This window comes from Aestuarium zhoushanense, from assembly GCF_056431045.1.
In genome coordinates this window covers 172,595-227,964 of record NZ_JBWKMA010000001.1, presented here as the reverse complement: position 1 = coordinate 227,964, position 55,370 = coordinate 172,595, and the positions used below count along the sequence as shown (strand labels likewise).

Genomic DNA, 55,370 nt, shown 5'->3' with positions numbered 1-55,370 from the left:
TTCACCTCAGGGTATGGGCGGTCTGACCCCTGAACAATACGAGGGCGTTCTCCTCGACCTTATCGGGGACCTGATTGACGGACCCACTGACGTCATCATTTGCGGCATGGCAGGTGCACGTCAGGGCTGGAAAGAAGCCCCTTATGTCAGTGTACCATGTATTGCCTCTGGGACTGGTTTCATTGAGGTTTGTACCAAAGATCCACGATTAAATGTCCGCATTCTCAGTGGCGCAAGTCAGAGCGACCCAGCCGACGTCATGCGCGGCGAAGAAACACAAATCGCGGGCTTTTTGACAAAGAACCCGAATTTCAAAGGTGTTCTTTGTTTACCTGGGACTCACACGAAATGGGTTCAGATCAGTGATGGTCAGATCGAACATTTCCGTACGGTCATGACAGGCGAATTGTTCGCACTTCTGCGCGGTCACTCGATCCTCAGACACTCTGCTGGGCCAGACTGGAACGACACCTCATTTGACGACGCCGTAGTCGAAGAGACCACTCTTGCCGACTTATTCTCCATTCGCGCGTCCAGTCTGGTGCACGGCACGTCCTCTGACGTATTAACAGGTCGTCTTTCAGGGCATCTGATTGGCCAAGAGATCACCGCGATGAAACATCTGTGGAACGGAAAACCTACGGTCATTATTGGCGCCGATGCTCTATCCGACCTCTACAAACGAGGATTGACCGCCAATGGCGCGAACGCCACGATTTCTGATGGGGGTGGACTCGTTCGACTGGGCCTCATCGTTGCATATTCCAGCATAAAGGACCGGACATGACCCGTAATATCGTCGCTATCCTCAGAGGAATAACGCCGTTAGACGCGGTCACCGTCACGGGTGCGCTGATCGATGCCGGCATTTCAAAAGTCGAAGTGCCGCTAAATTCCCCGGACCCGCTGCATTCGATTGAACGGATGGCAAACGCATTTGGGACGAAAGCGATTATCGGCGCAGGGACGGTTTTGACACCTGACGACGTGCGCAGCGTCAAAGACGCAGGAGGCGTTTTGATCGTCTCACCCGATACCAATACTGAAGTGATCACGACAACGAAATCCCTGGGGCTGTTGTCCTATCCGGGCGTCATGACGCCAACTGAGTGCTTTGCGGCACTTCGACATGGTGCTGATGGGCTTAAAATATTTCCTGGATCGTTACTTGGCCCAGATGGACTGCGGGCGATACGAGCCGTGCTCCCTTCAAACACCGAAGTCCTCGCCGTTGGCGGTGCTGGGCCTGACAATTTCGCAGATTGGGCCGCAGCGGGCGCGAACGGATTTGGCATCGGAACGGCACTTTATTGCCCAGGGGACACAGCCGACACTGTGGCAACACGCGCCACTGCCATCGTGAACCGCTATGATGAGGTATTCAGATGAGCGCTACAGTTTTCGACTCCCGCAACAGCATTTTGGGCGAAGGCCCACTCTGGCACCCTTTTCGCAAGCAATTGTTTTGGTTCGATATTATCGGAAAAAAACTTCTCAGCAGAATCGAAAACACCGAACTTGAGTGGCAATTCGACGAACATGTTTCGGCAGCTGGTTGGATCGATCACGACAGCCTTTTAATCGCTTCAGAAACTGGTCTTTGGCATTTTGCCATTCCGACAGGTGAACGCGAATTGATCGTACCGCTCGAGGCTGACAATCCGATCACACGCTCAAACGATGGCCGAGCAGATCGCCAGGGTGGGTTTTGGATCGGCACTATGGGAAAAAATGCTGAACCAAATGCAGGCGCAATTTATCGCTTTTTCAAAGGTGAGTTAGTCAAGCTCTTTGACAACATTACCATCCCCAACTCGATCTGCTTTTCGCCAAACGGTGATCGCGCATATTTCGCTTGCACTCTTACGCAGAAAATCATGCAGGTTTTGCTGGACCCAGACGGGTGGCCCATTGGAGAACCGCAGGTTTTTATCGATCTTGCTCCCGAAGATCTCTATCCAGATGGTTCGATCGTAGATGGCGACGGTTGTATTCTGAACGCTCAATGGGGCGAGGGAAGGGTGGCCCGTTATTCACCGAACGGATCGTTGATAGAGTTCTATCCGGTCGCAGGGGTTCACTCGTCATGTCCAGCATTTGGTGGACATGATTTCCATACGGTTTTCGTCACGTCTGCCTGCGAAGGTTTAGATGAACCTAGTTTGGATCAAGGACGCACCTATCAAATATCAATCAATAGCCAAGGCATGGCAGAGCCTGCAGTAGAACTTTTGGTGCCTATTTCTCATCGACCCTAGGGAACAAAAGAGCAGCTAGGGATTATCATAACAAACGCTCTTAAGACGGGAGAATGAATAACAATTGTTTCGGCATGACATCGCGCTTTCTATTTCAGCACTTCAAGATTAGCCGCAGTGCTGCGGCCATTGATCCGTTGTTCAATTTCCTTTGGTTCATTTTCATTCAGATTGGTGATCTGGATTTTCACCGCTGTATGAAGTGCCGCCGCGATCCGTGTGAAGACGGCCTCGACTCTCGCGTAAAACGAAGACCCATCTCAAACCGAAGTATGCCGCGTTGAAAATCAGGCAATAAGCACCTTTTGATCCGAATGCAAACGAACCCCACGCCGGCCAATCAAAGTCCGCTCTACGAGCGCTGAACTGACGCCTGCGACCTTCGCAATTTGAAATTAGATAACTTTTATCATTGGTGAGTGCTCTCAATATTGCTGATAAATCCAATCCCACTTGAAGATGACGACGGACATTCCGTGATCTGTTCCCCGCATCCGCGGGGATAAACCGTTGTGCCTGATGCTGTTCCTCGTTAAACTTCACTACTCCGCGCCAACGCCGAGATGACCTTGTCGAACGACTTTGTCCTTGAACAGGTCTACCCCACACTTTCAGTGAGTTATTTAAGAATAGACGAATTTGTGGGTGTCTAGATTGGTCTATTCTTTGTTATCCAAAGCCATAAGAGCGATTTCGTCGAGTATTCCGTCATCAAAGTGTACTGCGGATCTCGTTGGCATCGCTTTGAGACGTTGCTGCTTAGTTTGCGATACTTTTGGTTCTTCGGCTAGAGATCGCGCCTCGGCCAGCTTCTGTGTTTTGACTTTCTTCATACGGGTATCCCTTGCGATGTTCGATTGGTGCAATCGTCCGTGTTTGGATCGTCTGGCCCAAGACAAGCATAGTTTGAAGCGATTGCACGCCCTAGCTTCGATTTTCTTAATTGCAGGCTAACGATACTTTCATCGCCGAGGATTTCGCTAACATCTCCCGCATAAGCGTTCAGGACCTCTGCCGGAAAATGCCCTTCAAGAATGCGGCGCAAGTCTAGAACATGGCCTTGAAGCGCACGGCGCTGTTCATCTTGCTGGGCAAAATCGATGGTGAGCTGGATAGCTTCTGCAATGCCCTTTTGGCTTAGGACATGTTCAGTGCAGTTAACCTCATCAATGTACCCTAAGTTTGAGTAAATACGCGCCTGTTCTTGAGTGAGCATGACTGTAAAAGCCAAACCTTCCTCCAACCGACAGTGACCACTCTCAGACTTCCGGATTTGCCTCCGTACTGAAGCGATCATTGGTTCGATATCCTCGATCGACGTTAGCGTCTGATGTTTGTTGTGGTTCATTTTTCACTCCCTTTTTGGGAGTATTCTTAAGTAGCTGTAAGCCCGTGTCTAGTCAAAAAATGAGGGCAGACATGGCGGGCGCTTTGCACTTGGACGCGTACAGGCAGTTTGTTGCAGACCTCGTTAGAGCACGACACGAAGCCCAATTATCGCAAGCGAAGCTCGCGACGATCTTGGATAAACCTCCGTCATTTGTCGCAAAATACGAACTCTGCGAACGGCGTCTCGATTTGGTCGAAGCTTTGGTGATCCTTAAGGCACTTAATGTTGATGCCGATACTTTTGTTCAGCACATTCAAGAAAGCTTGCCTGGCCATCTATGAATTTTCATTGGTGTCGTCTGGGGGCTCTTGTGGTCTGAACGCGGTCCAATTGATAGCCTCGATCAAACTCAGCTGTTTGGCGCGATGGTCACGTAGAAAAGACTGAGTGTCGTCATCAGGGCTAGGATACCGCATGCGGTCATGAGGAGCTTTCGGTCGCGTTCCTGTTTTGTCACTTTGTGCTTCAACGTGTCGACTTGGGCCTGGTACTTCTGGAGCCTCTTTTTTGCGGTCGCGATCGTTTTGTCCTTTTCGGCTATTGCCGCGCTCTGATCTTTGGCTTGCTTCATTATCGACTGTCGAAGTTGAAGGTCGTTCTCGATCAACGTGCTGAGCCTCTCTATCTGCTGAGACAGCGGTGCTGCCGCGGCTGTAAGCGTTTGCCTGCTTAAGTTTTTCAAATTCTGTATTTTGGTCATACGTAATTCCCCTCTGGATGAAAGATTGCTGAGTAAACGCGTGGCCGAGGGCGGATCCTCGGAAGACATACCCCGCATAACTGAATGAAAAACCGAGGATGCTGCTGGCATGGCCAAAGCGGGTTCGCGTAGCGATACCTAGGTCAGACAAAGCCGCAACAAGATCGGAAATCGCCGTTGGTTTTGAGGTCAGTTCACTCAGCGCGGTTTGAATGTATCGTTTTGCGGACAGCTGCCCGCGCTCAGCGAGCGCAAGTTCGGAATGACTAGGCGCCGCAACATGCGAAGTCTTTACGCTCGGTTCCCATAGGTGTGACGGCGGCGTCCGCTTAAGGTCAAACCGCTCTTCGAGAGTTCTAATAACGGCCTCGCTGCGGCGATAATCAAATCGATCAGACACTAATTGGCGGCTAACTAGGATGCGGCTAGCAACTATATGGACATGTGAACCGTGGCAGAACGCTGCATAGCTTTCGTAGCCCATCTCTTTGCACCACGAGCGAATAAGCTTTCTCCAGAGTTGATCGCGGAAGGATCGATCTTCTGGTGCAGCAGCAAGAACGATATGAGATAACGGCCTTCGAATGTCGGGCCGCAGTTGCGTCAGAGCACGAAGGTGGCGGACAATCTGATTGGGTCCTGTTCCAATGTTGCTCATGACTACATCCGCTCTCGGGCGAAAATTGCCGGCCTTGTCGTAGTCGGTACTGAGATAGGTCACCAACCGTTCGGACGATGTCACTTTGTGAAGCGTACCGATCATAGGGCTGCCTCTTTGAGGAGGTCTATCCGAGCCTCTTCAAGCGCAGTCAAAATACGTTCAAAGGTTGCTAGGGTAGGGGCCCAATGATGGTCGTTTTGTTTTGCGATTATCCGAATGATCGCCGAGAGCCTCTCACTCAAGGTCCCTAATTCTCGCCATCGCTCCAGATTGGCCACATCAACATTTGGGCGCTGACGTTTCTGAGTTGCAAAAGCCAGCGTCCGCAATGTCGACGAGATCGGCCTGCCAGCAGATCGATGGACAAGCGTCTCGTACTCACGTTCAGTGAGCCGAATTGCAACCGTGCGCGTTTTATTCTGTAACTGTCTTGGCCTACCGCCTTTTGATTTGCTCATACCTTTTCTTGGTCCCGTTAGAGATCAAGTTGGTTGCAAAGGTTAAGAAAGCGTTAAGCGTACTTTAAAAAATATCATCCTGTTTTTGTTGAACAAAAACATTGCTTGCGGGACGACTTAGCACACCTCAGGAAATACAGAACGTGCGCAATACTTTGTTCTTAGCTGTTTTACTGCCGCCGATCAAAAAATTCATAGTTCCCTGAAACTTTATACCCCGTCTTTTCGTGACTACCGACGAGCACCTTGGAAAATCGTGCGCGTTTGTGAAACTGAAAGGAACTTCGATGAAAACCCAAGCTATTGTGACATCCTTGATTGCCCTTGCTGCGGGCCCCGTTCTAGCGGCTGGTCATGCGTCCGTCTCTGGTTATGCACTTGCCGACAATGGAACGACCTTGGTCGTGATGGTAGATATCAACGCACCGGCTGATGTGATGACGTTTAACCTCGCGACACCGGTTAAAGCGATTGCTTGGCGTCCTGTAACGGGCGAGCTTCTGGGCTTTACCGATGGCAAGATCGGAAAAATTGATCCGATGAGCGGAGAGATGACCGACCTCGGCGCGATGTTCATGGATGGCGCTACTATCGGCCAAGACGCAATGGTTGCTCTCGACTTCAACAACGCCATTGATGCGGTGCGCGCGGTTTCAACCACTGGCGACAACCTCGTGTATTTCCCGGCTGGCTTTGGTGACAACGATGAACGTGCAGGCTCTGTTCGTCGCTTCAAAGACCTCGCTTATGCCGAAGGTGATGCAGCATTCGGCACCACCCCAATGGTTTATGCCAACGCGTACACCAATGCGATCAACGGCGCCAAAGCGAGCGGAACTTTCCAGTATGCGCTTGATGCTGAAAACGACTCTCTGATCAGCCTTGCAAACAACGAAGGTACGCTCGCCACGGTCGGTAAAATCACCGTGGACGGCATGTCGGTTGATCTGGCCCCTATGGGCGGCTTTGATATTGTGTCAGGTGCCGAGGGTGAAAACATGGCTCTTGCGATCCTGCAATTGGAAGGCGCAGCGACGGCGGGTCTTTATGAGATCGACCTTGAAACAGGTGCAGCATCGTTGAAGGCTGATCTGGGTATGGGCGGGATTACTGGCTTTGCAGCCTCGCTTGGGATGTGATGAACGGCCTATTATAAGCGGTTAAAACAAACTGAAATGTAATGGTCCCAGTTGAAAAAGTTTGCCGACTGGGGCCAATTCTGTCATGCGAGTGCGGAGCTTAAAAGGCCGTATCATTTACCTAAGGCAGGCATGACCGATCGCAATGACATAGAAATTCTGATCGGCAGAATTGCGCTTCGTGATCGGGCTGCGCTGGCAGATCTCTATGATGTAACGAACAGGAAGCTCTTTAGCGTCTGCTTGCGCGTCTTGAAAAGTCGGTCTGAGGCAGAGGACGCGCTGCAAGACGTCTACCTTCGGATTTGGGCAAGGGCGGACCGATATGCCGTTACGGGGCATAGTCCAATGACATGGCTGATAACCGTTGCTCGCAACCTCTCTATTGATCGATTAAGGACGCTCCGAAGCAATTATGTCGACATCGATAGTGTCAGTGAAATTGCAGAGAAGCGCCCCGGTCCTGAAGAGACGAGCATAGCAGCCTCTGAGCGGCGTAGGATTGATGCTTGTTTCCAAGAACTACCACCTGATCGGGCAAGCGCCGTCAAAGCAGCATATTTAGACGGGGCGACCTATCAGGACCTTGCCACCAAATTTAATGTGCCGCTGAATACCATGCGAACATGGCTGCGCCGCAGCCTCATATCTTTAAAGGAGTGCTTATCGCGATGAGCGACCGAGAGGACATAATGGACGATGAGGCGCTAAGCGCTGAATACGTCTTGCGCCTGCTCGACGCGGAAGCAGAGCGGCACTTCGAAACACGCCTAGCAGTAGAACCACAGCTGCGCGCTCTTGTGGCTTTTTGGGAGCAAGAGTTCTCGATATTGGTTGAGGACCTGCCGGAAGAAACACCATCGGCACAGACAAAAACCAAATTGCTTGATCGGTTGAACGGCACAGAGCCGAAGCGGCGATTTAATTGGGGGTGGTTCGCGTTCCCCGCTCTGGCAGCGATTGCCGTGGTCGCCTTCCTATTACTCTCTCCAGCGCTTCGCGGCCCTGCCTTTAATCCGACACTGCACGCTACTTTGAAATCCGCCGATGGGTCACTTCATATCGAGGCTGGGTATGCTCCGAACGGAAACTTGTTCAAAGTGATCCCTGAGCTGGGCAAGCCGGCAGTCGGGCGCGACTTTGAACTTTGGGTTATCGGTGCCACTGCCGAAGCGCCTGTATCGTTGGGCGTAATCTCTGCCGATGGTGAAAGCCTCTTTGAAATAACGTCCGAGATTGCGGCATTAATCGATGGCGGGATTTTGGCTGTGTCAGATGAACCGAAAGGCGGATCGCCCACCGGCGCGCCGACCGGAACTATTCTGGCCACAGGTAACTTCTTTGATGCAAAATTATTTACGAGGGGCTGAAACTATCTAGCCCTTCGTTTCGTGGCTTCTCCAACCGCAAGCGATTGCGGGTCTAATCCTAGAGGAGAAACTTATGAAACTTGCATCCAAACTCGCTACAGCATTTGCAGCGCTGACTTTCGCCTCTGCGGCTTTCGCAGAAAGCCACGCAGAAACCGGTAACCCTATGGTTGGCGGAGCAGCAATGTTCCCGACCATGAACATCGTTGAAAACGCGGTTAACTCGGCCGATCACACAACATTGGTTGCGGCTGTTCAAGCGGCTGGCCTCGTTGAAACCCTCCAAGGTCCCGGACCATTCACTGTTTTTGCTCCTGTGAACTCCGCTTTTGAAGCGCTTCCTGCAGGAACCGTAGAGACGCTTCTTCGTCCCGAGAACAAAGATCTTTTGGTTAAGGTGCTGACTGCACACGTAGTAGCAGGAAACTGGTCTGCCGATGAAATCGCACGCCAAGCGCGCGCATCTTCTGACGGCTTCTATCATTTTAACGCGGTTTCGGGCGACGCCCTGTCAGCGCAGGTTAAAGGCAGCAAACTGTATATCTACGACGAAAGCGGAAACGCTAGCCTTGTAACCATCTCCGACGTCAATCAGTCGAATGGCGTGATTCACGTTGTTAACGCTGTGCTCGTACCCAAATAAGACCAGCGTTAAGGTCAGGCGGCGTAGACCCCCAGGCTAAGCCGCCTGACACTAAGACCTTTGCTCCGAAACTGTTTAACCCTCGGGCGTTGTTCTACGTGAATAGTCTTAAGGAAACGCGGGCAAACCTTGGGCCTGTACGATTTGAAATGTCCTCAAAAACAAGAAGTCACAGATGCCCCGACAGCGTCATAGGAGACTGACCCGCCGCGCCTTTGGTTTGGGTTTATTTTTGGTGCCCGCATGCACTGGAATTTCAGGCTGCGGTGATCATATCCTTGATATGGACCAACCGATAAATCGCGAACTACCTGAACGGCCATCACACTTTGCACTGGTCGATGGAGCTAGAATTTACGCCGACATCCGTGGGCAAGGCCCTGACGTTGTTCTAATTCATGGAGCAAGCGGCAATGGGCGAGATTTCACCTTTTCCTTTGCGGATAAGCTCGCAGAACGTGGGTTTAGGGTTGCGAGTTTCGACCGCCCAGGTTTGGGCTGGTCTGATCCGGTCGTCGGCGGAGAGAGTCCGATTGTTCAAGCGAACTACATTAGGCGAGCCGCGGATCAGCTTTCTGTTCGTAGTCCAATTGTGTTAGGCCATTCCTATGGTGGCGCTGTCGCTATGGCTTGGGCCCTCCAAGAGCATAAGAGCCTTAAGGGGCTCGTGTCTTTAGCGGGCGCGACGAATGTGTGGCCAGGTGATCTAGATGTTTGGTACCGGCTGACCGGCTCGTCATTTGGAAGACGTATTATAGCGCCAGTCGTTACAAAAATTGCTAGCGATCGAAGCATTGAAGCTGCCACGGCGTCTGTCTTTGCGCCAAATGATGTTCCAAAGGGCTACATTGATCACTTGGGTGTTGCCCTCACTTTGCGAGCGCCAAGCTTCGCGCTCAACGCCAGACAAGTGTCCGAGCTGAAACCATATCTAGGAAGAATGGAGGTTGAATATGGCAACATCTCAACTCCAACCTCTATCATTTTTGGCGATTTGGATACCACGGTACCAGCAAGCGTTCACGGAGTTAAACTCGATAGCCAACTTCCTAACTCGACACTTAGCATTCTGCCCGGCGTTGGCCACATGCCGCACCATGTCGAAGCGGACTTTGTGGTTTCAGAAATTGAGCGTTTGGCAAGGTTGTGATCAGTGATAGCGACGTCTGGAAATAGACGGCGTGACATTTCTCTAATTGAGAGCACACCACTTAAATGAAATACTTAACATAACTATGATTATGCATCTTATGCCAAGATCTATTGGTTGGTTGAAAGTAGAAATCGTTCGAGGAGGACCGTTTTACCGGTATCTGCCTGAAACATAATCGACGTCGCAGAGCCCGTGGCTCCCATAGACAGATCGGCTAGCCGATACTCGAGGCTCAAAACCTAACCAACAGGCTTGAATGCATCTCAGATGCCCTTGAAGTCGATTTGTCACTCTCTCAACACAACGCCGCACAAATGCTTGGACTTTCCAACGCCCGTGTAAGTCTTCGAGTGCTGGCTGATGAAAATTCAGAGCTGAATAGAATAAAGCGCAATTTCTTAAACTGCGCTTCACCTAGAGTTCACACCTTGAATTGGTAGAGCGATCTCACTGGATATCACCAAAACACATGTATTTGAGTTCGAGGTAATCATCGGCTCCATATTTGGAGCCTTCGCGTCCTTGACCCGATTGCTTGATGCCCCCAAATGGCGCGACTTCCGTCGAAATAAGACCGGTGTTGATGCCGACCATGCCCGTCTCCAGACGTTCGGCGACGCGCCAGACGCGGGAGGTGTCCTTGGCATAAAAGTAGCCGGCAAGGCCGAACTCCGTATCGTTCGCCAGCTCGACGGCTTCGTCTTCTGTTTCGAACTCGAATAGCGGCGCAATCGGTCCGAAGGTCTCCTCCTGCTGCACCCGCATGGCGCGGGTCACACCGGTGACGACGGTCGGCTCAAAGAAAGTCCCGCCGCGAGAATGCCGGTTGCCGCCTGTTGCAATTCTTGCGCCTTTGGCAATCGCATCTGCGAGGTGAGCTTCGACCTTCGACAGGGCGGCATCGTTGATCAATGGACCGATTGCGACCCCCTCTTCGAAACCATCCCCGACAGACAGCGCCGCCACACGCTTTGCAAGCTTCTCGGAGAACTCCTTGTAGACCCCCGATTGCACGTAAATCCGATTGGCGCAGACGCATGTCTGACCGGCGTTCCGGTATTTGGCGATCAAAGCGCCTTCAACAGCAGCGTCGACATCCGCGTCATCGAACACGATGAACGGTGCGTTGCCGCCAAGCTCCATCGAGACTTTCTTTACCGTTGCAGCGCCCTGCTCCATCAGGATTTTCCCGACGCGGGTCGAGCCAGTAAAGGTGATCTTGGCCACCTTCGTGTTGGCACAAAGCTCCTTGCCCACCGCAGACGCGTCACTGCTTGGAATTACGCTGAACACACCTTTGGGAATACCAGCGCGTTCGCCGAGTACAGCCATGGCTATAGCAGATAGAGGCGTCAGCTCAGCAGGACGCGCAACAAAGGTGCAGCCAACGGCGAGCGCGGGCGCCACCTTTCGGGCAATCATTGCATTCGGGAAGTTCCAAGGCGTGATCGAGCCGACGACACCTACTGGTTGCTTTAGGACGACAATACGCTTGTCGGGCTGATGGCCAGGGATCACATCGCCGTAGATACGTTTTGCCTCTTCGGCAAACCACTCGACATAGGACGCACCATACATGATCTCGCCATTGGCCTCAGTCAGAGGCTTGCCCATTTCGGCGGTGAGGATCGCAGCCAGATCGTCGATGTTCTCCACCATCAGATCATGCCATTTGCGCAAGATTGCGCCGCGTTCCTTGCCAGTCTTGGCCGCCCAGGCTGCCTTGGCATCATATGCACCGTCGATGGCGAGAGCGACGTCTTCGACGCCGAGGTCTGTCACATCCGCAATCTTCTCTCCGGTCGCGGGATTGAAAACCGGAAAGCTGTTGCCGTTCTCGATCCAATGCCCATTCACATAGGCGCGAGTCTCGAGAAGCGTAGGATCGTTCAGCTTTAGCATGATCAGTTCTCCCGTGCGGCAGCGATAGACGCTTCAAGAATGTCCAGCGCCTCGGCAAAGACCTCGTCCTGTATGGTGATCGGGGCGAGGAAGCGAATGACGTTGCCATAAACACCGCAGCTCAAAAGGATGAGATTGCGCTTGAGAGCTTCGGTGCGAACCTTCTGGGTGAATTCAGGGCTGGGAGCAGAACCATCGCTCGTGTTGAATTCTGCAGCCACCATGAAGCCTGGGCCGCGAATGTCGACGATTTCCGGAGTTGTGGCACGGATCGATTCAAGCCGCTGGCGCAGACGCGATCCCAACTCATTTGCGCGCGCGCAGAGGTCTTCTTCCTCGATTACATCAAGAACGGCGTGGGCTGCCGCAATCCCAAGCGGGTTGCCGCCATAGGTTCCACCAAGACCACCAGGGCCGGCGGCATCCATGATCTCGGCCTTGCCAGTAACGGCGGCAAGCGGCAAGCCACCTGCGAGACCTTTGGCCATCGTGGTCAGATCGGGTGCGACGCCATATCCATCCATGGCAAAGAGGTTGCCCGTCCGTGCAAAGCCAGTTTGGATCTCGTCTGCGATCATCACAATCCCATGCTCATCACAAAGCGCGCGGATCTCGCGCACAAGTTCGACAGGTGCAGGATAGAATCCGCCCTCCCCTTGCACCGGTTCAAAAATGATCGCCGCGACCCGTCCCGGATCAAGATCCGCCTTGAAGAGCTTATTCAGGGCATCCATGGAGTCTTCTGTGGAAACCCCATGCGCGTCGATCGGGAACGGCACGTGATAGACGTCGGGCATCATGGCCCCGAAACCTTGTTTGTATGGCGCAACTTTACCTGTGAGGCTCATGCCCATGAAGGTACGACCATGAAAGCCACCCCCGAAGGCGATGACCGCCGGACGGCCGGTATAAGCACGCGACACTTTGATTGCATTCTCGACAGCTTCAGCTCCGGTCGTCACGAAAATGGTCTTCTTCTCGAAATCGCCGGATACGCTTACGTTTAGGCGCTCAGCGAGCCGAACGTAGTTTTCGTAGGGCAGCACTTGATGACAGGTATGGGTGAAAGACCCCATCTGCCGTTCCACTGCTGCCATGACCTTTGGATGGCAGTGGCCGGTATTCACGACAGCAATGCCTGCGGCGAAATCGATGTAACGATTTCCCTCCACATCCCAAACTTCCGAGTTCTTTGCCCGATCGGCGTAAATTTGGGTTTGCATTCCGACGCCACGCGAGATGGCTTTGTCTTTGCGAGTGCTAATTTCTGCGTTCAACATTGATTTCTTCCTTTTCGAATCAGGGCGACTAGACCTGTTCTTTGCATCCTGTAGGCGTTCACGATGTTGTAAAAGATGGTTTCTTGCTATCTGTAACCTATTGATTTATATTGAACTAAATTTGAAATTTGGGCTATTGTGAACATGACAAACACATCGCATGAAGACCTCATTCTTGGCGCCCGATTGCGGGCTCTCAGAGAACGAGCCGGGTTGTCACAAAGGGCGCTTGCCAAGAAGACTGGTGTACCCAACTCAACGATCTCGCTTATGGAATCTGGCAAGACGAACCCATCAGTCGGAGCGTTGCGGCGGGTTCTGGATGGCATTCCTGTCAGCCTGTCCGAGTTTTTCGAATTCGAACCAGAGATGGAGAAGACGATCTTTTTTGCTGCCGAAGATCTTCCGGAGATCGGGAAGGGTCGGCTTTCCCTCAAACAGGTCGGAACCGATTTGCTGGGCCGTGCCATGATGATCCTGTACGAGACCTATGACATCGGAGCTGATACCGGACGGGTTATGTACGTCCACGAAGGCGAAGAAGGTGGGGTCGTTATTTCAGGTCGGGTTGAAATTACGGTCGATGATCAACGCAAGATTCTCGGCCCTGGAGATGCCTACTATTTTGACAGCAAAAAGCCTCATCGATTTCGTCAAGTCGGACCCATCCCTTGCGTTGTGGTGAGTGCTTGTACTCCCCCAACATTTTGACGTTCCATCTGTCGTTAATCATAAGCCCTGTGTGTTCGATATGTTCTCCTTTCATAACTGAAACCACAGCGGGGCCGGTTGTTACCAGCCCCGGTCCTTTTGTCATTGTCAGTGGCCGCTCAGGATCATGCGATAGCGCATCTGATCGAAGATCACGGCGAGGATCAGCAAGGCACCAAGTAGTACCATCTGCATGTAAGAACTGACCTGCGCGAGGTTCATGCCGTTCTGGACAAGCACGATGAAAAACGCGCCTAGGACAACATTCTCCACGCGACCGATGCCGCCTCTCAGAGACACACCTGCAATCACACAGGCAGCGATCGATTCCAGTGCAATGGTGCTACCGAGGTTGGCTTCGCCCGACTCGACGCGCGCTGTGAGCAGTAAACCGGTCAAGGACGCGATCAAGGCACAGATCACATAAGCCATCATCAAAGTGCGCTTTGTGTTGATTGCAGAAAGATGGGCCGCCTTGATGTTGCCGCCAACCGCATAGACTTGGGTGCCGAGGCGTGTCCGAGACAAGAAAAGCCACATAACGATGATGCAGATCGCCGCGATGATCACAGGAACGGGAACCCCAAATAGTCTGCCGAAACCAAACGTGTTTCCAAAGGCGAAGGGCAGTCCAGAAACTGGAACTCCACCCGTCAGAAAGAGCGCAAGGCCTGCGCCGACAGAGGAAACACCCAGTGTCATGATAAATGGTGAAACATCGAAGTACGCTACGCCAATACCGTTGATCAGGCCGATAGAGATCGCAGCCGCGAAGCCCATGAAGGCACCAAGGGTGATGGCGAGCCAAATCGCATCAGGGAAAACTCCGGCGAGCCAAACCATCCCGAGTGCTGATACCACCGACGTCAAGGCAATCGACGTTCCAACGGACAAATCGAAGCCACCCGAAATGAGAACCAACATTTGCCCCATCGACACCAGTACGAGATACACGGACTGTCGAGCGACGTTGACAAGGTTCTGCATGCTCAAGAACTTGTCGGAAAGCGTGGTGAAGATGATCAGTGCACCAACGAGGAAAAATGGCAAGACGCCAACTTTGATGAACACTTTGCGAATGGGATCGAAGGCCCCGGTTTCTGTGGCGTCTGTAGTCATAGTTTTGCTCCGGTTTCGTCGAAGAAGAATTTGAGAACTTGCTCTTCCGTCATGTCGTCACCGCTCAGCTCTGCCGAGATGTGACCATGCGCCAGAACAATCATTCGATGGGAGAGGTTCATGACCTCTGGAAGGTCGGAGGAGATAACGACAACGGCTTTGCCACTTTCCGCCAATTCCTTGATCAAAAGGTACAGTGCTGCACGGGTGCCCATGTCGACCCCGACAGTGGGCTCATCAAAGATGATGATGTCGGCATTTTGACCAAAGCATTTGCCAAACAGCACCTTTTGTTGGTTACCCCCTGACAGCTGTGACACCGGCTTGTTGCGATAGCCCGCGTGCAACTGCACATGATCCGAAATTGTCGCGGCCTCAGCATTGACTTCAGACCACTTGACCAGCTGACCGTCGCCCCCAACCTTGTCTCCCATGACAAGATTGACTGCAAGATTGTCATGGGAAGATTTAGCAAGGTGGAGCCCTTCCCCCTTCCGGTCCGGCGAAAGGTAATAGATCCCGTCCTTTATGATATCGCGGGTCGGCGAATGACTGATGTCCTTGCCGCGCATTTTCACTGTGCCTCGCACGCGGGTGTTTAAGCCCATGACAGTGCGGAACAAACGCGACTTGCCAGATCCCACCAGACCGGCAACGCCCAAAACTTCCCCCGCCCGCACCTCAAAAGAGGCATCATGAATGCCAGCTGTTCTGAGGCCCTCGACAGTGAGCAGGACGTCGCCGGACCCCTTCACGATCTTAGGATAAATTTCGTCGATCGCGCGCCCCGTCATCATCTCGACCAGTGCATCTTCGTCGGTGTCCGCCATATCGACGGTACCGATTTTGCCGCCGTCGCGCAGCACAGTGACCCGGTTTGCAATGCGCGAAAATTCTTGGATGCGGTGCGATATATAGACGATGCCGACGCCCTTGGCTTTGAGCTCGTTCACGAAATCGAAGAGGTGATCAACCTCCTTGTCCGTAAGAGATGCAGTAGGCTCATCGAGAATGAGCACCTTGAGATTGCCGTGAAAAGCCTTGGTAATCTCTACCATCTGTTGTTTTGCTCGCGACAGGTGCGAGGTGGTCTCATTCGGATCTATATCAAAGCCCAATTCGAGAAGCATTTCATGCGCGCGTTTGCGCATGGTGCGATGATCGATGAAGGGACCTCTCATGGGCTCCCAGCCTAAGAAGATATTCTGAGCCACAGTCAGGGTCGGGATCAGTGAGAATTCCTGAAAGACTGTGTAGATGCCCTTCTCTTGGGCATCGGCAACACTATTGAACTTCATTTCTTGGCCATCGAGGACGATACTTCCGTGTGACGGAGTGTTCGCGCCCGCGAGCATTGAAATCAGCGTCGATTTCCCAGCACCATTCTCACCAAAGAGAACGTGTACTTCGCCAGAATGAAGGTCAAAATCGACGGCATTTAGGGCAAGCACGCCTGGGTATTGTTTTGTAAGCGCTCTGGTTTCGATGAGTGGTTGTGCAGACATGTTAGTCTCCAAAAACTGCGGGCCGAAGGGGCAGGCCTAGGCCGGCCCGCAGTCCAAAAGGGAGGAGGTTAGTTGGACACAGAGAAGACGGGCGAGAACCCTTCCGGCGGAAGGATATTGGTGCGCTCGACATCTCCAATGTTTTCTGGGTCGACTACGAAGATCTCCGGACCAACGTGTTTGATATAGTCTTTGCCTTCGAGGATACGGACAGCCTGATCGATTGCTATGCGGCCTTGGATCACCATGCTGTCAGCAGGCGCTGCAAGGATGAAACCGCGTTCGATGCCTGTGTAGACGCCTGGGGTCATGTAGAAGGCGAGCAGATCGACGTTACCTTGCAAACCGCGCTCACGGATGAGACCCTGGGCAGCTTCGGCGGTTACGGCTGTGCCCGCGAGGTAGCGAACATCCGGGTTAGCTTGTAGAACGTCCTCGACGAGCTTCAGCTGAGTTTCCTTACCGGTATCGCCGAAGCGCGGTTCAAGAACCTCGACGGCAGACCCTTCGACGGCTTCCATGAAACCAGCGTGCGCTGCTTCAACCCAGCCGGCGCCCGCCGGACCAGGGAACCATCCGACTTGCACCGGATCACTTCCTGCGGGGTGACGTTCGGCAAGGTATGAGCCCGTTTCATAGCCCATCGTGCGGAACGAGACCAAGGATTTGGCCGAAATGGCATCAGATGACACGCCGTTGATGACATCGATGACTGGGATCCCCTGCCCCGCGACTTCCGCAATAACGTTGTTCAATCCATCGAAAGAAATCGCGCCAACTACGACCGCATCCGCACCCCCCGCAACGCAGTCTTCGATCTGGCTGATCTGGCGCGCCAACTCTGTGTAACCGCCTGCTTCAACGACATTCAGGTTCACACCAAGACGCTCGGCTTCTGCGGTCACGCCATAGTCAACACCGAGCCAGTAAGCGTCTTTCATGTGGGGGAACGAAACACAGATGTTCCAGGCTTGTTCAGCTGCTTCAAGGGCTTCGTAAGTTACTGCACTGACTTCACCGTCGGCGGAAAATGCTGGAGTGACTTCTTGCGCAGAATAGGGAAACCAGGCGTCTTCGGCGAATGCCGCAGCTGGAACTGCAGCACTCAAAGCCAGTGCCGTGGCCGTCTTTAGGACGAGTTTCATTGTTCTGATCTCCTTGTCAGTTAAAATAGTCTGATGCGAAAAATCGCGATTTTTGGTTATATTTCTGGCTCTTAACCGAGCTCTTCTCTTATTCTTGCAAGCAATCTCTTACGTTCTTTGCGGGCCTCGAGGGCAGCAGCCATGTCTACTTTCTCGAACTTGACTGAAGTGTGAGGTTGAAGCTGTCCGATCAGGTCCATGTCAGCCGAAATGACAGCGCCAAGGGTGAAGTAGCCACCACCCGACACCGCGTCGCGATGCAGAACAATTGGCTCGGTTCCGCCCGGCACCTGAATGGAGCCGTACGAATAGCAACCGTCCACGATGTTCGATGGATCCGCACCCGCGCCAAACGGTTGTTCGCGCTCAACAAACTCGAGCGGGCGCCCACCCTTGAATCGATAGCCCATACGGTCTGCTTCAGGCGCGACTTTCCATTCATCTTCAAAGAACCCGGCGCCGGCTTCTTCCGTCAGGCGATGCCAGTACAGCCCGGGAAGTACGCGCAGACTGGCCGGCGTTCCTGGCTTACGGCGAAGATATTCCGACACGGTGCGACCGGCGCCGGGCCCTTGCGCTCCGCCCGTTGGCAACTCATCCCCAGCTTGAATTGCGCGCCCTTCCACGCCACCCAGTGCTCCAATTGGATATGTGGACCGGCTGCCCAGAGCCTCAGGCGTTGTAATCCCACCGCTGACAGCGATGTAAATGCGTGCACCAGACTGAAGGAAATCGAAGCTCAACGTCTGACCCGCTTTGACCACAAAGGAGGTCCAAGCCTCTTGGTATTCCCCATCGACCTTAATCGGAAGCTGCGCGCCGGTTACTGCTACAGTAGCGGTTTTCATGAACTCAATCTCCGGCCCCATAAAGACTGCTTCGAGACAGGCTGCACCTTCATCATTGCCGACGAGCATGTTTGCAGCACGTAGTGCATAGCGGTCCATGGCCCCGCCAAGAGGGATGCCGAGATGGAAATAGCCTATGCGGCCAAGATCTTGAATGGAGGTCGCAAGGCCTGGGTTTTTGATCTTAAGCGTCATTGAGGGCCTCCAACATCTTTGCATTGGTGCCGCGCATGTCGGCGTTGAATTCATCAAGATCAAACTCGACCTCTGCGATCCGCGGCACGTAGGTGCCATCTTCAACTGCCGCAACGATGGCGTCATACTCGGTTCGGTCGATCGGCTTCCACTTCACGATGTCGCCGGGTTTGAAGAACACCATAAAGTCCTTCAAATGCGCGACCTTCTGTTCCGGATCGTAGATGGGCATCGGGGTGACACCGAACATTTGATAGCCGCCGGCACCGCGCACGGAATAGATGCATGAGAAGCATCCACCGTAGCCCACGGTCAGTTTCGGGGTGTCGGTCCGCGGGCTAAGGTACTTTGGAACCTGAAGCTGCTTGTCGCGTTCGACCAACTGATAGAGAAACGGTAAGCCAGCAACAAAGCCTACCATCGACACGAACCATGGCTGCGAGTGATGTGCCTCGATAAAGTCGTCTACCGAGTCATACCCGTTGATTTTCGCAGCATAGTCGAGATCGGTGCCATTCGGATCCTGATGGCGCTCGCGGAACCGCATCAGCGTCTCGTGTGTCCAGGGATCCTTGTAGAAAACTGGGATCTCGATAATCCGCGTTGTCAGGCGTTTCTCGGCAGTTTCTGCCTTGTGCTCGAGCTCCTTGACCTTCGCCATGATGTCATCGGGAGAAATGACATCCGGATCGAAGCGGACTTGGAACGACGCATTTGCAGGGCAAATCTCAGTGACGCCCTCAATCTTGGCGTCGCGCACTGCATTGCTCATGGACAGAGACTTGAAGAACGCGTCGAGGGACATTTCGTCATCCATCTCCACATAGACGTGCTCGTCGCCTCCAAATGTGTATCGGGTTTTCATTCTGGCTTCCTCACGTGTTCTCGGGTTTCAGGTTCCCGGCTTCCAGCCATGGCTCAAGCCATTGGGTATGGAACTCGCCGGCGGCGACGCTAGCGTCCTTTGCCAGAGCTTTGTGGAGTGGAGCGGTGGTTTTTAGGCCATTGATCTCGAGCCCTTCCAGAGCAGTTGCCATCTTCGAAATGGCGTCGGCGCGATCCTTGCCGTGAACGATCAACTTCCCGATCAACGAGTCATAGAAAGGCGGGATCTGGTAACCTTCGTACATGAAGTGATCACAGCGAATGCCTTCTCCTTTCGGGATTTTCAGGCTCTCGACCTTTCCCGGCCACGGCAAGAATTGCATGAACGGGTCTTCGGCATTGAGACGTACCTCGATCGCGTGCCCTGATTTTTTGACCTGATCTTGGCTGACGCTAAGAGGTTCGCCACCACAAACACGGATCATTTCCTTAACAAGGTCAAATCCAGTGATCATTTCGGTAACAGGATGTTCAACCTGAATGCGGGTGTTCATCTCGATGAAGAAGAACTCGCCTGTTGCCTCTTCGTAAAGGTACTCGAGCGTGCCAGCACCGCGATAGTTCACTGACTCCGCAAGTGCGACGGCGGCCATGCAGAGGTTTTCACGCGTCTCATCATCAAGGCAATCTGCGCCTGCCTCTTCCCAGACTTTTTGGCGGCGCCGCTGGAGAGAGCATTCGCGTTCGTAGAAATGGACAGCCTTCTTGCCATCGCCAACAATCTGAACCTCGATATGACGCGGCGATTTTATTGAGTGCTCGAGATAGAGCCCGCCATCCCCAAACGCTGCGGCTGCCTCCTGTTGCGCTTGCGGTGCCAGCGTCCGCAGCTCGTCTTCGTTTTCCGCAATCCGGATGCCCTTGCCACCGCCACCTGCGGCGGCCTTGACCATCACAGGATAGCCCACTTTCGCGGCGACCTCGACGGCTTCATCGACAGATTCAATTCGTCCCTTGGAGCCGGGCACAACAGGAACGCCAGCGGCTTCGGCGGCCTGACGTGCCGCCACTTTGTCGCCCATGCGTTCTATCGTGTCTGCGGATGGTCCAATGAACTTGATGCCAGCTTTTTCGACGGTGCGCGCAAACGCTGGGCTTTCAGAAAGGAAGCCGTAGCCGGGATGAACCGCGTCAGCTTCCATATCGATGGCAGCCGACACCACACGTGTGATGTTGAGATAGGAGTCGGTCGCCTTTGCAGGCCCGATACAGACTGCCTCGTCTGCGAGTTTAACGGCGAGCATATCTGCGTCACCTTCTGAATAGGCTTGGATCGTCGTGATCCCAAGCTCTCTGGCGGCGCGAATGATGCGAACAGCGATCTCGCCGCGGTTTGCGATGAATAGGCGCTCGATGCTCATGTCAGACCGCCACTTCGGCAAGAGCCTGTCCTGGCATCACCGGTAGACCGTCTTCGGCCATATATGCGGAGAAGGTACCGGTAAACTCGGCTTTGACCTCGATGAAGGTCTTCATAACCTCGATGAGGCCGATGATGTCGCCAATGGCGACAGGGTCGCCTGGAGTTTTGTAGAGTGCCGCGTCTGGCGAAGGCTTCATGTAGAATGTGCCGGGCAGCGGCGAAAGTACGTGTGCCATATTGTCTATCCTCTCTCGATGTCTCTCAGAGTCCCAGCACTGTTGCGGCTGGTGCGATTGTGATCCCGGCATTTGTTAGGCCTGAGCGGATGGCTTTACCCATGTCCAGCGCGCCCGGTGTGTCGGAGTGAAAACAGATGGACTCGAACTCGATCGGAATGTCTTCGCCATCCACAGTTCTCACAACGCCTTCCCTGCAGGCGCGCACGCATTTTTCAGCGATCTCTTCCGGATTGGGGCGCGCTACTTGGCGGGCAAATACGATCGACCCAGATTTGTCGTAGTCGCGATCAGCATAGAACTCCCGAACGACCGGATGCCCAACCCGTTTTGCCACTTCATATGTTTTGGAGATACCCATGCAGAAAAGGATTGCCGTGCCGCAAGTCTTGCCCAGCGTATCGACGATCATCTCTGACAGTTCTTCATTCACCGCTGCTTCCATGTACAGCGCTCCATGCGGCTTAACATGTTGCAGAGAGATGCCGTAGCGACGGCCGAATTCGCGGATTGCACCGACCTGATAAACAATGTCGTTTACCAGTTCTTCCGAGCTGGTTTTTATGTATCGACGACCAAAACCTTGAAGATCATTGTAGCCTGGATGTGCACCCAAACCTACACCATAGGTCTGAGCGAGCTTTACCACGCGGTCCATCGAATTTGGGTCACCTGCATGAAATCCGGCCGCGATATTTGCCGAGCTGATGAGGGCCATAATCTCTTCATCAGGAGCTTCGCTCAATTTCCATTGACCAAACCCCTCGCCCATATCGCAATTGAGGTCGACCATCTCTTTCATGCTTCACTTCCCTGTCTAAACTTTAGAATAGGTTCACAAAAAGTGTTCACGATTGGAATTTCTTTATTCTGAAGTAACGGTATCAAAATTTTCGATACTGCGTCTGCGAAGAAGTTTATCTAGAATACCACTTTTTAAGTGCATATTTCTTCTGCAGTTGCAAAGTGAGCAAAAGGTATCGAAATTTTCGATAGATAAGCTTGGTATATTGTGTTAACCGAATGTCATGAATCTCCGTCATCTCAAATATTTCGTAGCAACAGCAGAGTCGGGTCAGGTGAGTCGGGCCGCGAACGCCCTTTCGATCTCACAATCGTCCGTTACGGGCGCGATCAAGGAACTTGAGGCCATTTTGGATGCGGAACTCTTCGTCCGATCCTCGCAAGGCATGGAACTGACAGATGCCGGGCGGGAATTTCTCGCCGCCTCGCGCGAAATCCTCGACAAAGTTGACGACGCAAAGCGCCTGACGAAGCGCCGCTCTGACGTAAGTGGTACGATCACATTGGCGGCGACTTACACGGTCCTTGGCTATTTTCTGCCCTTTCACATTGATCGGCTAGCGCGCCTTCATCCCGGCCTCGACATTCAGATCAGCGAGCTAAACCGTGAAAGTATCGAAGACGGCCTTCTGGCCAATCGTTTCGATCTCGCCGTGTTGCTTACCTCAAACCTCAGCAATCCTGATCTTGAGTCAGAGACACTTCTTAAGTCCTCTCGGAGGCTTTGGGTGCCAGCCGGCCACCGTTTTCTCGAGCGCGGCAAAGCGAGCTTCAAAGAAATCGCAGACGAAGACTACATTATGCTGACCGTCGACGAAGCTGCGCATACGGCTATGAAATACTGGAGCAAAACCAGTTATCGGCCCAAAACAAAACTCAGGACGTCGTCAGTTGAGGCCTGCCGGTCAATGGTCGCGAATGGACAAGGTGTGGCCATCTTGTCTGACATGGTCTATCGCCCTTGGTCCCTAGAAGGCAAACGCCTTGAGACCGTGTCCACTGATGTGGAGATTCCAACGATGGACGTCGGGATAACGTGGCGGCGCGGCGTCGATTTCACGCCGGCCATGAACCTCCTTGTGGACTATTTTAAGGCAAGTTTTGTCTCACCACATATGGCGCAGTTCAGCGGACGCAAGTGATCCGTCTTTACCACTGAAGTTGGATAAAGCACCGAGCCTCTCTTCCGCGAGTCGCGACGTATTCACCGCCAAAATCCCGCGCGGCTTTTCCAATGTCAGTGTCGAGGGTCAGGTTCACTTTTACTCGTCCCATTGAGCCACCGAGATTAGAGACATTAAACCTGAAAAGCATGATTGGTTGAGGTGAACATTAGGCCTGCAATCGATTGCAAAATTTTACTTTTTTGCTGAGCATCGTGCGCGACTTGTGTAGGTTGGCTGCAAGAGAAATCACGTAGGATTAGACCGCATGACACCGACGCTCAAGGATGTTGCCTTACGGGCTGGCGTTTCGACCTCTGCGGTGTCGCGGACCTTTACGGATGGGGCGTCCGTTTCTGACAAAATGCGTAAAAAGGTTGAAAAGGCGGCGGCAGAGTTGGGTTACAGTCCGAACTTTATCGCGCGGAGCCTGACCACCCGTCGAACCAAATTGATCGGCCTTGTCTCTGACAACTTCTACAACCCTGTTTTTCTGGAAGTGTTCGACCGTTTTACCCGTGCCCTGCAGGACTGCGGCCTCCGCCCGTTGCTCGTCAACTTGAGCAATGAAACAGACCCTGAAAATTCAGTGCGGATGTTACAACAGTATTCGGTTGATGGTGTTATGGTCGTGTCGTCCACTCTGCCCCCCGAATTTTCCAAGGCATTTCGGGATAAGAACATCCCTGTCGTCAACACCTTTGGACGGCACGCAACAAGCCCTGATGTTCACGTCGTAGGGATCGATAACGTCGCCGCAGGACGGATGGCGGCACGTGAGTTGGTGTCCCGAGGATACAAATCCATCGCGTTTTTGGGCGGACCGAAGCGGGCAACCTCAACCTTGGATCGTCTCGAAGGCTTTCGTGCGGAGATGGCGCAGCATCCAGACATCGCGTTTACATACAGCTTTGCATCGGCATATTCGTTTCAGGCTGGACGCGCTGAAATCTTGCGACTGGCCGAAAACGGTCTAGCCGAGGCCTATTTCGGCGGTGACGACGTTTTGTCAGTCGGCATCCTGAGTGGTCTTCAGGATCTTGGCAAAGGTGTGCCACAGGATGTCGGGCTGATCGGATTCAATAACATGGAGATGGCGGGCTGGGAAAACATCGCCCTGACCACCATCCACCAACCAATCGCGCAGATCATTGCGTCTTCGGTCGAACTGATGGTGGCCATGCTCGAAAACCCAGATCGCTACCCAGAGGCACGATTGTTCCCATGTCATGTGGTCGAGCGCAAAACGTTGCGCCCGATCCAGAGCCGTTAACGGAACATTGGCGGGCGAGCATCCATCCATGCGCCGCCCTGTTTTGCCGAAGCAACCGCGGTGTGAACAGCCGCCATTGACCGCACACCATCCGCCGCGTTTGGCAAACCATCACGTGTCTCACCACAGATCGCATCGGCGAGATCGCAGTAGATGTTCGCCACGGCCAAGGGAAACCCCTCTGGGTGAGCAATCGCCACACGGGACAGACGCTGTGCGTCCTCGTGCAGACCCCCTTCGCCCTTTTCAATGATCTGGGTGCGTCCACCTACAGGAGTGTAAATCAACTGGTTTGGTTGCTCCGACGCCCACCGCAAACCGCCTGTTTCGCCAAAGACTTGGATATCAAACCCGTGCTGCCGCCCAATCGCCACCGACGATGTCCAAAGTCGTCCGACTGTGCCCCCTGCCATACGGAAATTGACCATCGCATCGTCTTCGAGCACGCGGCTCGGGATTGTAGATGCAAAGTCCGCCGATAGTTTCTCGACCGTATCATCCGCAATGAACGTCGCCATATGGAGCGCGTGGATACCGCAGTCCGCAAACTGCCCCGACACGCCCGCCATTGCAGGATCATACCGCCACCGCACACGCGGGTTGTCGGCATCGGTCGCATCGCCATGGTGCCCGTGGCTAAAGTTCGTGACGACTAGACGCACCTTCCCGATCTCGCCAGCACGGACCATCGCACGAGCCTGACGCACCATCGGATAGGCTGAATAGCAGTAGTTCACCGCACAGATTTTGCCCGTCTTTTCTGCGATCCGAACAATCTCTTCGCCTTCCTCAACGGTCATGGTCATCGGCTTTTCACACAGCACGTTGAACCCAGCCTCAAGGAACGCCTTGGTGATTTCAAAGTGGGTGGCGTTTGGGGTGGCTACGGTCACGAGGTCAACGCGATCGTCGCGCCCCTTTTCTCCTGCTAGCATCTCTTTCCAATCGCCATAGGCACGATCCGCGGCGATCCCGAGACGCTGCGCATATTCGCGCCCCACATCAGGACGATGATCCAGTGCACCCGCGACAAATTCGAAACGCCCATCCGCCTGAGCCCCCAAACGGTGTGCGGGTCCAATTTGGCTGCCTTCACCGCCGCCGATCATGCCCCATTTTAGCTTTGCCATGTTCGATCTCCTCAAAAACTGATGGATTGAAGATATTGACGATTTGCGCGGGCGTCCTCTAGCGGCGTGCCCGGCATGGATGGGTCGCAGTCCTGTTCGACCGTGCACCACCCCTCAAACCCAGCGTCGAGGAGGACCTGCCGAACAGCAGCAAAATCCACATCGCCTTGCCCGAGGTTACAGAAGATACCTTGGCCGCAAGCTTTGTAGAAATCGGTGCGATTGGCGACAACGTCTGCCTTTACGACAGGGTTGATGTCTTTGAAGTGCATGTAGGAAATGCGGTCGATGTGCCGTTTCATAAAGGCAACTGGATCAAAGCCCGCATAGGAATGATGGCCCGTGTCAAAGCAGATTTTCAACACGCTTTCATCGACCTCATCCAAGAGCCTTTCCAGCTCTGGCTCGAAGTCGATAAAGCCCGCGGCATGGGCGTGAATACTGGTGGTTAGGCCGTATTCTTCGGTGCCCATTTTCGCGATGGTCGCGATACGATCCCGAAACGCGCGCCATTCGTCTGCGTCCATCTGCTCGGCCTCATTCGCACGGCCAGCGGTGGCTGCGCGGCGTGGCGAAATGCTATCGATCAAAACGAGATGCTCTGCCCCATGCGCGACCAGCGCTTTGCAGGTACGAACACTTGCGTCCATCACCTCGTCCCATTTTGCGGGATCATGGAAGGGACGGAACACAACGCCGCCGACGATCTCTAGGTCACGTTCTGCCAAGGCTGGCGCGAGGACAGCAGGGTCTTCGGGCATGTAGCCAATCGGGCCGAGCTCGATCCCCTTATACCCTGCCCCTGCGCACTGATCCAAAACCGACTGCCATGTCGGATAGGACGGGTCGCTAGCGAATTCGATGCCCCATGAACACGGGGCGTTTGCGATTTTGATGGTCATTTACTGGCGCCTTTCAAACGCAATCAGACAGACGATACTTCAACCCAAGCCTTGCTGCGCGACGACACCATCGACGCCTCAATCACTTGGTTCACCTCCATGCCGTCCTCAAAGGTCGGCCAGACGGGAGAGCGGGTTTCAATCGCCCGCAAGAAATCACGGGCTTCGATGATGATTTGGTCCTGATAGCCCGTGCCATGCCCCGGTCCCTGACAGAAGGGCAGGTAATCGGGGTGCGCGGGCCCCGTCAGAATTTTGCGGAAGCCCCGCGTCGCCTCGGGTTCATCCATGGAATAAAGCCAGATCGCGTTCTGATCCTCTTGATCAAAGCGGATGCCCCCTTTGGTTCCTGTAATCTCGTAGGCGTAGCCCATTTTGCGACCATGTGCGATGCGGCTGAAATACATCTGGCCCATTGCGCCATTGGCAAAGCGGCACATCAGCTGTCCATGATCATCATTGGTTACGATCCCACCGGGGCGGTTGGTGTGGACCGTTTCGACCTCTGCAATCACCGATTTGATCGGCCCAATAAGTGCTAAGGCCCCATTGATCATATGAGGCGCAAGATCCCCCATCGTGCCGTTCGCATCGCCTTGGGTCCGCCAATTGGCAGGCGCATTTGGATCGGCCAAGAAGTCCTCTGTGTGTTCGCCGCGAAACCAAACAACATCGCCAATCGCACCTTCGGCGATAAGCTGGCGGGCGAATTGACTGGCAGGCGTCCGAATGTAGTTAAAACCGACCATGCTCACCTGGCCTTGGGCCGCAGCCACCATCGCGCGACTATCGTCGAGCGAGGCGCCGAGCGGTTTCTCGCAGAACACAGGCTTATTGAGTGCAAAGGCCGCCTCTGCAATAGCGCGGTGTGTGGCCTGCGGGGATGCGATAACGATGGCCTCGACCTTGGGGTCATTGACCAATTCACGCCAATCATCCGTGCCACGTGCAAAACCATAGGCGACGCGGTAGTTCTCGGCCGAGGCCTTGGAACTAGCACAGACCATTTCCAAACGCGGACGAAGGGTCGTATTGAACACCGCACCGACGGCTGACATAGCAACGGCGTGGGCCTTCCCCATGTATCCACCGCCGATGATACCGATCCCGATTTCCGCCATAAAACCCCTCCCGCAAAATCAGTTTGCAACCGCTTGCAATATTCGTATCCTTCCGTTCAAAGTCATGCAAGCGTCAAACGCGCATCGCGGTCGGCGGGATCACAAATCGAGGGTTAGCTGAGAGATGGATATTTTCGACGCTGTAAAGCGTAACAGCTATGTCGTCTTAGGCCGTGTCGGCATGGACCTCTTTGCTGATACAGGCATCGCAATTGAAGACGCGACGACGTTTAACGCTGACATGGGCGGATCCTCCGCCAACATCGCCGCTGGGATAGTAAAACTGGGTGGTCAGGCCTCGCTCGTCACCCGCGTCTCTGACGATGCCGTTGGTAGGTTCTGTGTTGGGAAACTCAAACACTACGGGGTCGGCTGCGAATATGTGATCCCCCAAGGCGGGGAAGCTCGCAATTCGCTGGCCGTCTATGAAACACGCGTCGAAGGGCACCAATCGGTGATCTACCGCAATGGGGCTGCGGATTTTGAAATGACAGTCACTGACGTTGAGGCGGTCGACTACAGCAAATTTGGGGCTTTGATCGCCGCAGGCACTGTTTTTGCCGCAGAACCATCACGCTCGGCTGCATTTCGCGCGTTTGAGTTGGCGCGCGCGGCAGGCCTGCCGATCATCTTTGACGTGGATTACCGCCCCTATAGTTGGCCCAATGCGCAGGTCGCCGAAGATGTCCTATCCCGCGCAGGTTCAATGTCCGATGTGATCATCGGCAATGACGATGAATTCGGCTTTATGGCGGGCAGCAAGGAAGACGGCCTCGCCAAAGCGCGGCAACTCGCTGAGACCTCTGCGCAGATCGTCGTTTACAAAATGGGCGAACATGGCGCGGTGACCTTCCACAACGGGACCGAACTGCGTACAGGCATTTACGCTGTCGAAGCCGTCAAACCGACCGGTGCAGGCGACAGTTTCATGGCTGGTTTTTTGACGTCTATCGCAGACGGTCATGACCTGCACACAGCGCTTCTGCGTGGATCAGCCTGCGCTGCAATCGTTGTCGGCAAGCCGGGGTGCGCCCCCGCTATGCCCTACCCCGATGAACTCGACACGTTTTTGGCCAATCACCCCGGCCCCACTCAGGTGGCCTAAGGAGAGATCAATGCATATCCCCCCACATGACAACCAAAACAAACCGATCGTGGATGTCGATGATCCAACGGTTCCGCTAAACTACTTCAACATCGTTAAACTCAAAGCAGGCGAAGCATTTACCTATCAGGTGCCGAATTACGAAACCTGCATCGCACCTGCGACAGGCACCGTCGATGTCGAGGTCGAGGGTGTTCATTTTGCCGACCTTGGCAATCGTGGCGTCGATGTGTGGGATGGGGAACCAGAGGGCGCCTATGCCCCGTCAGGCGCTAAGGTAACTTTGGTCGCAAAACGTGACACGGAAACCTTTATCGCGGGCGCCAGATACGACAAAGTTCTCGACCCGTTTGATGTGCGTGTCGCAGACATCGACAAAGTCCAATACGGGTCGGACGACACAAAGACCCACCGCAAGATCAAACACATCCTTGGCCAGAAACAACATGATAAAGTTGGTCGGCTTTTGGTGTCCGAACTCTTTACCGTTGGTCAGGGGGGCTGGTCCGGCTTCCCGTCGCACAAACACGACACGGACCGTTGGGACGACAACGGAACCCTTATCGAGACACGTCATGATGAGACCTATAACTTCCGCTTTCGTCCGAACCATGGCGGCGGGGTGCAAATCCTCCAACGTGAAGAAGGCAAGGTCGGCGATGCCTATCAACTGATGGACCGCTCCACCATTTGTATCGACAAGGGTTACCACCCCTGCGCTGTGCTGCCTGGGTATGAGATGTATTATTTCACCATTCTCGGCGGCCTCAGCCAGCGCAGTCTCGTGCAGTTTTTCCAGCCAACGCATGCCTATCAGGTCGAAACGATCCCCGGCATCAAAGACATGGTGGCCAAATTCAAATGACCATCGCGACGCTCGCCGAGGTTTTGCAAGCCGCGCTAAAGCAAGGCTATGCCGTGGCTGGCTTAGTCACCTTAGGTTGGGAGGATATGTGCGCCTATGTTGAGGCCGCCGAGGCCGAGGGTTGCCCTGTGATATTGCAAGCAGGTCCGACCTGCCGCGCGCACACACCGCTGCCGATCCTAGGCCAGATGTTTCGCCATCTTGCAGAGCAGGCAACGGTGCCTGTGGTCGCACACCTCGACCACGGATATTCGTTCGACGACTGTCGGATGGCAATTGATGCAGGCTTTACCTCGGTCATGTTCGACGGATCGCGCAAACCCCTGCGTCAGAACATTGATGAAACCGCAGCCATTGTGGAACTCGCGCACCGTGCGGGCGTGTCTTGTGAGGGTGAAATCGGGTTTGTCGGTTATGCCAACGGCGAACAATCGGCCGGAACAGACCCAAGCGAAGCGGCAGAATTTGCTCGGCAAACAGGCGTTGACGCAATGGCCGTTTCGGTTGGAAACGTGCACCTGCAACAAACCGAGGGTGCGAGTTTGGACCTCAACCGTATCCGCTCGATTGAAGCGGTCACAAACGTCCCACTCGTCATACACGGCGGATCAGGTGTTCCATCGGCGCAACGGCGCGAATTGGCTCTCGGGTCGAATATCTGCAAATTCAACATCGGGACAGAGTTGCGGATGATCTTCGGCGCGGCACTTCGCCAGACTTTGTCAGATCATCCTGACCAGTTCGATAGGCTCGAAATTCTCAAAGCGACGATGAACCCAATGACCGAAGCTACGAGGACCATTTTGCGAGAGTTAATGCCGAGCTAGGTTGACCCCCGCCAATCACGACAAAAGCTGACAGCCTCAACTTCAGCTAAGTCGTCACCGCTGCGATCTTAAAAGAGATGCTCGACCGCGGGATCAGGCACAAAGCGCCAGTTGCGGCGCGGACCTGCCATGACGTTCAGATAATACATCTCGAACCCATAAGGCGCACCGCAGGGGTGATGCCCACGCGGGACCAAAACCACATCTCCATCAGACACAGCCAAGGTTTCATCCAAGGTGCCATCCTCGGTGTAGACGCGCTGGATGCCGAACCCTTGGGCAGGGTTGAGACGGTGGTAATAGGTTTCTTCTAGATAGGTGATCCGCGGGAAGTCATCTTCGTCGTGACGGTGGCTTGGATAGGATGACCAATGGCCCGCAGGGGTAAAGACTTCGGTGACCAAGAGGCTGTCACAGTAGTCCTCATTCTCCATCGCGATGTTGTTGATAAAGCGCGTGTTGGTGCCCGTCCCACGCTGGGTCAGCGTGATCCCGTCCGGCCCAATACGGCGCGCCTCATGGCCACTTTTGCCAGGCGCCAAACAAACCGCAATCACACAGTCGGTCGTCGCGGTCGCCTCCCAGCTGTTGTCGTTCGGCACATAGAGGCAATGCGGCGGCGTCTTTTCAAAGACGTTCATCCGCTCGCCCAATTCCCCCCAAGACTGCCCTGCGGCCTCAAAGGTTGCCTTGCCTTCGACCATCACCAGAATGGCCTCGTTGTCGCCCAAAGCCTCGCCCACGGTTTCGCCAGCACGCAGACGGAAGAGCGAGAACCCAACATAGCGCCATCCTGCCGACTGCGGCGTGATTTGATGCACCTTGCCATGTGTTCCAAACGGTTTGCACAAAAGATCAGGCATCGTCGGAGTCCTTTTCAGGGTCAGTCGGGTTAAACACGATAAAGAAAGAATAGGCAGCGTAAGCCCCTAAGCCCCCGAACATGACGGCCCAACCGGGCGATCCTGTCCAAAGCTCGACCACCGTCCAAAATACGCAGATCGCGACCAAAAGGACGCGCAGCCACAAAGGACGGAAGAAGGGGTCATTCATTTTAAACATCAGATAAGCCCGGTTTCTGTTGCAATCCGCTTGAGCGTATGCAGGCCGAGGGTCTGATACAACAGCGGGTTCCGCACTTCGGGGTCCTGCTCTGCCTCAATCACGATCCAACCGTCGTAATTGTTATCCGCAAGGATCTGCAGGAGCGGTTTAAAATCAACGCCGCCCTCCTGATCGCCCGGCACGGTAAAGGCGCCCTGAACAACCCCCTGAAGGAACGACAGACCCTCTGCGCGCACCTTTGCGGTGATCGTAGGACGGATGTTTTTCGCGTGGAAGTGACGGACGCGACCAACGTGTTTGGTCAAAACAGCCACAGGATCACCACCGCCGAATGCGCAATGACCCGCATCGAACAGAAGATGCGTTGCGGGGCCAGTTGCGGCCATGAAGGCGTCGATTTCCTCTGGGGACTCAACAATCGTGCCCATGTGGTGGTGATAGACCAAGGTCACGCCCTCACTCGCCAGATACTGCGCGAACTCCTCGAGCTTGGCACCAAAAGCCACCATTTCATCGGCGGTCAAGGTCGGGCGGTCATTCACGGGCAGGTCCGAGCCGTGGATCGCATTCGAGGTTTCACAAACGATGCACACCTTGCAATCGTTGTGCTTCAGCTTCGCAAGGTGACCCTGCACCGCTTCGATCTCTTCGGCCACAGACTGAACCAAGAGGTTCGTCGAATACCAGCCAGAGATAAATTTCAGGCCATAGCCGCCCAAGAGCGATTTCAGCTCTGCTGGGTCATTCGGCCAACGGTGGCCGTTTTCAATACCGTCAAACCCGATCAAACGGCCCGCTTCCTCGAGAATACGGTCGGTCGAGATAGTCGCACCGATGGTCTGGTCGTCATCATTGGCCCAAGCGATCGGGTTTGTACCGAACTGGATCATTATTAGTCACTCCGAAAGGGCACATCGCCCGAATAAGTCTGGAGCAGGAACCACCCTGCCCCAATTCTTTCTCTTTGATCAGTTCACAAGGTTCTGACGTTTCATGTTTTGGACATAGCGATCCCGCGCGTCCGACATTCTGTCGTTGCTCGGCACCTCAGGAATTGCCACGTCCCACCAGCTGCCGCCGCCCGCTTCACCGGGGCCGTGCATCGGGTCGGTATCAATCACGATCACGGTTGGAATATCGCGCGATTTCGCAGCCGCCAGATGTGCCTCAAGATCAGCAATCGACTGTGCCTTCACCGCGTGCGCACCCATCGATGCGGCATGCGCCACAAAGTCGATCGCAGGTTGGGTTTCAACGCGGCAGTCTTTGTAAAGGTTGTTAAACTGCTCACCGCCCGTGCCCATCTGCAGGCGGTTGATACAACCAAACCCACGGTTATCGGTCAGCACCACCGTGAACGGAACACGACGCATCACAGCCGTCGCCAGTTCAGAGTTCGCCATCATATAGGACCCATCACCCACAAAGCACACAACGTCACGCTCAGGTGCTGCGAGTTTGACACCCATCGCGCCCGCGACCTCATAGCCCATGCAGCTAAAGCCATATTCCATATGATATCCACCCTGCGGCGACTGCCACAGCAGCTTGAGCGCACCAGGCATCGTGCCTGCCGCACACATCGCAATGGTTGCCTCGGATGAGGTCCGCTGAACCGCACCGATCACTTCGCAATCCATCGGCAGGTAACCCTCACCGCCCTTGCGATCCGCGCAATGCGCATCGACCTTTGCCAACCACTCCGCCCGCACAGCAGGCTTCGCGTTCGACGCCGAATACCCCGCCAAAAGACCCGTCAGTTTCTCAAGCGCGACCTTTGCATCCGATACCAGCGGATAGGCACCGTGTTTCACCGCGTCATAGGCCGCAACGTTGATCGACACCAATTTACGGTTCGGGTTTTCAAACAACGACCACGACCCCGTAGTGAAGTCTTGGAAACGGGTGCCGACACCGATCACGAGATCGGCCTCTTTGGACATGATATTCGCAGCCTCAGAGCCATCAACGCCAGACGCACCGTAGTTCATCGGATGTGATTGCGCCAAGGCCGATTTGCCCGCTTGCGTCTCAACAACGGGAATACCGAATTCGGTCGCAAAAGCGCCAAGCATCTCTTCGGCCTCGGAGTAGATCACGCCACCGCCCGCAACGATCACAGGCGACTTTGCCGCTTTGATCAGGTCCGCAATCTGCGCCAACTCAGCCGCATCGGGCTCTGGACGGCGCACGCGCCAGACCTTGGGCTCAAAGAACGCTTCTGGGTAATCATAGGCCTCCGCCTGCGTGTCCTGACAGAAGGACAGGCACACAGGACCACAATTCGCAGGATCGGTCATCGTCGCCAAAGCACGCGGCAGCGCGGTCATGATATGCTCAGGACGCGAGATACGGTCGTAGTAGCGCACCACAGGACGGAAGCAATCATTGGCCGAGATCGTCCCGTCCTCAAAGCTCTCGATCTGCTGCAGTACAGGATCAGGACGACGGTTCGCAAACACATCACCTGGAATGAACAGCACAGGGATACGGTTCACATGCGCCAGCGCCGCCGCCGTTACCATGTTGGTCGCACCTGGTCCAATCGACGAAGTCACAGCCTGCGCACGTTTGCGCTTGAGCGTCTTCGCATATGCAATAGCGGTATGCGCCATCGTCTGTTCATTCTGTCCACGCCAAGTCGGCATAGTGTCGGCGGCATTGTAGAGGGCCTCCCCCAGACCCGCGACGTTACCATGGCCAAAAATACCCCAAACACCGTCGATATAACGGTCGCCATCTTCGTTGAACTGTACAGAAAGCCACTTCACCATGGCCTGTGCGGCAGTCAGTCGGATTGTTTGTGTCATGCGTTTCCTCCCGCTTTGACGCGCGCTGCGTCCCAAATCTTGCACAGGTTGGTATAGCGCTCAGCCATTTGAGCAATAGCCTCTGCATCTGTCATCGCGCCCTTCATCCAAGCCCGCGCCGCATCGCCAAAGATCGTCCGACCAACCGCGAACCCACGCACCAGCGGATAGCTGGCCGCAACCTCGAACGAGGCGCTCAGTTCGGCCTCAGGCGCATCCAGACCCAGCACCACGATGCCGCGGGTATAGGGGTCGTTTTCTTCGATCGCGTTGATCGCATTCTGCCAACCCGCATGGGTCTTCATCGGCTCCAGCTTCCACCAATCTGGGTAAACGCCGATCTCATAGAACCGACGGATCAGGGTCGCTGTCGTGTCGTCAGTCACAGGCGCCACCTTCGACGGGATCACCTCAAGCAAGAACTCCAGACGGTTCCGGCGCGATGCCTCAAACAGACGCTTCACCGTCGCTTCTTGCTGGGCTTGCATCTCTGCATCGTCATCCGGGTGACAGAAACACAGAACCTTCACCACGTTCTCTTTGGCCCATTGGTTCAGACCACCAAAGTCCGACCCCAACTCAGGCTCAAGCGTCAGCGGGCGCGATCCCGGCCATTCAACGGGACGACCAACCCACAGACCCGAACCCGAGGCCGCGTGCAGCGCATTCCGCCCAATGCGGTTGTCGCAGAGGATACCATACCCCCCCTGCCCGTTCTGAACCTGCTGCGCGGCCTTCAGGCACAGTTCTTTGAACTCGCCACCCCGCGCGAGGGTATACCCCTCCATCTCTTCAAGCTGCATACGGTGGTCAAACGCAAACACCCGCATTGTCGACCAATCACCGTGACGGTTCGTCGACCAGTGGATCTGCTCCAGCTCTGCATCATTGCGTAGGTCAGGCTGTTTGATACCCCGCTCAAAGAAGAACTCCAACTCTTCAAGCGACGGATAAGCAGGTGTGCAGCCGTGACGCGACACAGCAAAGGCACCACAAGCATTCGCGTATTTCAGCGCCGTCGGCCAATCCTCACCGTCGAGCCAACCCTTCATCAAACCAGAGAAAAACCCATCGCCCGCGCCCAAGACGTTGAACACTTCAATCGGGAAGCCCGGACCCGTTTGCCCCTCATCAAGGCTGTCCGGAATATCGCCCTCAAAGGCCACAGCGCCCGCCGCACCGCGTTTGCACACCAGTGTCGCGTTCGACACCTTGCGCACAGCCCGCAGCGCCTCGATCGTGTTGGTCGAACCGCCCGCAATGTGGAACTCTTCCTCGGTACCGACAATCAGATCAAAGAAGTGCAGCGAGGTTTGCAGCTTCGCCGTCACCGCCGCACTCTCGACAAAGCGGCTCTCACCGTCGCCATGCCCCGCCACGCCCCAAAGGTTCGGACGGTAATCAATATCCAGAGCCGTTTGCGCACCGTGCTTGCGCGCCAATTCCAGCGCCTTAATCACCGCAGCTTCGGTCTTTACGTTCGACAAATGCGTGCCCGTCGCCAGAACCGACCGCGCCGAGGCAATGAACGCCTCGTCAATATCATCCTCACACAGAGCCATATCCGCACAGTTTTCCCGATAGAAAATCAGCGGAAACTGCTCTTCGTCGCGAATGCCCAGAATAACCAACGCCGTCAGACGCTCAGGGTCCGTGATCACCCCATCAACATTGACGCCCTCGCGCACAAGCTGCTCGCGGATAAACCGACCCATGTGTTCATCGCCAACACGGGTGATCAACGCAGACTTTAGACCCAAACGCGCCGTTCCGCAGGCAATGTTCGTTGGGCTGCCACCGATGTACTTCTCAAACGAACCCATGTCCTCAAGACGGCCGCCAATCTGCGTCCCGTAAAGATCAACGCCAGCACGGCCAATCGTAATTACATCAAGTGTCTTCGTCATTTATCTCTGCCTTTCAGAACACCGCACAAACGACGTCCGATGTTGTTCGAGCCCATCAAGAACAAACTCATAGACCTGAGGCCCTCAGCCAAAACCAAGGGCCACAGGTCGGAGGATTACAGTCTTACTGCTTGGCCCGTTTGTGCCGACTTCAACGCAGCCTCAGCAAGTTCGAGCGCTTTCAAACCGTCATGACCTGTGGTCGGCGTCTCTGCACCCTTCGCGACAGCATCAACAAAAGCCGCGATTTCGTTGGCATAAGCCGCCGTGTAGCGCGACATGAAGAAGTTCAGCAGCGGCGGCTGTTTGAAGCCTTCACCGGTTGCGATTTCGATATTGGCTTCTGCGGTGTTCTTAGCAGCCGCCATGCCTTTGGACCCATGAACCTCAATACGCTGATCATAGCCATAAGTCGCGCGGCGCGAGTTGGTGATGACAGCTTGCTTGCCCGTAGCAGTACGCAGAATGACGTTTACGCTGTCATAGTCGCCCAGAGCACCAATCGCTGGATCAACAAGGTTCGACGCCTGCGCCATGACGGTTTGGATTTCTTCGCCCAGCAACCAACGCGCCATGTCGAAGTCGTGAATGGTCATATCGCGGAAAATACCGCCCGACACTTTGATATATTCAGCCGGCGGAGCGCCCGGGTCACGCGAGGTGATTGTCACCATTTCAACGTCACCCAACGTGCCGTTATCAATCGCCGCTTTCACTGCCATAAAATCAGGGTCAAAACGACGGTTAAAACCAACCATCAGCGTGGTGCCCTCGGCCTTAACGATTGCGATCGCTTGCTTGACGCGTTCAACGTTCAGATCAATCGGCTTCTCGCAGAACACAGCCTTCCCGACTTTGGCGAATTTCTCAATCAGATCAGCGTGGGTATCGGTCGGTGTGCAGATGACAACCGCATCGATATCGTCAGAGGCCGCAACCTCATCAATGGTGCGTAATTCGCAACCGAATTTCTCTTGGGCGGCTTTGGCTGCTGCCTCAAACGGTTCCGCGATCGCGATCAGTTCTGCGCCATCGACAGAAGCAATTGCGCGGGCATGCACCTGACCAATACGGCCAGCGCCAAGGACAGCAAAACGTAGGCTCATTCTTTCCTCCGGTTCCGGATGCTCGCCGGAAACTAATGTGGGTCGTGTCGGACCTCCACCGCGTTGAACAACCTGCGGAAGGGGGTCTGGATTACTTTATTCTGTTCCAAATCATAGCTTACCTAAATCGTTTCAGGAAAGGTCAACAATGATATGAGTCTTAGGACAGGCGATGGTCTATCCACCGCCTGCGTCACTTACTAGACGTCTTCGAACTCGGCGCCTGTTTTTGCGCCGGTGATATAGGCGACGACGTCTTGTGGGTCGGTGTCTTTGACGTTGAGGTTCGCGCAAATGCGGCCACGGCGGAACACAACAATACGGTCCATGAGGTCAAAGACCTGACGCATGTTGTGGCTAATCAAAATCAACGGCTCACCCTGTTCTTTGAGGGTGCGGATGATGTTTTCAACCTGCGCCGTTTCCTGCACGCCCAAGGCCGCTGTCGGTTCGTCCATGATCGTCAGCTTCGAATGGAACGCCGCCGTGCGCGCGATGGCAACACATTGGCGCTGACCACCAGACATATTGCGGATCGGGTTCAGGATGTTCGGGATCTTCACACCCGTCTTGACCAAGCCCCCCATCGTCGCTTCGCGCATCGCTTTGTTATCGAGGATCGAGAACGGCCCGAGCTTGAATCGGACCTTTTCACGGCCAAGGAACATATTCGACGGCACGTCCAGATCATCAGCCAGAGCGAGGTTCTGGAACACGGTTTCAATCCCAGCTTCACGCGCCTCAATCGGCCCCGCAAAATGCACAGGTTTCCCGTCAAAGATCACTTCGCCACGAGTGCGTTGTTCTACAGCCGTGATCTGGCGCACAAAGGTGGATTTACCGGCCCCGTTGTCGCCCATGATGGCCACGTGTTCGCCCTTGCGGATCACAAAGTCCGCGCCTTCCAGCGCATGCACGCCGCCGTAGTGTTTCGTCAAACCACGAGTTTCGAGGATGATATCGCTCATGTTTCGTCCTCCTTACAGGCGCGCTGCGGCGCGTTGCTGACGCCATTGGTCGAGAACAACAGCCCCGACGATGATCACGCCTTTGACCATTTCTTGGTAATAGGCATCGAGACGCAAGAAGGTGAAACCAGAGATGATCACCCCAAAGATCAGCGACCCCAGCACAGTACCGATGATCGACCCACGGCCACCCGAAAGGGACACGCCCCCGATAACCGTCATCGCAATTGCATCGAGTTCATACATCACGCCCATGCCCGCTTGTGCAGTCAGGTTTTTCGACGACAGCACGATGGCAGCGAGGGCCGCAAGCGAGGCCGCGATTGTGTAGACCAGCACCTTATGGCGATCGACCTTGATGCCCGACATGCGCGAGGCTTGTTCGTTCGAACCGATTGCGTAGGTGTGTTTGCCGTAAACGGTATATTTCAGGATCAGGTGAAACAGGACGGCCAGCGAGAAAAAGATCACCACAGGCATCATGCCCGACCCGATAGTCGCATAGCTTTCGGTCGGGAAAGAAATCGGCTGACCCTTGGACCACCACTTGGCCGCGCCACGTGCCGCAACCATCATGCCCAAGGTCGCAATAAAAGGCGGAATTTTCGTGTAGGCGATCAAAGCACCGTTCACAATCCCAGCCGCGATCCCGACGAACAAGCCGATCAACACAGGGACAATCACCGGCAAATCCGCGACACCGTCGAACATCAGTTTGGGGTTCACCATGCCGTTGACTTCAGCGACCTGAGCAAAAGACATAGAGATCATCGCCGTCAGACCCACGATGGATCCAGGGCTCAGGTCGATCCCCCCAAGGATAATCACTTGCGTCGACCCCAGCGCGATAATCCCAATAATCGACACCTGAAGAATGATGATCTTCACACGCTGTTCGTTGAAAATGCTGTCAAACCGGCCGTCGGTGTCGAACAAAAGGCTCTGACCTTGCAGGATCATGCCAAGCACTTCGAACACCACAACAATCAGAATGAGCGCAAAAAATACGTTCCATTCAGGTGCACGCGCCTTCTTCTTATCATCAAACACAAGCCCACCAATGCCGTGTGCAGAATTCGCCATTTCTAATTGCTCCTAGTCTTTATGGATCGCCCGTCAGAGCGAAAGACGGAACAGGAGGCCCCCGTTCCGTCGATAAGATCGAAAAAACCGACCTTAGTTTTTCGAAGTGTAGTCACCGATGTTTGCCGGGGTCACCAGCTGGAACGGGATGTAAACCTTCTGGTCGACGCTCTCACCACGTGCCAGTTTCAAAGCCGCGTCGAGCGAACCAGCGCCCTGACCTGCTGCGTCTTGGAACACGGTCGCGTCCAAATCACCCGCTGCCATTGCCAGCAGAGCGTCCTGAGTTGCGTCGATACCTGCTACAACTACGTCATCCATCGAAACGCCCGCCGCTTTGAGAGCTTGGATCGCACCGACCGCCATTTCGTCGTTGTTCGCGATGACGCCGTCGAATTCAGCGCCGGTCGACAGCCAGTTGGTCATCAGGGTTTGTGCCTGATCACGCGACCAGTTTGCGGTCTGTTCGTCCAGAATGTTCAAAGTCACAGCGCATTTGCCTGCAGCAATCACATCATGAATGTCTGCCGTACGCTGAACGGCAGCTTGGTTCGACAGTTCGCCCATCATGACATAAACGCTGGCTTCGGTCTTGCCAGCTTCTGCGAACAGACGGCAAACTTCGATGGTTTGCAGAGTGCCCGATTCAACTTCGTTCGACGCAACGAACGCTTGGTTGTCTGGCAGCGTGTCGACGTTGATCGGCTGGCGGTTTACGAACACCAGCGGAACGCCAGCAGAGGCAGCAGCGTCAGTCAGTGCCTGAGTTGCCGAGGTATCAACAGGGTTCACGATGATCGCGTCAACGCCAGACGCGATGAAGTTGTTGACCTGATCGAGCTGCTTTGCCACGTCGTTCTGCGCGTCTTCTACCTGAAGATCAACGCCTTCCATGCCGTCAGCCATTTCGATCATACCGTTACGCAGAACGGTCAGAAAGTTGTCGTCGAACAGAGCCATCGATACGCCGATGTTCTCTGCCATTGCGGTGGTGGACATAAGAGCGGTTACGCTAGCAGCGATAAGGGTCTTTTTCATTATTTCCTCCCATTAGGTGTCCGGCGCACCCTGATACATGCCGGATTTGACCTCCCTCCAGAGGTCGTTCACTCAGACAGATGCAGTGACCTGTGAAGAGATGAATTCGAAAGATTTCTTTAGCTCACCAAACGGGTCCGCCATGGACTGCGTCACGGGTGAGAAGCACTCATAAGAAATGGGGCCATCGTAACCAGCCGCCAAAAGTGCTGCGATTTGATCTACGTTGCCGAGACGATCGTTTTCATCGACCAGAACACGGTGCTCGTCTTCCATTTCCGCAATCGCCAGCGATGGATCAACCACAGCCGAGATATGAACAATTCCCGTGTGCTCTGGGAAGATCGGTCCCCCCTCAGCGAGAGTATGGTGGAACGTGTCATGCACGATTTTAAACTGGTTCGTTGCATTGAGCGATACGATGGTGTCGATCAATTCCTGCTTGGACCGAAGCGACGACCGCAAAAAGCCGAGCGGTTCAACCAGCGCGACCATGCCAGCATCCTCAAGCATCGGCTTGATCTCTTTCAGCGCAATCCGAAGGTTCGCCTGCCGCTCACCATTGGCGTTTTGCGTGCCATCGTTGCGTGGGATCAGGCTAATCGTTTCCGCACCAGCGGCCTGCGCAGTCGCGATAAGTGCGCGCACTTCGGCAGCAATATCGTCGGACCAGCTATTGAACGGATAAACTTGGCTCAAACCAACAAGACGAACGCCTTTGTCACGTGCCAGCGCACCTGCATCCGCAGCATCCATGCCGTCAAACAGAGGGCGAGCAATATCGTTCCGGACCTCTACGCCGACACAGCCAAGCGATTTAGCCAAATCCAGAAAATCAGCATACCCGACATTGGGCACGGTCATGTGGTTAAGCGCGAACTTCATTTTTCCTCCAAACCGGCACGACCCAATGGGCAACCGGAACTGAGGAGACGGTGACTTTTGCGCGCGATTCCGTCAATGCATCACGCCATTTTCAGGTCACAAATGACGTTTTTCTGCACATGCTAAATGACGTATTTACGCCATTAAAGCATCTCTGGCAGCACGATCCTTGGCTCTAAAAAGTGCTGACTTGCCGTATCATCGAGATGCCCCGCACTCTCTGAAATCATCAGCCCAATCAAGTCACTACACAGCTGCGGAAGGGGCGTTCCTATCACCATTGTGACATACCCATCCAACAGCCCCGCACGGCTTTCTGCGGTCAATTCATTCACAACCAATTGCACCTGCCCTGGCTCCGTCGCCTCGCGCATGGCAGCAATTGCGCCTTCCATACCACCGCCCGCAACATAGATACCGCGTAGATCTGGATAGCGTTCGATCAAATCGAGCGTCGCCTCATAGGTCACCTGACGCGCCTCTAGATTCACCAACGTATCTACTACAGTGAACTCAGACGCATTTTCACGGACGTATCCGCGGAACCCAACCTCCCGAAGATCATGTCCGTGCCACCTATTTCCACCCACGAAAATGGCCAACCGACCAGGCAGTTTTGCAGAGCGCGTCAGCATCCAAGCTGCGCTTCTACCTACCTTCATATTGTTTATTCCCAGATAGTTACGCCGAACACCCTGAGCAAAGTCATTCAACAACGAAAAGGTTGGAACCCCCTTTTGCCGCAATCCTTCAACGACCTGATTCAGTTTTTGATGATTGACCGCAGCACAGGCCAAAGCATCAACGCGTTCCCCAACCGACTGGATCAACTCTGCAAATTCTTCGGGTGATTGTGACTGCGCGAACCGGATCACAGCATGGCCGCGCACATCCGTCCGGGCAGCAACCGCATGTTCAATCTCACGTGCAAAATTCTGATAGAATTCGTGCTTTTCCTTCACCAGAACAAAGCCGAACTTTTTCTCGGGCGCGACGGTATTTAACCGATGATCGAAAAGCCCACGAGCGTGATAGCCAATGCGATGCGCAGCATCTGCAATACGGCGCAATGTATCTTCGCGGACAACCGCCCGACCATTCAATGCACGGTCCACAGTGGTGACGCTCACCCCAGCTTCACGCGCAACATCTTTGACAGTCGGACGATTGCTCATTTTATTTTCCCTCATCACTTTGGCAATAAGGGGTGATGTATTGAAAATAAAACGTCAACAGAAAACGCATATATGACGTAAAAACGTCATGCACTTAGGGACTCACTCCAATCCGCGAACGAACGCATCAAACTCGTCATCCTTGATCGTTACGGAATGTTCCGCCGCGGGATAAGTACCCGTATCCACGTCTGCCCTAAACTCGGCAAAGGCCGCGATACGTTCAGCCTGCAGCCGACCCATTTCAGACCGAAAATCACGGTAGGTTTTGGCATGGCGCGGCTTGTGGCCTCGGGTGTAGCCCAGAACGTCCTCGGCAAAGAGATACTGCGCATCGGCGTATGGCCCTGCCCCCATCCCCAACAACACGAGGTTCGTGCGTTTGGAAATCTCCAGCGCTACGCGATCAGGCACGACCTCAAGTTCGACACCAAAGACGCCGATCTCTTCCAGGGTTTTGACATGCTCAAACACGGCCAACGCGCTCTTCGCGGTCTTGCCAACGGCTTTGAACCCACCCGTCCATGTGGCCTTAGACGGGATCAGCCCCACGTGGCTGACGACAGGGATGCCATCATCGGCAATCGCCTTGATCGTGCCAAAGGACGACGCGCAATAGACGCAGTCGCCGCCGATTTGCATGACGCGATGAGCGGCGCGCAGATAGTCCTCTTGCGTTACCAGTTGGCCATACAGCAGTCCAACCTGGACAAAGCAATCGCCCGCGGCTTCGCGCATCTCGGGCGTCCAGACGGGGTCGATGATCGACAGCATATCGATGCCAGCTGCCGCTGCCGCTGCCGCCTCATCAGGCGTATCGACAAACAGCATAGAGAGCTGACGCTTACCCTTTAGCGCGCGGATATCCGCGACCGTTGGGCGTTTGTGATAAAGTCCCATCCGATCAGACCTCGATCCAAACGCGATCGCCTTCGAGCTTCACCGCATAGGTGTTCAGGTTCACGCAAGCCGGAGCCCGCATCGCTTCGCCCGTGCGATAATCAAAGGTTGCGTTGTGTTTGGGACATTCGATTTCGTATTCCATGACCAAACCGTTTTCGAGGTGGACATCCTCGTGGGTGCATTTTCCATCGGTACAGAAATATTCGTCATCAGGTGACCGATAGATCGCATAGGTTTTGTCGCCGTGATCAAAACGGATCAGGTCTTCTTTGTCGATGTCGTCGATTGCGCAGGCATCTACCCAAGGCATGTGTGTTCTCCCCAGAAAAGTCGTGTTATTCAGCCGCACCTAGGGCGGCGGTATGGAATTCCTCGCGGTATGGCTTGGCCGAAGCTGGCAGCGCACGCAGGAGGAAGTAATCTTCGTTTTTCATCTGACGCCACAGGGCCGGAACCATCTCTGCCAATGCGGCAGGAATAGAAGGGTTCGGTGTCGGCAGGTCATGTTTGATCTTCGCATGCAGCTCAGGCAGGCGGTGATAGGGCACCATCGGGAACATGTGATGTTCAACGTGATAGTTCATGTTCCAATAGATGAACCGCGACACAGGATTCATGTAAACAGTGCGCGAATTCAGACGGTGGTCGATGACGTTGTCCGCAAGGCCGCCATGCTGCAAAAGACCCGTCATCACATGGTGCCACGCCCCATATAGACGCGGCAGACCGATCACCATCAATGGCAGGATCGATTGCATCCAGACGGCCAAGCCTATGGTTGCCGCATAGATCAGCACCCAAATACGCGCGACACGTATAACCTTGTGATATTCCGTTTCAGGGATCCAAGTCGCCTCTTCGGCATCGATTTGGCCCGACGCGTTCTTAAGCACTCGAAGCCAACCATTAATGCTGTCCAGAATCCCAAAGACGTTCAAAACCAGCTTTGCGAACTCGGTCGGGCGCATGATCGCAATCTCGGGGTCGCGGCCCACGATCACCGTGTCAGTGTGATGACGCGCATGGCTCCAACGCCAGGTGTGCGGGTTTCGTACCATGCAAAAGCTTGCGATCTGATAAATGACGTCATTCATCCAGCGCGTCTTGAACGCTGTCCCGTGCGAGCACTCGTGCCAGCGGCTGTCCATCGCAGAACCATACAGAACGCCGTAAGCCAGCCAGAACGGAATCGACCAAGCTGTGGGCCAGAGATAAATAGCGATGACCGCGAACAAGGCCATGCTCCCAAACAGAACAATCGTGTCGCGGATCGCAGGGCCATTGGACCGCTGCATTAAATCCTTCATTTCCTTGCGGGGAATGTCGGTATGATACCACTCAGCCGCAGCCAAGCCGGACTCGACCGCACGGCGGGCATCTTCTCCCAACATTGAATAATCGCGTTTACCCATTCAGACCTCCCTTGGGCTCATTTCAGGGACGCTACGCGATGAATTTCGATATTCTAAGTTTTCAACATTGATTATCTATCAAAAGCTATCAAATATGACCGCCAATTTGATAGGTTTTTATCATGACCAAACGACCAACCTTAGCCGACATCGCAACCGCCGCCGGCGTCGGCATCGCAACCGTCGACCGCGTTCTGAACAACCGCGCACCTGTGCGGGACGATACCGCAAGACGGGTTGCCGAAGCTGCCGAAAAACTCGGCTATCATGCACTTGGCTTCATCACCGCGCGGGATCAGCGAAGTCTTCCTGCCATGACGTTTGGCTTTGTCCTTTCGAAAGAAAAACAACCTTTTTACCAGAACCTCGCCCGCGAGATCGAAGCCGCTGTCTCGGCCCGTAGAGACATTCGCGGCAAGGCAAAAATCACCTTTGTGCGCGCCACGACGCCCGAGGATTTTTGCTCTGCAATCAAAGGCCTTTCCGAACAATGCGACGCCGTTGCCGGAGCAGCCTTAAACCACCCCCAAGTGACCCGCACAGTGGCGGAAGCTGCTGCCAAAGGTGTCCCGTTCTTTTCCATCCTGAATGACTTTGCCGAACCCTCACGCCGCGCCTACTATGGAATGGATAACATGAGGGTAGGTCGCCTCGCCGCTTGGATGCTTGCCACTAAAATTCGCCAATCAGGCAAGGTCGCAGTTTTTGTCGGCGGCAGTCGATGGCATGGGCACATCCTTCGCGAAACAGGATTCGTCAGCTACTTCCGCGACAATGCACCTGACCTCCAAGTCTTGGACCCCTTTGTAAACCTCGACACGCGACAGATTACCTATGAGGCAACGCTCGATCTCTTGTCGCGCCATTCCGATCTACGCGGCATCTACGTCGCAGGCGGAGGCATTGAGGGCGCGATTGCCGCACTTCGTGAAAGCCGACCTGCAGGGAAAATCGCACTCGTCGGGAACGAACTCACCGATGATCGACGCGCTGCGCTAAGCGACGGATACATGACGATGGTAATCTCGACGCCCCTTGAAACGCTGTGCCGCAACTTGGTCGATCACATGATCAAGGCTGTGCTTGGAGAACCAAACCTTCCAACGGGCCCACAGATATTAGATCCTTTGCTATATTTGCCAGAGTCCGTTTGATCCCCAAAACCACCACTGGAATATCCAGAATGCCCCATCATCTTTTGGCGCGTTGGCACTTTGGCAAAATACAAAGCATTTCGTACAGAAGGTTTGCCCCAATCAGCGCAGTGTTTCCGCTAGGATCATAAGGCGGGGACACCTCAACAAGGTCACCACCAACAACATTCAGCCCCGCACAGCCGCGGATCAGTTCCAATGCTTGCCATGTCGTTAGACCCCCGATTTCAACTGTCCCCGTACCCGGCGCAAAGGCTGGGTCGAGGCTATCGATATCATAGGTTATATAGGTCGGCGTATCGCCAATCTCTTTGCGAATACGGTTGATCAACGGTTTAAGAGACTGTCCCCAGCATTCTTCGGCCTGAACAACAGTCCAGCCCTGCCGACGCGACCAATCAAAATCGTCAGCAGCATAGCCCGTACCCCTCAAACCGATCTGATAGACCTTTTCATTGTTCAAAAGGCCCTCATCAAAGGCGCGGCGGAACGGCGTCCCGTGGGCGATCTTTTCGCCGAACATCTCGTCGTTGATGTCAGCGTGGGCATCGATGTGGATCAGCGCAACAGGGCCGTGCTTTTCAGCGATGGCTTGCAGCACGGGATAGGTCAGCGTGTGGTCACCGCCGAGGGTCAGTGGCACGACATCATGCTTTAGCAAATCACGATAAAAGTCCGCGATGCGCTTGACCGTGTCCTTGAGGTCGAACGTATTGATCGGAACGTCACCAATATCGCCGACCTGCATGTGATCAAACGGTGCCGCACCCGTTGCCATATTGTAAGGGCGCAACATGCTAGACTCCGCACGGATCTGACGGGGACCAAACCGCGTACCGGATCGATTGGACGCGCCAATATCCATCGGAATACCCACAAAACATGCGTCTAGCCCGCTTGTATCGTCGCACGCAGGCAACCGCATCATTGTGACTGGGCCGCCGAAACGAGGAACCTCATTCCCACCAAGGGGCTGATTATATTTATGGTCCACGCTGCCTCCTGAGGGTTTTGTCAAAACCCTAGCCACTCACTCTGCGCGGCTCAAGACAGTTAAGTCGGACGGCTTGCCCATTACTCTCTACACAAGCAACACCGACTCTAATCATTGAAGCTTCGTGGGCTAGGACCGCGAAAACCCGCGGTCCTATTTTTGGATGAACAGACCTTACAGAAGTTCAACAGCCAGCGCTGTCGCCTCGCCACCGCCGATGCAAAGCGACGCAACGCCTTTCCTCAGACCACGGGCCTGAAGCGCCGCGATAAGCGTGACGACGATCCGCGCGCCCGAACATCCAATAGGATGGCCCAAGGCACAGGCACCGCCGTTTACGTTCACCTTTGCATCATCAAGCCCAAGATCGCGGATGGCGGCCATGGCTACGACGGCAAAGGCTTCGTTGATTTCAAAGAGGTCGACATCATCCACGCTCCAGCCGACTTGGGTCAAAACCTTTTGGATCGCAGGGATTGGGGCCGTAGTGAACAGCGACGGCGCTTGCGCATGGCCCGCGTGTCCATGGATGACAGCGATCGGCGTAAGGCCCATCGCGTCGGCTTGCGATTTGCGCATCAGAACCAACGCAGCAGCACCGTCCGAAATTGACGAAGAGTTCGCCGCAGTCACAGTGCCGCCGTCACGGAACGCAGGCTTCAATGTTGGGATTTTCTCGGGCCGCGCGCGACCCGGTTGTTCATCGATCGTCACATCCCCAACCGCGACGATCTCACCATCAAACGCACCCGTATCGATCGCAGTCTTTGCACGGTCCAGCGACCGCAGCGCATAAGCATCCTGCTCCTCGCGCGTGAAGCCGTAAGCGTCGGCGCATTCTTCGGCAAAGGTGCCCATTGCGCGGCCTTTATCATAGGCATCCTCAAGCCCATCGAGGAACATGTGGTCCATGACCTTGCCATGCCCCGCACGATACCCTGTCCGCGCTTTTTCCAAGAGATACGGCGCGCCCGACATGCTCTCCATCCCACCAGCGACGACAATATCAGACGAACCCGCCTTGATCATGTCATGGGCATTCATGATCGCCTGCATGCCCGAACCGCACACCTTGCCCACGGTCTGACAGCGCACGTCCAGCGGAAGGCCAGCACCCATCGATGCCTGACGCGCCGGTGCTTGACCCAATCCTGCAGGCAACACGTTCCCCATGATGACCTGATCAACTTTATCCGCAGCAATGCCCGCGCGGGCAACAGCGGCAGCGATTGCACTCGCACCTAGGTCAGGTGCCGCGATTTTGGACAAACTGCCCATAAAGCCGCCCATCGGTGTGCGGGCCATACTTACGATGACGATCGGGTCCATGAGATGTCCTTTTCTAGTCTGTCCAAATTTGCGCCATGTTGGTGTCCTTCATCGCCCAAGTCTAGGCCCCTGCCCCGATCTGTGACAGCCCGTCGCGGCAGGCCGCAGCGCGCAACATTCTCAACGCCAGACCACATTGCACCGTTGTAGCGACACAGCCATCGCGCTACGAATTTAGCAAAGAGATACACAACGTCACTACGCTATTGCGCTGCTGATTTTCATAGCCGGAGACTACCCATGACCACCTCTTTCAAGCAGCGACTTCAGACGCCCGCGATGATCCCTGCCGCTTGGGTCGAACTGGGTAGCCCAGACATCGCCGAAATCCTCGTGCGACACGGATGGGACACCATCATCGTAGACGGAGAACATGGTCGTGGCGAACTGGAAGATTGGGTAAACGTCTCCCGCGCAATCGAAGCCTGCGGCGGCACGGCCATCCTGCGCCTTCCCGAAGGAAACGATACGCTGATCAAACGCGCACTCGACCGCGGGTTCCGAAACTTCATCGTCCCGATGGTCAACACCCGCTCTCAAGCCGAACGGGTCGTGTCCGCGTTTTATTATCCGCTCAAAGGCCACCGTGGTTATGCGGCCTCTATGGTACGCGGATCACATTGGGGCGCTCGAACAGACTACGGCCTTGTTGACTCTTTCAATGAGATCACGATCATCATCCAGTGCGAACATGTTGATGCTGTAAATGATATTGATGACATCATGTCGGTTGAAGGCATTGACATGATCTTTATCGGCCCGAACGACCTTGGAGCGTCCGCGGGTCATCTCGAACATCTGGATCACCCAGAGGTGCTGGCCCTGCTCGAAAAGATCGAAGCTGCATCGAAACGCCACAACATGCCGCTCGCAACAGTACCCAGCGCGGGACGCGGCTGGAAGGAACTCAATGCTCTTGGGTATCGTTTGGTCGCTGGTGTGAACGACGTCTCAATGCTGGTCGAAAGCGCGCATCGAAACTTGACCGAAGCCACCGGTCAAATCCTAACGCCGACCAAAGCCTACTGATTTCAGAAAACACCTTTTCAGATGGCAACGGCGCTCTAACTATATCGCGTATTGGTTGATCAAAGAGCCGTTGCTGCGCATGTTTCGTTTGATTTCTGCAATCGTCCTCTTAGCTGGACCCACAATGGCCCAAGACACGGTCCAGACTGCAGGTCTACCCAATCCCGTGGTGATCGGCGAGGCCAGTCTGGGCCTAATCGGCATCACCGCTTATGATGCCCGCCTCTATACACCGTCTGGCGCAGCCTTTGATTGGGCCGCACCGATGGCGTTAGAGCTAGACTACAAACGCGGGTTTTCGGCTCAAGATTTGATACGCGGCACCGAAGCCGAATTGCGCCGTATTGAAGGGGACCCCGACGACATTCAAACTGTCATATCGGTCCTATCAGAATGCTTCTATGATGTCGGAAAAGGCGACAGCTACCTAGCCGTCGGGCAAGCTCCTGATGAGATCGAACTGTGGCGCAACGGCACCCAAACCTGCACCGTCACATATCCCGATATTCGTAAACGGTTCCTCTCTATTTGGCTGTCAGATGACAGTCGGTTCACCTCTCTGTCGAGAAAGCTACGCGGACTATGAATGGCTATTGGCGTGTTAGCCTGTTCGCAATGATGCTCGCCTCGGCGGGCTTGCCGATTTACATCCATCTCCCTCGGTTTGCAGCAGTTGAACTCGGCCTAAATCTGGCGACAGTGGGGTCTATAGTGATGGGCATCCGCATCTTTGACTTTGCCCAAGACCCAATCCTCGGCCGCATCATTGACCATTGGCGCGGCCCTCGCCGAAGGCTTGCAGCCATCGCACTAGGAATGATGGCGCTCGGTTTTGTGCTCTTGTTTTCCGTGACGCCTGTTTTCGATACGCGCCTCTGGTTGATCGCAACCTTGGTGCTCGTGTTTTCGGGCTACAGCTTTGGTGCGATCCTTTTATACGGCGATAGTGCAGCACTTGCAGGGTCGACGGATCCAAAGGACCAACTACGCCTCGCCACCTACCGCGAAGTTGGACTGATCGCAGGCGTCATTTTTGCAGCCGTTGGACCAGTTGTGCTGAACGATGGTTTTAGACTTTTCGGCTGGGCCCTCGCAGCGCTTATCATCCTGTCTTACCTCGCGACGAAAAACTTATGGGATCGACCAGCCACACCCCCTGCTCCCTTTGACATCCGCAAGCTATTGATGGCAGGCGGTGGCTGGCTTCTCCTCCTCGCAATCGTAAACAGCCTGCCCGTCGCCATCACTTCGACCCTATTTCTGTTCTTCGTTGAAGATCGCCTGATGCTCCCTAATTGGTCGGGCGGATTGCTCATCCTGTTCTTTGCCGCGTCCGGCCTCGCCATCCCTGTCTGGAGCCGCCTCGCCCGTCACTTTGGCGTCCGTCCAGTCTTGCTGAGCGCAATGCTCCTGTCCGTATCGACTTTCATTGGAACGGCGTTCTTGAGTACTGGTGACGCAATCCCCTTCGCCATCATCTGCATCGCGTCAGGCGCAGCGGTTGGCGCTGAATTGGTGATCTTACCCGCTATTTTTGCATCCCTCTTGGGCCGAGCGGGGATTGCGACAGGCCAATCGTTCGGGCTGTGGTCTTTTGCAACGAAGCTATCGCTGCCTTTGGCAGCAGTGATGGTTTTACCTGCCCTAGATGTCGTCGGGTTTGTTCCTGCAGGCGACAACTCGGACATCGCCCTCGACCGGCTCACCCTGCTCTACGCCGTGTTGCCCTGCGCACTAAAAATAGTGGCCGCGGTGACCCTTTTGATCATGCCAAAGCACGTCACCAATCCGCCGCTAGACTAAAAAGGGCGGCACCAACTGGGCCACCCATTGTCATTTTATGCCTCAGCTGTTTCAGTGATCACTTCGGCGAATTTGGTAAAGAACGCACCCGCGAGCTTCTTCGCCGTGCCTTGAATCAAACGACTGCCAAGCTGGGCAAGCTTCCCGCCGATCTCGGCCTTCGCTTCGTAGGTCAGCATGGTTTTACCGTCGACCTCGGTAAGCGTCACATCCGCGCCGCCCTTGGCGTGGCCCGCGGCACCACCGTTCCCCTGCCCCGTCAGCGAAAACGCATCTGGGGCACCCGATTTATCAAGCGTTACGTTACCACTAAACTTTGCCTTCACGGGCCCGATTTTCAGAACCACTTTGGCTTCAAGTTCGGTGTCAGAATGCTGAATCAATTCCTCACAGCCTGGAATACATTGCTTGAGGATCTCTGGATCGTTCAAGGCGGCATAAACGCGATCTTTGGGGGCATCGATCAGAATTTCGTCTTTGAGTTCCATCAGTGTGTCCTTTTCAACAACAGGGGAATTTCACGGTCGCCAAAACTGCCGCCTGTTCTGGCGTCAGAGGGCGAGGTTTCACGGCATCTACCAACCGCTGAAGGGTGGTTTTCTCGGTCGGGGTCGGATCAGACATTGTCGTCCTCCATCCGATGTTTTGCGCGGCGCAATTGCGTCAGCTGGGCAAGGATCGACAGGGCGATCTCGTCTGGTGTGACCGCATCAATCGCGAGACCCGCTGGGGCTTGAACACGGCTCAAAACAGTCTCTGTTACACCTGAACTTTGCAATTTTTCAGACAGCGAGGCCCACTTCTTGCGGCTCGCTACAAAGGCGATGTGTTCGGCATCCGTTGCCAACGCAGCCGTCAGCGCAGCCATGTCGTCTTTGCCTTGGGTGGCCACAACGATCATGCGACGTGCGCCCTGCGGCAGCGGTTTAGCCCCGTCCTCTGACGTCACGGTTTCGACCGACCATTGAAACCGCGGCGCGAGGCTGGCGAGCGCACGTGCGACAGGCGACACGCCGTAAATGAACAGTTCAGGCATCGGCAAAACGGGCTCCACAAAGATATCGAGCGACCCTTTGGACGGGCATCCATTGCGGGCGTACCGTACGCCATTCACCTCTGACCCTGCCTCAACCGACAGATCAGCCAGCACTTCGGCGGGGGCTAAAGAGATCAACTGAGGATCGCCCAGCTCCAGCGCCTTGATCGCCGCTTTGGTCAGGGCAGAACGGACACATCCGCCGCCAATCCAGCCCTCAATGATCTGGCCCTCGTGGTTCAGGATCGCCTTCGCACCGGGTTTCGCTGCCGTCAGCCCGACCGTTCGAATGACGGTCGCGATGGCGTAGGGTTCGCCCCGCTCGGACAGCGATTGTGCGAGGTCTTGTAACGTCGTGTCAGAGAATTTAGCGGTCATCATAGGCGCATTAACTCCGGTTCGAGGGCGGCAAGATCGGCCAGCCTATTGGCTGGACGAAAGAGATCAACGTAGGGAAGCGCAGCAGCCATGCCTGCTGCAACGGGCTCGTAATCCTTCCACCCTTTCAATGGGTTGAGCCAGATCACCTTGCAGCCGCGCTTCTTCAAAAGGCGCATCGCCTCGCCCAATTCATCGGCAGAGCCAGTATCGTAACCGTCCGACAGGATCATCACGACCGTCCGACCGTCCACAAATTTACGGGCATAGGTCCGTGCGAATTGCATGAGGGACGCGCCGATTTTTGACCCCCCGCCAAAACCATCGGCGAGCACAGACAGACGCCCCAATGCCCGCAATGGATCACGGTCGCGCAGAGCCTCGGCGATCCGCACAAGACGGGTGTGAAACAGATAGGCATCCGCCGTATCATCCGACCGCATCAGCCCCGCGATGAAGGCCAGAAACACCTGCGCATAGAGCGTCATCGACCCCGACACATCGCAAATCGCCACGATCTTTTGCGGCCGATCAGGGCGGGATTTCTTGGGCAACCGAATGGGCTCGCCGCCCGTCTGGAGGCTCTGCCGAATAAGCTTGCGGAAATGGATACGGTCACCCTTTTGCGCAGCTTTGCGTCGCCGTGACCGACGATGCCGCAAGGCAATGCCAAGCCTGCGGGCGATCTCTTCGGCCTCGCGGATGTCGTCAGTCTGCACCACATCACGCAGGTCGCGCTTCATCTTTTGGCGCAGGGTCGTGGCGACGAGTTTACCTTCGCCATCGGAATCCGCTTCGCCATCCGATCCGTCGGGGGCGGTGGCCTCTCCCCTGCCACCGCCCGCCTGTTCGCCCTCAGCCGAGCGCGAAGAATGAACGCTATCCGACAAAGTGTTGAGCGATGGCATAACCCGCTCTTTCACCTTGCCCTCGTTCATCCAGAAACTATCGAAAAGGTCATCAAACCGCGCGTTTTCTTCGGCACAGCCCGTAAGAACCGCCTTGAGCGCACAGCGCGATTGGGTCGGGTTGTGAGCATCAACCTGTGTCAGAGCCGTCAGCGCGGCTTCGGCCTCGCTCACCCCGACGCGAAGCCCGTTGTCCCGTAGATGCGACATAAACCCTGCCATCCGCGCAGAAGGCCCAGCATCGCGGCCAGAGAATTTCGTGACCCGCGTCATGCTGCCTTCCCCGCGAGCCGCTGTGTGATCTCGGTCGTGATGTTAAAGCGGTCACTTTCTGTCTTCAAAAGCGTCGCCATCGTCGCCTGCAGGATCACAGGATCATGGGTTAGGTCATTCACGCCAAGCCCGATCAGAGCCGCCGCGAAGTCGAGCATTTCTGCAATGCCGGGCGTCTTTTCCAATTGCTCTTTGCGCAGGCTCTGAACAAAACCGATGATCTGATTGGCAAGCTGCGCCTCGACCTCTGGGCAGCGCGCCTTGAGGATCGACAGTTCAGTCTGACGGTCAGGGTAGCCGACGTGCGCATAAAGACACCGCCGCCGCAAAGCGTCCGACAGGTCCCGCGTGCCGTTGGCAGTCAGGATCACGATTGGGCGCGATTGGGCTGTAATAGTGCCTAATTCGGGGATCGTAATTTGAAAATCCGATAGGATTTCGAGGAGGAACGCCTCAAACTCTTCGTCCGCGCGGTCGATTTCATCGACCAGCAAAACAGGCGCCTTATCCTGACGGATCGCGGCTAAGAGCGGGCGTTCTAGCAGGAACTCTTCGGAAAATATCCGTGCTTCAACCTCTTTTGCTGTGCCACCATCAGCGGCAGCGCGGATCGAAAGTAGCTGCTTTTGGTAATTCCATTCATAGATGGCTTGTGACGCATCCAAACCCTCATAGCACTGAAGGCGGATCAGTTTCGTATCTTGAACCGCGGCCAACACCCGCGCAATCTCTGTCTTGCCGACACCTGCCGCCCCTTCGAGCAGCAGCGGACGCCCAAGGGCGAGCGCCAGATGAACGGCCATCGCCAGATCATCAGAGGCAACATATCCCTGTTCCGCCATAGCGGTTTTGAGTGCGGTGCAATCCATGACTTCAACCCATCAAAGGTGGGCCGCCCCATGACAGGGCAGCCCGTTCCGGTTTAGCCGTGCAGACCGAGCTTGTTCGCCGTCTGCCAAATCCGCCAATGATCGTGCGGCATGTGGGTGTGACGGTTGCCAAACGCACGGAACGCATCGTTCACAGCGTTCGAGAAGCACGGAACACCACCGACATGCGGGCTTTCGCCCACGCCCTTGGCACCAATTGGGTGGTGCGGCGACGGGGTGACGGTGTGATCGGTTTCGTAGTTCGGCACTTCCCACGCGGTTGGCAGGAAGAAGTCCATCAACGTCCCCGTTTTCACGTTGCCCATGTCGTCGTAGGCGATCTCTTGGCCCAGTGCGACGGCGAGGGCTTCGGTCAAACCACCATGCACCTGACCTTCGATGATCATCGGGTTGATACGTGTGCCGCAGTCATCGAGCGCATAGAAGCGGCGGATGGTCTGGACGCCAGTATCCACGTCGATGTCCATAACGCAGACGTAGGCACCGAACGGGTAAGTCATGTTCGGTGGATCGTAGTAGCTGACAGCCTCTAAGCCCGGCTCAACCCCTGGGATGGCCTGATTGTAAGCCGCGTAAGCGATTTCCTTCATGGTCTTGAACCGCTCAGGCGCGCCTTTCACGACAAAGCGGTCGATGTCCCACTCAAGGTCGTCGTCATGCACCTCAAGAAGGTAGGCCGCGATCATCTGCGCTTTCGCACGGATTTTCCGACCAGCAAGAGCGGTTGCCGCACCTGCCACTGGGGTCGAACGGGACCCGTAGGTGCCCAGACCGTATGGCGCGGTGTCGGTATCACCTTCTTCGATGGTGATGCTATCCGCTGGTAGACCAATTTCGGACGCGAGGATCTGCGCAAAGGTTGTCGCGTGACCCTGCCCCTGCGAAATGGTGCCAAGACGCGCAATCGCCGACCCTGTCGGGTGGATACGGATTTCGCAGCTATCGAACATCCCCATGCCGAGGATATCGCAGTTCTTCACAGGTCCGGCCCCGACGATCTCGGTAAAGAAGGACAGGCCAATGCCCATGATCGAACGGGTTTCACCGCGTTTGAACGCCTCAACGCGTTCGGC

At 55.0% G+C, this 55,370-nt stretch carries 58 protein-coding genes (2 of these 58 running past the window's edge); 19 read left to right on the top strand and 39 right to left on the bottom strand.

The annotated features are described in order from the left end of the window. The 3 genes in view from AC07ED_RS01060 to AC07ED_RS01050 are tightly spaced (each overlapping or abutting the next) and all read left to right on the top strand, a layout consistent with a single transcriptional unit that may run on beyond the window. A protein-coding gene (locus AC07ED_RS01060) for a 2-dehydro-3-deoxygalactonokinase (RefSeq protein WP_105236718.1) crosses the window boundary here: on the top strand, nt 1-787 show its 3' portion. 92 nt of this gene lie to the left of the window's left edge; only the last 787 of its 879 coding nucleotides appear in the window; the start codon falls outside the window, past its left edge; its stop codon occupies nt 785-787. Continuing rightward, a complete protein-coding gene (locus AC07ED_RS01055) occupies nt 784-1,389 on the top strand; it encodes a 2-dehydro-3-deoxy-6-phosphogalactonate aldolase (RefSeq protein ID WP_105236717.1) in 606 nt (201 codons plus the stop codon). The genes AC07ED_RS01060 and AC07ED_RS01055 overlap by 4 nt, the downstream gene beginning before the upstream one ends. After that, nucleotides 1,386-2,258 (top strand): SMP-30/gluconolactonase/LRE family protein, encoded by an 873-nt coding sequence (locus tag AC07ED_RS01050; protein WP_105236716.1) that lies wholly within the window; start codon nt 1,386-1,388, stop codon nt 2,256-2,258. Before AC07ED_RS01055 ends, AC07ED_RS01050 begins: the two co-directional genes overlap by 4 nt. A 659-nt stretch (nt 2,259-2,917) precedes the next feature. Here AC07ED_RS01050 and AC07ED_RS01045 read toward each other — a convergent pair. Then, entirely contained in the window at nt 2,918-3,091 is a 174-nt protein-coding gene (locus AC07ED_RS01045) for a hypothetical protein (protein ID WP_158664608.1), read from the bottom strand. Further along, nucleotides 3,088-3,606, bottom strand: a complete 519-nt coding sequence (locus AC07ED_RS01040) for a hypothetical protein (protein ID WP_105236715.1) — start codon at nt 3,604-3,606, stop codon at nt 3,088-3,090. Before AC07ED_RS01040 ends, AC07ED_RS01045 begins: the two co-directional genes overlap by 4 nt. A gap of 71 nt (nt 3,607-3,677) precedes the next feature. Here AC07ED_RS01040 and AC07ED_RS01035 point away from each other — a divergent pair, with 71 nt between their 5' ends. Further along, nucleotides 3,678-3,929, top strand: coding sequence for a helix-turn-helix domain-containing protein (locus AC07ED_RS01035; RefSeq protein ID WP_105236714.1), 252 nt, complete (start codon nt 3,678-3,680; stop codon nt 3,927-3,929). Here AC07ED_RS01035 and AC07ED_RS01030 read toward each other — a convergent pair. Continuing rightward, nucleotides 3,924-5,111, bottom strand: coding sequence for a relaxase/mobilization nuclease domain-containing protein (locus AC07ED_RS01030; RefSeq protein WP_158664607.1), 1,188 nt, complete (start codon nt 5,109-5,111; stop codon nt 3,924-3,926). The genes AC07ED_RS01035 and AC07ED_RS01030 overlap by 6 nt on opposite strands. A gap of 643 nt (nt 5,112-5,754) precedes the next feature. Between AC07ED_RS01030 and AC07ED_RS01025 the strand changes: the two genes are divergently transcribed. From AC07ED_RS01025 to AC07ED_RS01005, 5 genes are all read left to right on the top strand, one after another. Next, on the top strand, nt 5,755-6,606 hold the full coding sequence (locus tag AC07ED_RS01025; protein WP_105236711.1) for a DUF4394 domain-containing protein: 852 nt from the start codon (nt 5,755-5,757) through the stop codon (nt 6,604-6,606). 132 nt (nt 6,607-6,738) lie between these two features. Continuing rightward, nucleotides 6,739-7,281, top strand: a complete 543-nt coding sequence (locus AC07ED_RS01020) for a sigma-70 family RNA polymerase sigma factor (protein WP_105236710.1) — start codon at nt 6,739-6,741, stop codon at nt 7,279-7,281. Next, nucleotides 7,278-7,976 carry an anti-sigma factor domain-containing protein gene (locus AC07ED_RS01015; RefSeq protein ID WP_158664606.1) on the top strand — a complete coding sequence of 233 codons (699 nt, stop codon included), beginning with the start codon at nt 7,278-7,280 and terminating at the stop codon, nt 7,974-7,976. Before AC07ED_RS01020 ends, AC07ED_RS01015 begins: the two co-directional genes overlap by 4 nt. 73 nt (nt 7,977-8,049) lie before the next feature. Further along, entirely contained in the window at nt 8,050-8,619 is a 570-nt protein-coding gene (locus tag AC07ED_RS01010; RefSeq protein ID WP_105236708.1) for a fasciclin domain-containing protein, read from the top strand. Between the two features lie 175 nt (nt 8,620-8,794). Then, nucleotides 8,795-9,769: an alpha/beta fold hydrolase gene (locus tag AC07ED_RS01005; protein WP_105236707.1), complete on the top strand. Its 975-nt coding sequence runs from the start codon at nt 8,795-8,797 to the stop codon at nt 9,767-9,769. Nucleotides 9,770-10,219: 450 nt separating this feature from the next. On the opposite strand, the gene AC07ED_RS01000 is transcribed toward AC07ED_RS01005, so the two are convergent. Next, entirely contained in the window at nt 10,220-11,674 is a 1,455-nt protein-coding gene (locus tag AC07ED_RS01000; protein WP_105236706.1) for an NAD-dependent succinate-semialdehyde dehydrogenase, read from the bottom strand. A 2-nt stretch (nt 11,675-11,676) separates the two neighbouring features. Continuing rightward, entirely contained in the window at nt 11,677-12,954 is a 1,278-nt protein-coding gene (locus AC07ED_RS00995; protein WP_105236705.1) for a 4-aminobutyrate--2-oxoglutarate transaminase, read from the bottom strand. A gap of 144 nt (nt 12,955-13,098) precedes the next feature. Between AC07ED_RS00995 and AC07ED_RS00990 the strand changes: the two genes are divergently transcribed. Next, a complete protein-coding gene (locus AC07ED_RS00990; RefSeq protein WP_167668789.1) occupies nt 13,099-13,665 on the top strand; it encodes a cupin domain-containing protein in 567 nt (188 codons plus the stop codon). Nucleotides 13,666-13,773: 108 nt separating this feature from the next. On the opposite strand, the gene AC07ED_RS00985 is transcribed toward AC07ED_RS00990, so the two are convergent. From AC07ED_RS00985 to AC07ED_RS00950, 8 genes are all read right to left on the bottom strand, one after another. Beyond that, nucleotides 13,774-14,784: an ABC transporter permease gene (locus AC07ED_RS00985; protein WP_105236703.1), complete on the bottom strand. Its 1,011-nt coding sequence runs from the start codon at nt 14,782-14,784 to the stop codon at nt 13,774-13,776. Continuing rightward, entirely contained in the window at nt 14,781-16,289 is a 1,509-nt protein-coding gene (locus tag AC07ED_RS00980) for a sugar ABC transporter ATP-binding protein (RefSeq protein WP_105236702.1), read from the bottom strand. The genes AC07ED_RS00985 and AC07ED_RS00980 overlap by 4 nt, the downstream gene beginning before the upstream one ends. 68 nt (nt 16,290-16,357) lie before the next feature. Continuing rightward, nucleotides 16,358-17,434, bottom strand: a complete 1,077-nt coding sequence (gene torT / locus AC07ED_RS00975; protein ID WP_105236701.1) for a TMAO reductase system periplasmic protein TorT — start codon at nt 17,432-17,434, stop codon at nt 16,358-16,360. Between the two features lie 71 nt (nt 17,435-17,505). Then, complete coding sequence (locus tag AC07ED_RS00970; RefSeq protein ID WP_105236700.1) at nt 17,506-18,477, bottom strand: 5-oxoprolinase subunit C family protein; 972 nt, start codon at nt 18,475-18,477, stop codon at nt 17,506-17,508. After that, on the bottom strand, nt 18,467-19,342 hold the full coding sequence (locus tag AC07ED_RS00965; protein WP_105236699.1) for a 5-oxoprolinase subunit B family protein: 876 nt from the start codon (nt 19,340-19,342) through the stop codon (nt 18,467-18,469). The genes AC07ED_RS00970 and AC07ED_RS00965 overlap by 11 nt, the downstream gene beginning before the upstream one ends. Before the next feature lie 10 nt (nt 19,343-19,352). Beyond that, on the bottom strand, nt 19,353-20,723 hold the full coding sequence (locus tag AC07ED_RS00960; protein WP_105236698.1) for an acetyl-CoA carboxylase biotin carboxylase subunit: 1,371 nt from the start codon (nt 20,721-20,723) through the stop codon (nt 19,353-19,355). Between the two features lies 1 nt (nt 20,724). Continuing rightward, on the bottom strand, nt 20,725-20,961 hold the full coding sequence (locus AC07ED_RS00955) for an acetyl-CoA carboxylase (RefSeq protein ID WP_105236697.1): 237 nt from the start codon (nt 20,959-20,961) through the stop codon (nt 20,725-20,727). Nucleotides 20,962-20,986: 25 nt separating this feature from the next. After that, nucleotides 20,987-21,763: a 5-oxoprolinase subunit PxpA gene (locus AC07ED_RS00950; protein ID WP_105236696.1), complete on the bottom strand. Its 777-nt coding sequence runs from the start codon at nt 21,761-21,763 to the stop codon at nt 20,987-20,989. A 226-nt stretch (nt 21,764-21,989) separates the two neighbouring features. On the opposite strand from AC07ED_RS00950, the gene AC07ED_RS00945 reads away from it, so the two are divergent. After that, a complete protein-coding gene (locus AC07ED_RS00945; RefSeq protein WP_105236695.1) occupies nt 21,990-22,907 on the top strand; it encodes a LysR family transcriptional regulator in 918 nt (305 codons plus the stop codon). Between the two features lie 7 nt (nt 22,908-22,914). On the opposite strand, the gene AC07ED_RS00940 is transcribed toward AC07ED_RS00945, so the two are convergent. Continuing rightward, nucleotides 22,915-23,040: a hypothetical protein gene (locus AC07ED_RS00940; protein WP_478241673.1), complete on the bottom strand. Its 126-nt coding sequence runs from the start codon at nt 23,038-23,040 to the stop codon at nt 22,915-22,917. Between the two features lie 156 nt (nt 23,041-23,196). Between AC07ED_RS00940 and AC07ED_RS00935 the strand changes: the two genes are divergently transcribed. Continuing rightward, complete coding sequence (locus AC07ED_RS00935) at nt 23,197-24,201, top strand: LacI family DNA-binding transcriptional regulator (protein ID WP_105236694.1); 1,005 nt, start codon at nt 23,197-23,199, stop codon at nt 24,199-24,201. On the opposite strand, the gene AC07ED_RS00930 is transcribed toward AC07ED_RS00935, so the two are convergent. From AC07ED_RS00930 to AC07ED_RS00920, 3 genes are read right to left on the bottom strand one after another with little or no spacing between them, the layout of a single operon-like run. Then, the gene (locus tag AC07ED_RS00930) at nt 24,198-25,331 is read right to left on the bottom strand and encodes a Gfo/Idh/MocA family protein (RefSeq protein ID WP_105236693.1); all 1,134 of its coding nucleotides are present in this window, start codon (nt 25,329-25,331) and stop codon (nt 24,198-24,200) included. The genes AC07ED_RS00935 and AC07ED_RS00930 overlap by 4 nt on opposite strands. A gap of 11 nt (nt 25,332-25,342) precedes the next feature. Further along, nucleotides 25,343-26,233, bottom strand: a complete 891-nt coding sequence (locus AC07ED_RS00925; RefSeq protein ID WP_105236692.1) for a TIM barrel protein — start codon at nt 26,231-26,233, stop codon at nt 25,343-25,345. A gap of 23 nt (nt 26,234-26,256) precedes the next feature. After that, nucleotides 26,257-27,354 (bottom strand): Gfo/Idh/MocA family protein, encoded by a 1,098-nt coding sequence (locus AC07ED_RS00920; protein ID WP_105236691.1) that lies wholly within the window; start codon nt 27,352-27,354, stop codon nt 26,257-26,259. A gap of 124 nt (nt 27,355-27,478) precedes the next feature. Between AC07ED_RS00920 and iolC the strand changes: the two genes are divergently transcribed. The 3 genes from iolC to AC07ED_RS00905 are packed head-to-tail and all read left to right on the top strand — an operon-like array spanning nt 27,479 to nt 30,151. Then, a complete protein-coding gene (gene iolC, locus AC07ED_RS00915) occupies nt 27,479-28,459 on the top strand; it encodes a 5-dehydro-2-deoxygluconokinase (protein ID WP_105236690.1) in 981 nt (326 codons plus the stop codon). Between the two features lie 10 nt (nt 28,460-28,469). Beyond that, entirely contained in the window at nt 28,470-29,324 is an 855-nt protein-coding gene (locus AC07ED_RS00910) for a 5-deoxy-glucuronate isomerase (protein ID WP_105236689.1), read from the top strand. After that, the gene (locus AC07ED_RS00905; RefSeq protein ID WP_105236688.1) at nt 29,321-30,151 is read left to right on the top strand and encodes a class II fructose-bisphosphate aldolase; all 831 of its coding nucleotides are present in this window, start codon (nt 29,321-29,323) and stop codon (nt 30,149-30,151) included. Before AC07ED_RS00910 ends, AC07ED_RS00905 begins: the two co-directional genes overlap by 4 nt. Nucleotides 30,152-30,219: 68 nt before the next feature. Here the strand turns inward: AC07ED_RS00905 and iolB are convergent, their stop codons facing one another. The 14 genes from iolB to AC07ED_RS00835 form a co-directional block, all read right to left on the bottom strand. Continuing rightward, on the bottom strand, nt 30,220-31,014 hold the full coding sequence (gene iolB / locus AC07ED_RS00900) for a 5-deoxy-glucuronate isomerase (RefSeq protein ID WP_105236687.1): 795 nt from the start codon (nt 31,012-31,014) through the stop codon (nt 30,220-30,222). Continuing rightward, nucleotides 31,007-31,204: a DUF3318 domain-containing protein gene (locus tag AC07ED_RS00895; protein ID WP_245918219.1), complete on the bottom strand. Its 198-nt coding sequence runs from the start codon at nt 31,202-31,204 to the stop codon at nt 31,007-31,009. The genes iolB and AC07ED_RS00895 overlap by 8 nt, the downstream gene beginning before the upstream one ends. A gap of 8 nt (nt 31,205-31,212) precedes the next feature. Next, the gene (iolE, locus tag AC07ED_RS00890) at nt 31,213-32,106 is read right to left on the bottom strand and encodes a myo-inosose-2 dehydratase (RefSeq protein WP_105236685.1); all 894 of its coding nucleotides are present in this window, start codon (nt 32,104-32,106) and stop codon (nt 31,213-31,215) included. Between the two features lie 78 nt (nt 32,107-32,184). Continuing rightward, nucleotides 32,185-34,026 carry a 3D-(3,5/4)-trihydroxycyclohexane-1,2-dione acylhydrolase (decyclizing) gene (gene iolD / locus AC07ED_RS00885; protein ID WP_105236684.1) on the bottom strand — a complete coding sequence of 614 codons (1,842 nt, stop codon included), beginning with the start codon at nt 34,024-34,026 and terminating at the stop codon, nt 32,185-32,187. Continuing rightward, the gene (locus AC07ED_RS00880) at nt 34,023-35,933 is read right to left on the bottom strand and encodes a bifunctional 5-dehydro-2-deoxygluconokinase/5-dehydro-2-deoxyphosphogluconate aldolase (RefSeq protein WP_105236683.1); all 1,911 of its coding nucleotides are present in this window, start codon (nt 35,931-35,933) and stop codon (nt 34,023-34,025) included. Before AC07ED_RS00880 ends, iolD begins: the two co-directional genes overlap by 4 nt. Before the next feature lie 116 nt (nt 35,934-36,049). After that, nucleotides 36,050-37,039: an inositol 2-dehydrogenase gene (gene iolG, locus AC07ED_RS00875; protein ID WP_105236682.1), complete on the bottom strand. Its 990-nt coding sequence runs from the start codon at nt 37,037-37,039 to the stop codon at nt 36,050-36,052. Nucleotides 37,040-37,239: 200 nt separating this feature from the next. After that, nucleotides 37,240-38,007, bottom strand: a complete 768-nt coding sequence (locus AC07ED_RS00870) for an ATP-binding cassette domain-containing protein (RefSeq protein ID WP_105236681.1) — start codon at nt 38,005-38,007, stop codon at nt 37,240-37,242. 12 nt (nt 38,008-38,019) lie between these two features. Beyond that, a complete protein-coding gene (locus tag AC07ED_RS00865; RefSeq protein ID WP_105236680.1) occupies nt 38,020-39,090 on the bottom strand; it encodes an ABC transporter permease in 1,071 nt (356 codons plus the stop codon). 93 nt (nt 39,091-39,183) lie between these two features. Next, nucleotides 39,184-40,128, bottom strand: a complete 945-nt coding sequence (locus AC07ED_RS00860) for a sugar ABC transporter substrate-binding protein (RefSeq protein ID WP_105236679.1) — start codon at nt 40,126-40,128, stop codon at nt 39,184-39,186. Nucleotides 40,129-40,200: 72 nt separating this feature from the next. Continuing rightward, nucleotides 40,201-41,013, bottom strand: coding sequence for a TIM barrel protein (locus tag AC07ED_RS00855; RefSeq protein WP_105236678.1), 813 nt, complete (start codon nt 41,011-41,013; stop codon nt 40,201-40,203). 143 nt (nt 41,014-41,156) lie between these two features. Further along, nucleotides 41,157-42,203, bottom strand: a complete 1,047-nt coding sequence (locus AC07ED_RS00850; RefSeq protein ID WP_478241667.1) for a LacI family DNA-binding transcriptional regulator — start codon at nt 42,201-42,203, stop codon at nt 41,157-41,159. Between the two features lie 87 nt (nt 42,204-42,290). Then, entirely contained in the window at nt 42,291-43,088 is a 798-nt protein-coding gene (locus tag AC07ED_RS00845; RefSeq protein ID WP_105236677.1) for a 3-methyl-2-oxobutanoate hydroxymethyltransferase, read from the bottom strand. 4 nt (nt 43,089-43,092) lie between these two features. Further along, nucleotides 43,093-43,401 carry a MocE family 2Fe-2S type ferredoxin gene (locus AC07ED_RS00840; RefSeq protein WP_105236676.1) on the bottom strand — a complete coding sequence of 103 codons (309 nt, stop codon included), beginning with the start codon at nt 43,399-43,401 and terminating at the stop codon, nt 43,093-43,095. Nucleotides 43,402-43,426: 25 nt separating this feature from the next. Then, nucleotides 43,427-44,503 (bottom strand): fatty acid desaturase family protein, encoded by a 1,077-nt coding sequence (locus AC07ED_RS00835; protein WP_105236675.1) that lies wholly within the window; start codon nt 44,501-44,503, stop codon nt 43,427-43,429. 122 nt (nt 44,504-44,625) lie between these two features. Here AC07ED_RS00835 and AC07ED_RS00830 point away from each other — a divergent pair, with 122 nt between their 5' ends. Beyond that, the gene (locus AC07ED_RS00830; protein ID WP_105236674.1) at nt 44,626-45,657 is read left to right on the top strand and encodes a LacI family DNA-binding transcriptional regulator; all 1,032 of its coding nucleotides are present in this window, start codon (nt 44,626-44,628) and stop codon (nt 45,655-45,657) included. A gap of 37 nt (nt 45,658-45,694) precedes the next feature. Here AC07ED_RS00830 and speB read toward each other — a convergent pair whose 3' ends face one another. Together speB and AC07ED_RS00820 are read right to left on the bottom strand one after the other, a co-directional pair. Then, nucleotides 45,695-46,585 (bottom strand): agmatinase, encoded by an 891-nt coding sequence (gene speB / locus AC07ED_RS00825; protein ID WP_105236764.1) that lies wholly within the window; start codon nt 46,583-46,585, stop codon nt 45,695-45,697. 240 nt (nt 46,586-46,825) lie between these two features. Beyond that, on the bottom strand, nt 46,826-47,980 hold the full coding sequence (locus AC07ED_RS00820; protein WP_105236673.1) for an acetyl-CoA C-acyltransferase: 1,155 nt from the start codon (nt 47,978-47,980) through the stop codon (nt 46,826-46,828). Between the two features lie 240 nt (nt 47,981-48,220). Between AC07ED_RS00820 and AC07ED_RS00815 the strand changes: the two genes are divergently transcribed. The 3 genes from AC07ED_RS00815 to AC07ED_RS00805 all read left to right on the top strand — a co-directional run bounded on the left by AC07ED_RS00815 (nt 48,221) and on the right by AC07ED_RS00805 (nt 50,812). Then, nucleotides 48,221-49,009, top strand: a complete 789-nt coding sequence (locus tag AC07ED_RS00815; RefSeq protein ID WP_105236672.1) for an HpcH/HpaI aldolase family protein — start codon at nt 48,221-48,223, stop codon at nt 49,007-49,009. Between the two features lie 124 nt (nt 49,010-49,133). Beyond that, a complete protein-coding gene (locus AC07ED_RS00810) occupies nt 49,134-49,595 on the top strand; it encodes a chalcone isomerase family protein (RefSeq protein WP_478241663.1) in 462 nt (153 codons plus the stop codon). Then, nucleotides 49,592-50,812: an MFS transporter gene (locus tag AC07ED_RS00805; protein WP_105236670.1), complete on the top strand. Its 1,221-nt coding sequence runs from the start codon at nt 49,592-49,594 to the stop codon at nt 50,810-50,812. The genes AC07ED_RS00810 and AC07ED_RS00805 overlap by 4 nt, the downstream gene beginning before the upstream one ends. Nucleotides 50,813-50,847: 35 nt before the next feature. Here the strand turns inward: AC07ED_RS00805 and AC07ED_RS00800 are convergent, their stop codons facing one another. The 6 genes in view from AC07ED_RS00800 to AC07ED_RS00775 are tightly spaced (at most 53 nt apart) and all read right to left on the bottom strand, a layout consistent with a single transcriptional unit that may run on beyond the window. Then, the gene (locus AC07ED_RS00800; RefSeq protein ID WP_105236669.1) at nt 50,848-51,300 is read right to left on the bottom strand and encodes an SRPBCC family protein; all 453 of its coding nucleotides are present in this window, start codon (nt 51,298-51,300) and stop codon (nt 50,848-50,850) included. Between the two features lie 13 nt (nt 51,301-51,313). Further along, on the bottom strand, nt 51,314-51,436 hold the full coding sequence (locus AC07ED_RS00795) for a hypothetical protein (RefSeq protein WP_290245416.1): 123 nt from the start codon (nt 51,434-51,436) through the stop codon (nt 51,314-51,316). Beyond that, nucleotides 51,429-52,226, bottom strand: a complete 798-nt coding sequence (locus AC07ED_RS00790) for an XdhC family protein (protein ID WP_478241659.1) — start codon at nt 52,224-52,226, stop codon at nt 51,429-51,431. Before AC07ED_RS00790 ends, AC07ED_RS00795 begins: the two co-directional genes overlap by 8 nt. Further along, nucleotides 52,226-53,407: a vWA domain-containing protein gene (locus tag AC07ED_RS00785; RefSeq protein WP_105236667.1), complete on the bottom strand. Its 1,182-nt coding sequence runs from the start codon at nt 53,405-53,407 to the stop codon at nt 52,226-52,228. The genes AC07ED_RS00790 and AC07ED_RS00785 overlap by 1 nt, the downstream gene beginning before the upstream one ends. Then, nucleotides 53,404-54,276: an AAA family ATPase gene (locus tag AC07ED_RS00780; RefSeq protein WP_105236666.1), complete on the bottom strand. Its 873-nt coding sequence runs from the start codon at nt 54,274-54,276 to the stop codon at nt 53,404-53,406. Before AC07ED_RS00780 ends, AC07ED_RS00785 begins: the two co-directional genes overlap by 4 nt. A gap of 53 nt (nt 54,277-54,329) precedes the next feature. Next, nucleotides 54,330-55,370: the 3' end of an aerobic carbon-monoxide dehydrogenase large subunit gene (locus AC07ED_RS00775; protein ID WP_105236665.1), read on the bottom strand. It continues 1,377 nt past the right edge of the window; 1,041 of the gene's 2,418 nt are visible here — the last part of the coding sequence; its start codon lies off the right edge, out of view; its stop codon occupies nt 54,330-54,332.

What these genes read in the sequence shown, in the direction of transcription:
- AC07ED_RS01055 (WP_105236717.1), top strand. Translation starts at nt 784, where the DNA reads ATGACCCGTAATATCGTCGCTATCCTCAGAGGAATAACGCCGTTAGAC.
- AC07ED_RS01050 (WP_105236716.1), top strand. Translation starts at nt 1,386, where the DNA reads ATGAGCGCTACAGTTTTCGACTCCCGCAACAGCATTTTGGGCGAAGGC.
- AC07ED_RS01045 (WP_158664608.1), bottom strand. Translation starts at nt 3,091, where the DNA reads ATGAAGAAAGTCAAAACACAGAAGCTGGCCGAGGCGCGATCTCTAGCC.
- AC07ED_RS01040 (WP_105236715.1), bottom strand. Translation starts at nt 3,606, where the DNA reads ATGAACCACAACAAACATCAGACGCTAACGTCGATCGAGGATATCGAA.
- AC07ED_RS01035 (WP_105236714.1), top strand. Translation starts at nt 3,678, where the DNA reads ATGGCGGGCGCTTTGCACTTGGACGCGTACAGGCAGTTTGTTGCAGAC.
- AC07ED_RS01030 (WP_158664607.1), bottom strand. Translation starts at nt 5,111, where the DNA reads ATGATCGGTACGCTTCACAAAGTGACATCGTCCGAACGGTTGGTGACC.
- AC07ED_RS01025 (WP_105236711.1), top strand. Translation starts at nt 5,755, where the DNA reads ATGAAAACCCAAGCTATTGTGACATCCTTGATTGCCCTTGCTGCGGGC.
- AC07ED_RS01020 (WP_105236710.1), top strand. Translation starts at nt 6,739, where the DNA reads ATGACCGATCGCAATGACATAGAAATTCTGATCGGCAGAATTGCGCTT.
- AC07ED_RS01015 (WP_158664606.1), top strand. Translation starts at nt 7,278, where the DNA reads ATGAGCGACCGAGAGGACATAATGGACGATGAGGCGCTAAGCGCTGAA.
- AC07ED_RS01010 (WP_105236708.1), top strand. Translation starts at nt 8,050, where the DNA reads ATGAAACTTGCATCCAAACTCGCTACAGCATTTGCAGCGCTGACTTTC.
- AC07ED_RS01005 (WP_105236707.1), top strand. Translation starts at nt 8,795, where the DNA reads ATGCCCCGACAGCGTCATAGGAGACTGACCCGCCGCGCCTTTGGTTTG.
- AC07ED_RS01000 (WP_105236706.1), bottom strand. Translation starts at nt 11,674, where the DNA reads ATGCTAAAGCTGAACGATCCTACGCTTCTCGAGACTCGCGCCTATGTG.
- AC07ED_RS00995 (WP_105236705.1), bottom strand. Translation starts at nt 12,954, where the DNA reads ATGTTGAACGCAGAAATTAGCACTCGCAAAGACAAAGCCATCTCGCGT.
- AC07ED_RS00990 (WP_167668789.1), top strand. Translation starts at nt 13,099, where the DNA reads ATGACAAACACATCGCATGAAGACCTCATTCTTGGCGCCCGATTGCGG.
- AC07ED_RS00985 (WP_105236703.1), bottom strand. Translation starts at nt 14,784, where the DNA reads ATGACTACAGACGCCACAGAAACCGGGGCCTTCGATCCCATTCGCAAA.
- AC07ED_RS00980 (WP_105236702.1), bottom strand. Translation starts at nt 16,289, where the DNA reads ATGTCTGCACAACCACTCATCGAAACCAGAGCGCTTACAAAACAATAC.
- torT (WP_105236701.1), bottom strand. Translation starts at nt 17,434, where the DNA reads ATGAAACTCGTCCTAAAGACGGCCACGGCACTGGCTTTGAGTGCTGCA.
- AC07ED_RS00970 (WP_105236700.1), bottom strand. Translation starts at nt 18,477, where the DNA reads ATGACGCTTAAGATCAAAAACCCAGGCCTTGCGACCTCCATTCAAGAT.
- AC07ED_RS00965 (WP_105236699.1), bottom strand. Translation starts at nt 19,342, where the DNA reads ATGAAAACCCGATACACATTTGGAGGCGACGAGCACGTCTATGTGGAG.
- AC07ED_RS00960 (WP_105236698.1), bottom strand. Translation starts at nt 20,723, where the DNA reads ATGAGCATCGAGCGCCTATTCATCGCAAACCGCGGCGAGATCGCTGTT.
- AC07ED_RS00955 (WP_105236697.1), bottom strand. Translation starts at nt 20,961, where the DNA reads ATGGCACACGTACTTTCGCCGCTGCCCGGCACATTCTACATGAAGCCT.
- AC07ED_RS00950 (WP_105236696.1), bottom strand. Translation starts at nt 21,763, where the DNA reads ATGAAAGAGATGGTCGACCTCAATTGCGATATGGGCGAGGGGTTTGGT.
- AC07ED_RS00945 (WP_105236695.1), top strand. Translation starts at nt 21,990, where the DNA reads ATGAATCTCCGTCATCTCAAATATTTCGTAGCAACAGCAGAGTCGGGT.
- AC07ED_RS00940 (WP_478241673.1), bottom strand. Translation starts at nt 23,040, where the DNA reads ATGGGACGAGTAAAAGTGAACCTGACCCTCGACACTGACATTGGAAAA.
- AC07ED_RS00935 (WP_105236694.1), top strand. Translation starts at nt 23,197, where the DNA reads ATGACACCGACGCTCAAGGATGTTGCCTTACGGGCTGGCGTTTCGACC.
- AC07ED_RS00930 (WP_105236693.1), bottom strand. Translation starts at nt 25,331, where the DNA reads ATGGCAAAGCTAAAATGGGGCATGATCGGCGGCGGTGAAGGCAGCCAA.
- AC07ED_RS00925 (WP_105236692.1), bottom strand. Translation starts at nt 26,233, where the DNA reads ATGACCATCAAAATCGCAAACGCCCCGTGTTCATGGGGCATCGAATTC.
- AC07ED_RS00920 (WP_105236691.1), bottom strand. Translation starts at nt 27,354, where the DNA reads ATGGCGGAAATCGGGATCGGTATCATCGGCGGTGGATACATGGGGAAG.
- iolC (WP_105236690.1), top strand. Translation starts at nt 27,479, where the DNA reads ATGGATATTTTCGACGCTGTAAAGCGTAACAGCTATGTCGTCTTAGGC.
- AC07ED_RS00910 (WP_105236689.1), top strand. Translation starts at nt 28,470, where the DNA reads ATGCATATCCCCCCACATGACAACCAAAACAAACCGATCGTGGATGTC.
- AC07ED_RS00905 (WP_105236688.1), top strand. Translation starts at nt 29,321, where the DNA reads ATGACCATCGCGACGCTCGCCGAGGTTTTGCAAGCCGCGCTAAAGCAA.
- iolB (WP_105236687.1), bottom strand. Translation starts at nt 31,014, where the DNA reads ATGCCTGATCTTTTGTGCAAACCGTTTGGAACACATGGCAAGGTGCAT.
- AC07ED_RS00895 (WP_245918219.1), bottom strand. Translation starts at nt 31,204, where the DNA reads ATGAATGACCCCTTCTTCCGTCCTTTGTGGCTGCGCGTCCTTTTGGTC.
- iolE (WP_105236685.1), bottom strand. Translation starts at nt 32,106, where the DNA reads ATGATCCAGTTCGGTACAAACCCGATCGCTTGGGCCAATGATGACGAC.
- iolD (WP_105236684.1), bottom strand. Translation starts at nt 34,026, where the DNA reads ATGACACAAACAATCCGACTGACTGCCGCACAGGCCATGGTGAAGTGG.
- AC07ED_RS00880 (WP_105236683.1), bottom strand. Translation starts at nt 35,933, where the DNA reads ATGACGAAGACACTTGATGTAATTACGATTGGCCGTGCTGGCGTTGAT.
- iolG (WP_105236682.1), bottom strand. Translation starts at nt 37,039, where the DNA reads ATGAGCCTACGTTTTGCTGTCCTTGGCGCTGGCCGTATTGGTCAGGTG.
- AC07ED_RS00870 (WP_105236681.1), bottom strand. Translation starts at nt 38,007, where the DNA reads ATGAGCGATATCATCCTCGAAACTCGTGGTTTGACGAAACACTACGGC.
- AC07ED_RS00865 (WP_105236680.1), bottom strand. Translation starts at nt 39,090, where the DNA reads ATGGCGAATTCTGCACACGGCATTGGTGGGCTTGTGTTTGATGATAAG.
- AC07ED_RS00860 (WP_105236679.1), bottom strand. Translation starts at nt 40,128, where the DNA reads ATGAAAAAGACCCTTATCGCTGCTAGCGTAACCGCTCTTATGTCCACC.
- AC07ED_RS00855 (WP_105236678.1), bottom strand. Translation starts at nt 41,013, where the DNA reads ATGAAGTTCGCGCTTAACCACATGACCGTGCCCAATGTCGGGTATGCT.
- AC07ED_RS00850 (WP_478241667.1), bottom strand. Translation starts at nt 42,203, where the DNA reads ATGAGGGAAAATAAAATGAGCAATCGTCCGACTGTCAAAGATGTTGCG.
- AC07ED_RS00845 (WP_105236677.1), bottom strand. Translation starts at nt 43,088, where the DNA reads ATGGGACTTTATCACAAACGCCCAACGGTCGCGGATATCCGCGCGCTA.
- AC07ED_RS00840 (WP_105236676.1), bottom strand. Translation starts at nt 43,401, where the DNA reads ATGCCTTGGGTAGATGCCTGCGCAATCGACGACATCGACAAAGAAGAC.
- AC07ED_RS00835 (WP_105236675.1), bottom strand. Translation starts at nt 44,503, where the DNA reads ATGGGTAAACGCGATTATTCAATGTTGGGAGAAGATGCCCGCCGTGCG.
- AC07ED_RS00830 (WP_105236674.1), top strand. Translation starts at nt 44,626, where the DNA reads ATGACCAAACGACCAACCTTAGCCGACATCGCAACCGCCGCCGGCGTC.
- speB (WP_105236764.1), bottom strand. Translation starts at nt 46,585, where the DNA reads ATGATGCGGTTGCCTGCGTGCGACGATACAAGCGGGCTAGACGCATGT.
- AC07ED_RS00820 (WP_105236673.1), bottom strand. Translation starts at nt 47,980, where the DNA reads ATGGACCCGATCGTCATCGTAAGTATGGCCCGCACACCGATGGGCGGC.
- AC07ED_RS00815 (WP_105236672.1), top strand. Translation starts at nt 48,221, where the DNA reads ATGACCACCTCTTTCAAGCAGCGACTTCAGACGCCCGCGATGATCCCT.
- AC07ED_RS00810 (WP_478241663.1), top strand. Translation starts at nt 49,134, where the DNA reads ATGGCCCAAGACACGGTCCAGACTGCAGGTCTACCCAATCCCGTGGTG.
- AC07ED_RS00805 (WP_105236670.1), top strand. Translation starts at nt 49,592, where the DNA reads ATGAATGGCTATTGGCGTGTTAGCCTGTTCGCAATGATGCTCGCCTCG.
- AC07ED_RS00800 (WP_105236669.1), bottom strand. Translation starts at nt 51,300, where the DNA reads ATGGAACTCAAAGACGAAATTCTGATCGATGCCCCCAAAGATCGCGTT.
- AC07ED_RS00795 (WP_290245416.1), bottom strand. Translation starts at nt 51,436, where the DNA reads ATGTCTGATCCGACCCCGACCGAGAAAACCACCCTTCAGCGGTTGGTA.
- AC07ED_RS00790 (WP_478241659.1), bottom strand. Translation starts at nt 52,226, where the DNA reads ATGACCGCTAAATTCTCTGACACGACGTTACAAGACCTCGCACAATCG.
- AC07ED_RS00785 (WP_105236667.1), bottom strand. Translation starts at nt 53,407, where the DNA reads ATGACGCGGGTCACGAAATTCTCTGGCCGCGATGCTGGGCCTTCTGCG.
- AC07ED_RS00780 (WP_105236666.1), bottom strand. Translation starts at nt 54,276, where the DNA reads ATGGATTGCACCGCACTCAAAACCGCTATGGCGGAACAGGGATATGTT.